The organism is Pseudomonas sp. S2_H10 (assembly GCF_054668285.1).
In genome coordinates, this window is record NZ_CP162754.1 from 4,608,014 (window position 1) to 4,663,969 (window position 55,956).

Annotated in this window: 56 protein-coding genes (2 of these 56 only partly in view); 31 read left to right on the forward strand and 25 right to left on the reverse strand. The window is 60.3% G+C overall.

Going from position 1 to position 55,956, the window contains the following annotated elements; translation table 11 throughout:
* The 6 genes from AB4O16_RS20570 to AB4O16_RS20595 all read right to left on the reverse strand — a co-directional run.
* Positions 1–57, reverse strand: partial view of an ABC transporter permease subunit gene (locus AB4O16_RS20570; RefSeq protein ID WP_253562820.1) — the start only. The gene continues 954 nt to the left of window position 1, outside the view; the window shows 57 of its 1,011 coding nt (coding positions 1–57); the start codon lies at positions 55–57; its stop codon lies beyond the left edge, outside the window.
* A 73-nt stretch (positions 58–130) separates the two neighbouring features.
* Positions 131–1,726, reverse strand: coding sequence for an ABC transporter substrate-binding protein (locus AB4O16_RS20575; RefSeq protein ID WP_160388087.1), 1,596 nt, complete (start codon positions 1,724–1,726; stop codon positions 131–133).
* A gap of 79 nt (positions 1,727–1,805) precedes the next feature.
* The gene (locus AB4O16_RS20580) at positions 1,806–3,239 is read right to left on the reverse strand and encodes an OprD family porin (RefSeq protein WP_160388088.1); all 1,434 of its coding nucleotides are present in this window, start codon (positions 3,237–3,239) and stop codon (positions 1,806–1,808) included.
* A 174-nt stretch (positions 3,240–3,413) separates the two neighbouring features.
* The gene (locus AB4O16_RS20585) at positions 3,414–5,015 is read right to left on the reverse strand and encodes an ABC transporter substrate-binding protein (RefSeq protein WP_460155685.1); all 1,602 of its coding nucleotides are present in this window, start codon (positions 5,013–5,015) and stop codon (positions 3,414–3,416) included.
* Positions 5,016–5,313: 298 nt separating this feature from the next.
* A complete protein-coding gene (locus AB4O16_RS20590) occupies positions 5,314–6,939 on the reverse strand; it encodes an ABC transporter substrate-binding protein (RefSeq protein WP_460155686.1) in 1,626 nt (541 codons plus the stop codon).
* Positions 6,940–7,385: 446 nt separating this feature from the next.
* On the reverse strand, positions 7,386–8,102 hold the full coding sequence (locus AB4O16_RS20595) for an SIMPL domain-containing protein (protein WP_160388091.1): 717 nt from the start codon (positions 8,100–8,102) through the stop codon (positions 7,386–7,388).
* Between the two features lie 273 nt (positions 8,103–8,375).
* Here AB4O16_RS20595 and AB4O16_RS20600 point away from each other — a divergent pair, with 273 nt between their 5' ends.
* The 4 genes from AB4O16_RS20600 (at position 8,376) to AB4O16_RS20615 (ending at position 12,944) form a co-directional block, all read left to right on the forward strand.
* Positions 8,376–9,638: an ATP-binding protein gene (locus tag AB4O16_RS20600; RefSeq protein ID WP_160388092.1), complete on the forward strand. Its 1,263-nt coding sequence runs from the start codon at positions 8,376–8,378 to the stop codon at positions 9,636–9,638.
* Positions 9,631–10,191, forward strand: coding sequence for a response regulator transcription factor (locus tag AB4O16_RS20605; protein WP_007973041.1), 561 nt, complete (start codon positions 9,631–9,633; stop codon positions 10,189–10,191). The genes AB4O16_RS20600 and AB4O16_RS20605 overlap by 8 nt, the downstream gene beginning before the upstream one ends.
* Positions 10,192–10,288: 97 nt before the next feature.
* On the forward strand, positions 10,289–12,016 hold the full coding sequence (locus AB4O16_RS20610) for an ABC transporter ATP-binding protein/permease (protein WP_460155687.1): 1,728 nt from the start codon (positions 10,289–10,291) through the stop codon (positions 12,014–12,016).
* Positions 12,017–12,194: 178 nt separating this feature from the next.
* Positions 12,195–12,944, forward strand: coding sequence for a FadR/GntR family transcriptional regulator (locus AB4O16_RS20615; protein ID WP_178120651.1), 750 nt, complete (start codon positions 12,195–12,197; stop codon positions 12,942–12,944).
* Between the two features lie 64 nt (positions 12,945–13,008).
* Here the strand turns inward: AB4O16_RS20615 and AB4O16_RS20620 are convergent, their stop codons facing one another.
* Complete coding sequence (locus AB4O16_RS20620; RefSeq protein WP_160388095.1) at positions 13,009–13,203, reverse strand: hypothetical protein; 195 nt, start codon at positions 13,201–13,203, stop codon at positions 13,009–13,011.
* Between the two features lie 472 nt (positions 13,204–13,675).
* On the opposite strand from AB4O16_RS20620, the gene kdgD reads away from it, so the two are divergent.
* The 5 genes from kdgD (at position 13,676) to AB4O16_RS20645 (ending at position 20,318) form a co-directional block, all read left to right on the forward strand.
* The gene (gene kdgD / locus AB4O16_RS20625; protein ID WP_338584682.1) at positions 13,676–14,587 is read left to right on the forward strand and encodes a 5-dehydro-4-deoxyglucarate dehydratase; all 912 of its coding nucleotides are present in this window, start codon (positions 13,676–13,678) and stop codon (positions 14,585–14,587) included.
* A gap of 59 nt (positions 14,588–14,646) precedes the next feature.
* Positions 14,647–16,092: an aldehyde dehydrogenase family protein gene (locus AB4O16_RS20630; protein WP_460155688.1), complete on the forward strand. Its 1,446-nt coding sequence runs from the start codon at positions 14,647–14,649 to the stop codon at positions 16,090–16,092.
* A 168-nt stretch (positions 16,093–16,260) separates the two neighbouring features.
* Positions 16,261–17,628 (forward strand): MFS transporter, encoded by a 1,368-nt coding sequence (locus AB4O16_RS20635; RefSeq protein ID WP_160388098.1) that lies wholly within the window; start codon positions 16,261–16,263, stop codon positions 17,626–17,628.
* Positions 17,629–17,639: 11 nt separating this feature from the next.
* Positions 17,640–19,193, forward strand: coding sequence for a galactarate dehydratase (gene garD / locus AB4O16_RS20640; protein WP_160388099.1), 1,554 nt, complete (start codon positions 17,640–17,642; stop codon positions 19,191–19,193).
* A 183-nt stretch (positions 19,194–19,376) separates the two neighbouring features.
* Entirely contained in the window at positions 19,377–20,318 is a 942-nt protein-coding gene (locus tag AB4O16_RS20645; protein WP_160388100.1) for an AEC family transporter, read from the forward strand.
* On the opposite strand, the gene AB4O16_RS20650 is transcribed toward AB4O16_RS20645, so the two are convergent.
* The 6 genes from AB4O16_RS20650 to gatC form a co-directional block, all read right to left on the reverse strand.
* Positions 20,315–20,695 carry a carboxymuconolactone decarboxylase family protein gene (locus tag AB4O16_RS20650; protein ID WP_160388101.1) on the reverse strand — a complete coding sequence of 127 codons (381 nt, stop codon included), beginning with the start codon at positions 20,693–20,695 and terminating at the stop codon, positions 20,315–20,317. The genes AB4O16_RS20645 and AB4O16_RS20650 overlap by 4 nt on opposite strands.
* Positions 20,692–21,753, reverse strand: coding sequence for a calcium/sodium antiporter (locus AB4O16_RS20655; RefSeq protein ID WP_460158082.1), 1,062 nt, complete (start codon positions 21,751–21,753; stop codon positions 20,692–20,694). The genes AB4O16_RS20650 and AB4O16_RS20655 overlap by 4 nt, the downstream gene beginning before the upstream one ends.
* A gap of 50 nt (positions 21,754–21,803) precedes the next feature.
* Positions 21,804–22,178, reverse strand: coding sequence for a septal ring lytic transglycosylase RlpA family protein (locus AB4O16_RS20660; RefSeq protein ID WP_150812815.1), 375 nt, complete (start codon positions 22,176–22,178; stop codon positions 21,804–21,806).
* 148 nt (positions 22,179–22,326) lie between these two features.
* Positions 22,327–23,772, reverse strand: coding sequence for an Asp-tRNA(Asn)/Glu-tRNA(Gln) amidotransferase subunit GatB (gatB, locus tag AB4O16_RS20665; protein WP_160388102.1), 1,446 nt, complete (start codon positions 23,770–23,772; stop codon positions 22,327–22,329).
* Between the two features lie 10 nt (positions 23,773–23,782).
* Positions 23,783–25,234: an Asp-tRNA(Asn)/Glu-tRNA(Gln) amidotransferase subunit GatA gene (gatA, locus tag AB4O16_RS20670; protein ID WP_460155689.1), complete on the reverse strand. Its 1,452-nt coding sequence runs from the start codon at positions 25,232–25,234 to the stop codon at positions 23,783–23,785.
* A gap of 16 nt (positions 25,235–25,250) precedes the next feature.
* Positions 25,251–25,538: an Asp-tRNA(Asn)/Glu-tRNA(Gln) amidotransferase subunit GatC gene (gene gatC / locus AB4O16_RS20675; RefSeq protein WP_007901429.1), complete on the reverse strand. Its 288-nt coding sequence runs from the start codon at positions 25,536–25,538 to the stop codon at positions 25,251–25,253.
* A gap of 211 nt (positions 25,539–25,749) precedes the next feature.
* Between gatC and mreB the strand changes: the two genes are divergently transcribed.
* From mreB to tldD, 8 genes are all read left to right on the forward strand, one after another.
* Positions 25,750–26,787 (forward strand): rod shape-determining protein MreB, encoded by a 1,038-nt coding sequence (mreB, locus tag AB4O16_RS20680; protein ID WP_002555108.1) that lies wholly within the window; start codon positions 25,750–25,752, stop codon positions 26,785–26,787.
* A 143-nt stretch (positions 26,788–26,930) separates the two neighbouring features.
* Positions 26,931–28,067, forward strand: a complete 1,137-nt coding sequence (mreC, locus tag AB4O16_RS20685; RefSeq protein WP_160388111.1) for a rod shape-determining protein MreC — start codon at positions 26,931–26,933, stop codon at positions 28,065–28,067.
* Positions 28,067–28,558 carry a rod shape-determining protein MreD gene (gene mreD / locus AB4O16_RS20690; protein ID WP_160388104.1) on the forward strand — a complete coding sequence of 164 codons (492 nt, stop codon included), beginning with the start codon at positions 28,067–28,069 and terminating at the stop codon, positions 28,556–28,558. The genes mreC and mreD overlap by 1 nt, the downstream gene beginning before the upstream one ends.
* A gap of 32 nt (positions 28,559–28,590) precedes the next feature.
* Positions 28,591–29,199, forward strand: a complete 609-nt coding sequence (locus AB4O16_RS20695) for a Maf family protein (protein ID WP_460155690.1) — start codon at positions 28,591–28,593, stop codon at positions 29,197–29,199.
* A 45-nt stretch (positions 29,200–29,244) separates the two neighbouring features.
* Positions 29,245–30,702, forward strand: coding sequence for a ribonuclease G (gene rng / locus AB4O16_RS20700; RefSeq protein ID WP_160388106.1), 1,458 nt, complete (start codon positions 29,245–29,247; stop codon positions 30,700–30,702).
* A gap of 75 nt (positions 30,703–30,777) precedes the next feature.
* Positions 30,778–34,581: a YhdP family protein gene (locus tag AB4O16_RS20705; protein ID WP_460155691.1), complete on the forward strand. Its 3,804-nt coding sequence runs from the start codon at positions 30,778–30,780 to the stop codon at positions 34,579–34,581.
* A 69-nt stretch (positions 34,582–34,650) separates the two neighbouring features.
* On the forward strand, positions 34,651–35,505 hold the full coding sequence (locus AB4O16_RS20710; RefSeq protein WP_460155692.1) for a carbon-nitrogen hydrolase family protein: 855 nt from the start codon (positions 34,651–34,653) through the stop codon (positions 35,503–35,505).
* A 12-nt stretch (positions 35,506–35,517) separates the two neighbouring features.
* The gene (gene tldD / locus AB4O16_RS20715; protein WP_460155693.1) at positions 35,518–36,960 is read left to right on the forward strand and encodes a metalloprotease TldD; all 1,443 of its coding nucleotides are present in this window, start codon (positions 35,518–35,520) and stop codon (positions 36,958–36,960) included.
* A gap of 60 nt (positions 36,961–37,020) precedes the next feature.
* Here the strand turns inward: tldD and yjgA are convergent, their stop codons facing one another.
* Positions 37,021–37,545: a ribosome biogenesis factor YjgA gene (gene yjgA, locus AB4O16_RS20720; RefSeq protein WP_008046139.1), complete on the reverse strand. Its 525-nt coding sequence runs from the start codon at positions 37,543–37,545 to the stop codon at positions 37,021–37,023.
* Between the two features lie 108 nt (positions 37,546–37,653).
* On the opposite strand from yjgA, the gene pmbA reads away from it, so the two are divergent.
* From pmbA to AB4O16_RS20750, 6 genes are all read left to right on the forward strand, one after another.
* On the forward strand, positions 37,654–39,000 hold the full coding sequence (gene pmbA / locus AB4O16_RS20725) for a metalloprotease PmbA (protein ID WP_460155694.1): 1,347 nt from the start codon (positions 37,654–37,656) through the stop codon (positions 38,998–39,000).
* 140 nt (positions 39,001–39,140) lie between these two features.
* On the forward strand, positions 39,141–39,536 hold the full coding sequence (locus AB4O16_RS20730) for a FagA protein (protein WP_150718651.1): 396 nt from the start codon (positions 39,141–39,143) through the stop codon (positions 39,534–39,536).
* Positions 39,529–40,905: a class II fumarate hydratase gene (locus AB4O16_RS20735; RefSeq protein ID WP_160387037.1), complete on the forward strand. Its 1,377-nt coding sequence runs from the start codon at positions 39,529–39,531 to the stop codon at positions 40,903–40,905. The genes AB4O16_RS20730 and AB4O16_RS20735 overlap by 8 nt, the downstream gene beginning before the upstream one ends.
* Before the next feature lie 27 nt (positions 40,906–40,932).
* Positions 40,933–41,361, forward strand: coding sequence for a hypothetical protein (locus AB4O16_RS20740; RefSeq protein ID WP_460155695.1), 429 nt, complete (start codon positions 40,933–40,935; stop codon positions 41,359–41,361).
* A 2-nt stretch (positions 41,362–41,363) separates the two neighbouring features.
* Positions 41,364–41,975 carry a superoxide dismutase gene (locus tag AB4O16_RS20745; protein ID WP_460155696.1) on the forward strand — a complete coding sequence of 204 codons (612 nt, stop codon included), beginning with the start codon at positions 41,364–41,366 and terminating at the stop codon, positions 41,973–41,975.
* Between the two features lie 31 nt (positions 41,976–42,006).
* Positions 42,007–42,900 carry a ZIP family metal transporter gene (locus tag AB4O16_RS20750; protein WP_460155697.1) on the forward strand — a complete coding sequence of 298 codons (894 nt, stop codon included), beginning with the start codon at positions 42,007–42,009 and terminating at the stop codon, positions 42,898–42,900.
* 44 nt (positions 42,901–42,944) lie between these two features.
* On the opposite strand, the gene AB4O16_RS20755 is transcribed toward AB4O16_RS20750, so the two are convergent.
* From AB4O16_RS20755 to AB4O16_RS20800, 10 genes are all read right to left on the reverse strand, one after another.
* Positions 42,945–43,217, reverse strand: coding sequence for an HPr family phosphocarrier protein (locus tag AB4O16_RS20755; protein ID WP_160387041.1), 273 nt, complete (start codon positions 43,215–43,217; stop codon positions 42,945–42,947).
* A gap of 15 nt (positions 43,218–43,232) precedes the next feature.
* Positions 43,233–44,090 (reverse strand): RNase adapter RapZ, encoded by an 858-nt coding sequence (gene rapZ, locus AB4O16_RS20760; RefSeq protein WP_160387042.1) that lies wholly within the window; start codon positions 44,088–44,090, stop codon positions 43,233–43,235.
* 2 nt (positions 44,091–44,092) lie between these two features.
* Complete coding sequence (ptsN, locus tag AB4O16_RS20765) at positions 44,093–44,557, reverse strand: PTS IIA-like nitrogen regulatory protein PtsN (RefSeq protein ID WP_150718657.1); 465 nt, start codon at positions 44,555–44,557, stop codon at positions 44,093–44,095.
* Positions 44,558–44,569: 12 nt separating this feature from the next.
* Positions 44,570–44,878 carry a ribosome hibernation-promoting factor, HPF/YfiA family gene (hpf, locus tag AB4O16_RS20770; protein ID WP_008018717.1) on the reverse strand — a complete coding sequence of 103 codons (309 nt, stop codon included), beginning with the start codon at positions 44,876–44,878 and terminating at the stop codon, positions 44,570–44,572.
* 74 nt (positions 44,879–44,952) lie between these two features.
* Positions 44,953–46,446: an RNA polymerase factor sigma-54 gene (locus tag AB4O16_RS20775; protein WP_160387043.1), complete on the reverse strand. Its 1,494-nt coding sequence runs from the start codon at positions 46,444–46,446 to the stop codon at positions 44,953–44,955.
* 246 nt (positions 46,447–46,692) lie between these two features.
* Complete coding sequence (lptB, locus tag AB4O16_RS20780; protein WP_008054366.1) at positions 46,693–47,418, reverse strand: LPS export ABC transporter ATP-binding protein; 726 nt, start codon at positions 47,416–47,418, stop codon at positions 46,693–46,695.
* Entirely contained in the window at positions 47,418–47,966 is a 549-nt protein-coding gene (gene lptA / locus AB4O16_RS20785) for a lipopolysaccharide transport periplasmic protein LptA (RefSeq protein WP_460155698.1), read from the reverse strand. The genes lptB and lptA overlap by 1 nt, the downstream gene beginning before the upstream one ends.
* Positions 47,953–48,525, reverse strand: a complete 573-nt coding sequence (gene lptC, locus AB4O16_RS20790) for an LPS export ABC transporter periplasmic protein LptC (protein ID WP_160387045.1) — start codon at positions 48,523–48,525, stop codon at positions 47,953–47,955. Before lptC ends, lptA begins: the two co-directional genes overlap by 14 nt.
* A 7-nt stretch (positions 48,526–48,532) precedes the next feature.
* Positions 48,533–49,057 carry a KdsC family phosphatase gene (locus AB4O16_RS20795; RefSeq protein WP_460155699.1) on the reverse strand — a complete coding sequence of 175 codons (525 nt, stop codon included), beginning with the start codon at positions 49,055–49,057 and terminating at the stop codon, positions 48,533–48,535.
* Positions 49,057–50,031 (reverse strand): KpsF/GutQ family sugar-phosphate isomerase, encoded by a 975-nt coding sequence (locus AB4O16_RS20800; protein ID WP_160387046.1) that lies wholly within the window; start codon positions 50,029–50,031, stop codon positions 49,057–49,059. Before AB4O16_RS20800 ends, AB4O16_RS20795 begins: the two co-directional genes overlap by 1 nt.
* A 276-nt stretch (positions 50,032–50,307) precedes the next feature.
* Between AB4O16_RS20800 and AB4O16_RS20805 the strand changes: the two genes are divergently transcribed.
* From AB4O16_RS20805 to hisG, 8 genes are all read left to right on the forward strand, one after another.
* Positions 50,308–51,117, forward strand: a complete 810-nt coding sequence (locus tag AB4O16_RS20805; protein ID WP_008001295.1) for an ATP-binding cassette domain-containing protein — start codon at positions 50,308–50,310, stop codon at positions 51,115–51,117.
* A complete protein-coding gene (gene mlaE, locus AB4O16_RS20810; RefSeq protein WP_160387047.1) occupies positions 51,117–51,914 on the forward strand; it encodes a lipid asymmetry maintenance ABC transporter permease subunit MlaE in 798 nt (265 codons plus the stop codon). The genes AB4O16_RS20805 and mlaE overlap by 1 nt, the downstream gene beginning before the upstream one ends.
* Positions 51,914–52,381 carry an outer membrane lipid asymmetry maintenance protein MlaD gene (gene mlaD / locus AB4O16_RS20815; protein WP_111280917.1) on the forward strand — a complete coding sequence of 156 codons (468 nt, stop codon included), beginning with the start codon at positions 51,914–51,916 and terminating at the stop codon, positions 52,379–52,381. The genes mlaE and mlaD overlap by 1 nt, the downstream gene beginning before the upstream one ends.
* An 11-nt stretch (positions 52,382–52,392) precedes the next feature.
* Positions 52,393–53,034 (forward strand): MlaC/ttg2D family ABC transporter substrate-binding protein, encoded by a 642-nt coding sequence (locus tag AB4O16_RS20820; RefSeq protein WP_160387048.1) that lies wholly within the window; start codon positions 52,393–52,395, stop codon positions 53,032–53,034.
* Positions 53,031–53,336 (forward strand): STAS domain-containing protein, encoded by a 306-nt coding sequence (locus AB4O16_RS20825; RefSeq protein WP_150718665.1) that lies wholly within the window; start codon positions 53,031–53,033, stop codon positions 53,334–53,336. Before AB4O16_RS20820 ends, AB4O16_RS20825 begins: the two co-directional genes overlap by 4 nt.
* A gap of 114 nt (positions 53,337–53,450) precedes the next feature.
* Positions 53,451–53,690 carry a BolA family protein gene (locus AB4O16_RS20830; protein ID WP_007912386.1) on the forward strand — a complete coding sequence of 80 codons (240 nt, stop codon included), beginning with the start codon at positions 53,451–53,453 and terminating at the stop codon, positions 53,688–53,690.
* 22 nt (positions 53,691–53,712) lie between these two features.
* Entirely contained in the window at positions 53,713–54,978 is a 1,266-nt protein-coding gene (murA, locus tag AB4O16_RS20835; RefSeq protein ID WP_110659054.1) for a UDP-N-acetylglucosamine 1-carboxyvinyltransferase, read from the forward strand.
* Positions 54,979–55,105: 127 nt separating this feature from the next.
* Positions 55,106–55,741 (forward strand): ATP phosphoribosyltransferase, encoded by a 636-nt coding sequence (gene hisG / locus AB4O16_RS20840; RefSeq protein WP_060542991.1) that lies wholly within the window; start codon positions 55,106–55,108, stop codon positions 55,739–55,741.
* Positions 55,742–55,898: 157 nt separating this feature from the next.
* On the opposite strand, the gene AB4O16_RS20845 is transcribed toward hisG, so the two are convergent.
* Positions 55,899–55,956: the 3' portion of a hypothetical protein gene (locus AB4O16_RS20845; protein WP_460155700.1), read on the reverse strand. 143 nt of this gene lie beyond the right edge of the window; only the last 58 of its 201 coding nucleotides appear in the window; its start codon lies off the right edge, out of view; the stop codon is at positions 55,899–55,901.

A 55,956-nucleotide genomic window follows, 5' to 3' on the forward strand; every position in this document is an offset into this window, starting at 1 on the left:
GATGCCGAAAAACGTGGGGATCAACAACCCCAGTCGGCGGGCAATAAAACTAAACATCGTAAGGTGTACCTCATCAGCCGGTTAGGCGTGCCCGGCATTCCTGTGTCAGGAATGCCGGGAGTTTTCTTATCTACTTCACCTGGGTGGTGGCGAAGTTGTTCGTGGTGAGGGGGCTAATGTGATAGCCCTCTACGTTGTTGCGCATTGCGGTAAACATTCTAGTGTGCGCGAGGCTGATCCATGGCTGGTCCTGGTTAAAAATAACCTGGGCCTGCTCGTAGAGCGCTGCACGCTCGGCCGGATCGGTTTTTTCCCGAGCCTGGTCAAGCAGCGCCTGGAACTTGTCATTGCACCAGCGGGCGTAGTTTTCTCCGTTCTTGGCCGCTTCACAACTGAGCATAGGCGTCAGGAAGTTATCCGGATCGCCGTTATCGCCCGCCCATCCGGCGGCCACCATGTCGTGCTCGCCGTTTTTCGCGCGCTTGAGCATTTCGCCCCATTCCATCACGCGGATGTCGAGCTTGATCCCGACCTTGGCCAGATCGGCTTGCATCATCTGTGCGGCGAGCATCGGGTTCGGGTTGGTCGCACCGCCACCGTTGCGGGTGAACAGGGTGAACACGGTACCTTCCGGCACGCCGGCTTCCTTGAGCAGGGCGCGTGCCTTGTCCAGATCGTGGGCCGGGTTCTTCAGGGTGTGGTTGTAACCCAGCAGGGTGTCCGGGTAAGGGTTGACCGCCACGGTGGCGTTGCCCTTGCCAAACAGCGCGTTGACCGCCGCTTCCTTGTCGAAGGCGATATCGATGGCTTTGCGCACCCGCACGTCACTCATGTACTTGTGTGAAGTGTTCATGGCGATGTACGAAACCGTCATCGCATTCATCTCGTCGACCTTCAGGTTCGGGTCTTTCTTGATGGTCGGGATGTCATCCGGCTTCGGATACAGCGCGACCTGGCACTCGTTGGCCTTGAGCTTCTGCAGGCGCACGTTGTTGTCGGTGGCGATGGCCAGGATCAACGCATCGGCCGGTGGCTTGCCGCGGAAGTAGTCCGGGTTGGCCTTGAAGCGAACCTGGGCGTCCTTGTTGTAACGCTGGAAGACGAACGGGCCGGTGCCGATCGGCTTGTTGTTCAGGTCGCCGGTCTTGTTGGCCTTGAGCAACTGGTCGGCGTACTCGGCGGAGTAGATCGAGGAGAACGCCATGGCGATGTCGGCCAGGAACGGCGCCTCACGACGGGTGAGGGTGAACTTGACCGTGTTGTCGTCGACTTTCTCGACGCTTTTCAGCAATTCCTTGAAGCCCATGCTTTCAAAGTACGGGAAGCCGACGCTCGATTGTTTATGCCACGGATGGTTCGGGTCCAGTTGGCGCTGGAAGCTCCAGACCACGTCGTCGGCGTTCATGTCGCGGGTCGGCTTGAAGTATTCGGTGGTGTGGAACTTGACGCCTTTACGCAGATGGAAGGTGTAGCTCAGGCCGTCTTCGCTGATGTCCCAGGAGTCGGCCAGCGCCGGAATCACGTCGGTGGTGCCGGGCTTGAAGTCCGCAAGGCGATTGAAGATGGTTTCAGCCGCGGCGTCGGCGGTGACTGCAGTCGTGTACAGGGCTGTATCGAAGCCTTCCGGACTGTTTTCGGTACAAACCACCAGGGGCTTGGCCGAAACGCCGACAGCGACACTGAGCAAAGCGGCCGCGATGGCCGCACGTAGGGGAAGCATTTTCATCAAGAACCCTCTGCAATCAGTTGAAGGACAAAAAGCCGGACGGCCGATTCATCGCTGAACCCGCCGTCCGGCAGCGGCATTACAGGATGTTGAATGGAACCGTGGTCACGAGACGGAACTCGTTGATGCTGCCGTCAGCCTGGTTTTCGCTGGCACGGTGAGCGGTGTAGGTACCGCGGATCGTGGTGGCCTTGAGCGGGCCGCTCTGCACCGCGTAGGTCGCGCCGATGCCGTATTCATAGTGGTGTTCGCCATCCTGGGACTGGATGCCGTCATAACCCTTGCCAACCACGCCGCCGTTGCCGGTGTAGTGGGTGCCGTCGATACCCCAGCCGCGAGCCTGGTAGATGTTGAACTTCAGGCCTGGCACGCCGTATTCGGCCATGTTCAAACCGTAGGCAACCTGGAACGATTTTTCGTTCGGGCCGTTGAAGTCCGACAGCAGGGAGTTGGCCAGGTAGATGCCGTTGGTTTCGTGCAGGTAGTCGAAGTACTCGTTACCGTTCACTTCCTGGTACGAGAAGGTCAGGGTGTGGGCCTGGTGGGTCAGGCCGAACGACAGGGAGTAGGTGTCGTTGTCGATGTCGCCGATCAGGGCTTTACCGGTTTCCTGGGTTTTGTAGTAGTTCAGGCCGGTGGTCAGGCTCAGCACCTGGCTGTCACCCAGAACGTGGGAAGCGCCGAAGTAGTACTGGTTCCAGATGTCTTCAGCCTGGGTCGCCCAGAGGCTGGTGGTCAGGCTGGCGAATGGGGTGTAGGTCAGGCCGCCGGTGTAGACGTGGTCCGTTTCAACGATGCCGTTGGCGTATTCGGTGCGGAATTTGCGCTGGCTTTCTTCGGTACGCGGTGAGTTGCGGTCGAAGGTGGCAAGGTCGAAGGCCAGGTTGTTCAGCTCTTCGCTGTGGATGGCGACACCTTCGAAGCTCGAAGGCAGTGCACGGTTACCGATCACGTCGACCATCGGGCTGCTGAAGTTCATGCGGCCGGCGGTCAGGGTGGTGTTGGAGACACGGGCCTTGACGTTGGCCAGGCCCAGTTTGCTCCACTGGCCTTGTGCGTCGCCGCCTTCCTTGGTCAGGGTACGGTTGTTGCCTGCGCCTGGACGCGTGCCCGGTGCGCCGCCGTTGTTGGAGGCCAGGTCCTTGCGGTCCTGGTCCAGGGCGATGGCGTTGTAGGCCGCCACTTCAGTGCTGAAACCCACAGTGCCTTCGGTGAAGCCCGAGTTGTACTTGAGGATGGTGCCCTGAACCCAGTTGATCCGGCGATCGGTCGGGGTCGAAACGCCGTCTTTCTTGTAGGCGAACTTGGCGCCGCGTTGCAGTTGTTCGTTGGCGTACCAGTTACGCGTGGTGCCGGTGATCGACTGGCCTTCGACAAAACCGGTGGCTTCGCTTTGGGCGCTTTTCTCGTTCACGGTAACCGGGGTGAAAGCCTGGCTTTGGGTTTCTGCGTAAGCCGTGGCGGTTACGCTGCTGATGGCCAGGGCCAATAACGCGGTGCTGCTCAGTTTCATGGGTAAAGCTCCTTACTTTCTTTTTTTATACCGGTCTTTTTTTTGTGATCCGGCTATTGGTTTAGAACTCATTCATGGCATCGCAAACGTTTGCTGTCGGCCAAATTGGCAAAAGACGGCAAAGCGTCTGCGTGAGGGCGGAAAATCCGCCCCCCGGCATTTCTGGCTAATCGGTTATTTTTCTATGCTGACACCCGAGAACACATTGCGGCCGAAGGGGCTCACTTTGAACCCTTCGATTGTGGCGCTCAGCGGCTGGTTGACCGTTGAGTGGGCGACTGGCGTGATCGGCACTTGCTGCTTGAGCAACTGCTGCGCCTGTTTGTAGAGCAGGGTGCGCTGGTCGCGGTCGGTGACGACCTTGGCTTGCTTGATCAGCTTGTCGTAAGCCGGATCACACCACATCGAGTAGTTGTTGCCGCCAATGGCGTCGCAGCTGTAGAGCGTGCCCAGCCAGTTGTCCGGATCACCGTTGTCACCGGTCCAGCCGATCAGGCTGATGTCGTGCTCGCCATTCTTGGTGCGCTTGATGTACTCGCCCCATTCGTAGCTGACGATCTTGACCTTGAGGCCGATCTTCGCCCAGTCAGCCTGGAGCATTTCGGCCATCAACTTGGCGTTGGGGTTGTACGGACGCTGGACCGGCATGGCCCATAGGGTGATTTCGGTGCCTTCCTTGACGCCGGCAGCCTTGAGCAATTCCCTGGCTTTTTCCGGGTTGTAGGCGGCGTCCTTGATCGTGTCGTCGTAGGACCATTGGGTCGGCGGCATGGCGTTGACCGCCAGTTGCCCCGCGCCCTGGTAAACGGCATTGAGAATGCCCTGCTTGTTCACCGCCATGTCCAGCGCCTGGCGTACTTCAAGCTGGTCGAACGGTTTGTGGCGCACGTTGTAGGCGATGTAGCCGAGGTTGAAGCCAGGCTTCTCGATCAGTTGCAGGGCCGGATCGTTCTTCAGCGCGGGCACATCGGCAGGGCGCGGGTGCAGGGTGATCTGGCACTCGCCGGCCTTGAGTTTCTGCACGCGCACCGAGGCGTCGGTGTTGATGGCGAAAATCAGGTTGTCGAGCTTGACCCGACTCGGGTCCCAGTAATGCTTGTTACCGGTGTAACGGATGTTCGAGTCTTTCTGGTAGCTCTTGAACACGAACGGCCCGGTGCCGATCGGCTTCTGGTTGATGTCGCTCGGCTTGCCTTCGGCCAGCAGCTTGTCGGCGTATTCGGCCGAAAGGATGGCGGCGAAGCTCATGGCGATGTTCTGGATGAACGCGGCGTCCACGCTGTTGAGCGTAAAGACCACGGTCAGCGGCCCGGTCTTTTCGACCTTGGCGATGTTCTTGTTCAGGCTCATGCCGTTGAAGTACGGAAACTCGGTCGGATAAGCCTTGCGGAAGGGTTGTTGCGGATCGAGCATGCGATTGAACGTGAACAGCACGTCATCGGCGTTGAAATCGCGGGTCGGCGTGAAGTATTTGGTGGTGTGGAACTTCACCCCTTCGCGTAGGTGAAAGGTGTATTTGAGGCCGTCCTCGGAAATATCCCAGCTTGTGGCCAGGCCCGGTACGACGTTGGTCGCGCCTTTCTCGAACTCTGCCAAGCGGTTGTAAAGCGGCTCGGCGGCGTCGTTGTCGGTCGCAGTAGTGTACTGCGCCGTGTCGAAACCGGCGGGGCTGCCTTCGGAGCAGAACACCAGGCTATTGTTGGCGGCCTGGCTGATGGAAGTGGCGGCCAGCAGGCCGGTGCCCAGCAATGCGGATAAAACCAAGGTATGGCGCATAACGCTCCCTTTTCTCTCAAAGTGTTGTCAATGAGCCGCCGTTCCGTCGTTGAGGCATCATTGATTTTCAAGCCATGCACACAGCAGTAACCGATGACCCACGCATGCACTGGTCGAATCCCGACGGTATGAGCCACGGGTCCGGCAGTAAATACGTAGAGTCCTAAAGACTCGTAGGAAATGGCAACGCGTCCTCGCCCGATGCTGTAGTCAGCTGCGGATTTGGATGTAGGCAAATTCCTGCTTTGCTCGGTAGATAAAGCAACGGCGACGTCAGGAACGCCGCCGTTGCAAAACCTTATTTGCTGACGCTGACGCCGTAGAAGGAGTTCAAGCCAAATGGGCTGATCTTGAAGTCCTGCACGTTGGCGCGCATGGGTTGGAACACCGTCGAGTGAGCGATAGGTGTCATAGGCACAGCATCCTTGAGGACGTGTTGCGCTTGTTTGTAGAGCTCGGTGCGCTTGCCTTGGTCTGAAGTGCGCTTGGCCTGCTTGACGATGTCGTCAAACTTCTTGTCGCACCATTTGGAGAAGTTGTTGCCTTCCAGCGAGTCGCAGCCGAACAGCACGTTCAGCCAGTTGTCGGGATCACCATTGTCACCGCTCCAGCCAATCAGCATCGCCTGGTTCTCGCCACCTTTGGAGCGCTTGATGTACTCGCCCCACTCGTAGCTCTGGATCTTGACCTTGAGGCCGATCTTGGACCAGTCGGACTGCAGCATTTCTGCCATCAGCTTGGCGTTCGGGTTGTATGGACGCTGTACCGGCATCGCCCACAGAACGATTTCGGTGCCATCTTTCACGCCGGCTTCCTTGAGCAGCTCCTTGGCTTTCTCAGGGTTGTACGGCGCATCCTTGATGGTGGTGTCGTAGGACCACTGGGTCGGTGGCATGGCGTTGACAGCCAGTTGGCCGGCACCCTGGTACACCGAGTCGATGATCTGTTGCTTGTTGACGGCCATGTCCATTGCCTGGCGCACTTTCAGTTGCGCCAGCGGGTTTGGCTCGTTGCTACCCTTGACCTTGTCCATCACGTTGTAGGCGATGTAACCGAGGTTGAAACCGGCCTGGTCAGGCAGCTTCAGGGTCTTGTCTTCACGCAGCGCCTTCAGGTCGGCCGGACGAGGGAACAGGGTGACCTGGCACTCGTTCTTCTTCAGCTTCTGGATACGTACCGACGGGTCGGTGGTGATGGCGAAGATCAGGTTGTCGATCTTGACGTCGTCAGGCTTCCAGTAGTCCTTGTTCCCGGTGTAGCGGATGTTGGAGTCTTTCTGGTAGCTCTTGAACACGAACGGACCAGTGCCGACCGGCTTCTGGTTGATGTCGGCGGCCTTGCCTTCCTTGAGCAACTGGGCAGCGTACTCGGCGGACTGGACCGAGGCGAAGCTCATGGCCATGTTCTGGATGAACGCGGCGTCAACGTCCTTGAGGGTGAACTTGACGGTCTTGTCGTCGACTTTATCGATCTTGGTGATGTTGGTGTCCATCCCCATGTCGGTGAAGTACGGGAATTCGGTCGGGTACGCTTTGCGGAACGGGTCATCCTTGTTAATCATGCGATTGAAGGTGAACAGCACGTCGTCGGCGTTGAACTCACGAGTCGGCTTGAAATACGGGGTGGTGTGGAACTTGACGCCTTCACGCAGGTGGAAGGTGTAGGTCAGGCCGTCATCGGAGACGTCCCAACTGGTCGCCAGACCAGGAATCACGGCGGTACCGCCGCGCTCGAACTGGGTCAGGCGGTTGAACATGGTTTCTGCAGAGGCGTCGAAGTCGGTTCCGGTGGTGTATTGACCTGGATCGAAACCGGCCGGGCTCCCTTCGGAGCAGAACACCAGGTTAGTCGCTGCTTGGGCGAACGGTGCGCTGGCTAACAAGCTTGCGCCAACTAAGAACGGAATGACCGCGTTTTTAAGCATGGTGGCCTCATGATTTGTTGTCATTTTTGGAATTAGAGGACGACCTCGTGAGTCGTGCCTGCGGATACTTATGCAGGGGCCATACCCAATGCAAGATCCAGAGTGACTACAAGCCTTAAACGGTGGCACGAACGTACCTTAATGTCGCATTTGTGTAATTGCTGACGCATTTGACCGTTTGCGCGGCATTTTTACGGTGCAAATGACGCACTTTTACGGTGCGCGCCTGTTGCGGGTTGCTCCCGCGTGGGGCGTGGGTGTTACTTATTCATACCCCGGATTGTGGGGTGGGCATGGCGTGAATAAGAGTGGTTATTGTTGCACCGATAATGGCCAATCGACGGCTATTCTCGGGTCGACCTATCCAGTTATAGCTCATGCCGGAAAACTGCAAAAAAAACGGCGATCATTTTAATGATCGCCGTTGTTGTCTGCGGGCTATCGATTCAAGGCATCAGCACTTCAATCGAACCGTCGGCGGTCATGCTGACCTGACTGGTGCCGGCTTCGACATCCGGTGTTACCGGTGCGGCGTCCATGGCGGCGGCTTTCATCATCATCGGCGCGCGCATGTAAGGCTGTGGATAACCATTGCTATTGAGGTTCAGGTTGACGATTTTGTAGCTCTTGCCGCCCAGGGCATCAGTCGCAATTTGGGCACGGGCCTTGAAGGCGCTCACGGCGTCCTTGAGCAGGGCGTCTTCGCTGGCTTTGCGGGTCGGGGTGGCGATGGCGAAGTCCATGCCGCCCATTTTCAGGTCGGTAAGCAGTTCGCCGGTCAGTTTCGACAGGGCGGCGAAGTCCGAGCTCTCCAGGCGCAATTCGGCGCGCTCGCGCCAGCCGGTGATTTTCTGGCCCTTGGTGTCGTAGATCGGGTAGCTGTTGCGGCTGCCCTGGCGCAGGGTGATGTCCTTGACCTGCTTGGCCTGGGCCAGCGCCTTGTTCATGGTGGTGCTGACGTCGGCGGCGAGTTTGGCCGGGTCGCTGTTCTGTTCTTCGGTGTACAGCGTCACGATCATCAGGTCGCGGGCCACTTCCTGACTGACTTCGGCACGCAGGGAAATCTGGTTGTAATGAAGCTCGTCGGCGGCCAGGGTCGGCAGGCTGGCGACGGTGCCGACACTCAGGGCGAGGAGGGCGGCGCTGCGGCGGAATGTGTGCATGAAGGCTCCTTGAAAGGTGCGCAGGGGTTTGATCCGGGCCTGCGTGAAACCATCAGACTCTAGCTTTCATGTTCCGGTTCGCACAGTTACAACTTCTATACAGATGGATTGCAGATGACCGCTGTGGCGAGGGGGCAAGCCCCCTCGCCACAGAGCCCATCACACACAAATCCGTGTGGGTGGCATGTGGCCGTTTGCCGCACTTTTGCCTGTCAGCCCCCGGCCTTGGTTATACTCCCTGCGATCCGCCTGGAGCGCTCATCAGGAGAGCTCATGCTCGCCCCCGTACAAATCACTTCCGCCACTCGCCAGAACCTCTGGCGCCTGACGTTCATCCGCACGTTGGTGCTGGCCGCCCAGGCCGGTTCCGTGGGCCTGGCCTACTGGCTCGAATTGCTGCCATTGCCCTGGTTTCAACTGGCCGCGACCCTCGGTTGCTCGATGCTGTTGTGCCTGTTCACGGCCATTCGCCTGCGTACCTCGTGGCCGGTGACCGAGCTCGAATACGCCGTGCAACTGGCCTGCGACCTGTTTATCCACAGCGCATTGCTGTATTTCTCCGGTGGTTCGACCAACCCCTTCGTCTCTTATTACCTGGTGCCGCTGACCATTGCTGCGGTGACGTTGCCATGGCGTTATTCGGTGATCCTGTCGGGTATCGCGCTGACGATGTACACGCTGTTGCTGGCGCAGTTCTACCCGCTGCAAACCTTCCCCATCGCTCGGGAAAACCTGCAGGTCTACGGGATGTGGCTGAGCTTTGCTCTCGCCGCCGCAGTGATCACCTTCTTCGCCGCGCGCATGGCCGAAGAGCTGCGTCGTCAGGAAGAACTGCGTGCCATTCGCCGCGAAGAGGGCCTGCGTGATCAGCAATTGCTGGCCGTCGCCACCCAGGCTGCCGGTGCGGCCCATGAGCTGGGCACGCCGCTGGCAACCATGAGTGTGTTGCTCAAGGAGATGCGTCAGGATCACCATGACCCGATGTTGCAGGATGACCTGAGCGTCCTGCAGGATCAGGTCAAGCTGTGCAAGGAAACCTTGCAGCAGCTTGTTCGGGCGGCGGAGGCCAATCGCCGGCTGGCGGTGGAGATGCAGGACGTCACCGATTGGCTGGATGAAGCGCTCAATCGCTGGCACCTGATGCGCCCGGAAGCCAGTTATCGCTTCCAGCGCCTCGGTCAGGGCCCGGTGCCGCGCATGGCGCCGCCGCCGGACCTGACCCAGGCGTTGCTGAATCTGCTGAACAACGCCGCCGATGCCTGCCCCGAAGGGCTGCAAGTGACGCTGGATTGGGATTGGGAAAACCTCACCATCAGCATTCGTGACCATGGCGCCGGTGTGCCGCTGGCCATCGCCGAGCAAATCGGCAAACCGTTTTTTACCACCAAGGGCAAAGGCTTCGGCCTGGGCCTGTTTTTGAGCAAGGCCAGCGTGACACGCGCCGGCGGCTCAGTGAAACTCTACAGTCATGAGGAAGGCGGCACGCTCACCGAGCTGCGCCTGCCCCGTGTCGCCCGAGGAGACGAACATGAGTGAAGAGATCCAAGTCGAAGGCGAAGAACTGCCGCATTTGCTGCTGGTCGATGACGACGCCACATTCACCCGCGTCATGGCCCGCGCCATGGCCCGCCGCGGTTTTCGCGTCAGCACTGCCGGTTCCGCCGAGGAAGGCCTGGAGCTGGCCAAGGCCGATCTGCCGGATTACGCCGCCCTGGACCTGAAGATGGACGGCGATTCGGGCCTGGTGCTGCTGCCCAAGTTGCTGGAAATGGACCCGGAAATGCGCGTGGTGATCCTCACCGGTTATTCGAGCATTGCCACCGCTGTCGAGGCGATCAAGCGTGGCGCCTGCAACTACCTGTGCAAACCCGCGGATGCGGACGACGTGCTGGCGGCCCTGCTGTCCGAACATGCTGATCTCGACAGCCTGGTGCCGGAAAACCCGATGTCCGTGGATCGCCTGCAGTGGGAGCACATCCAGCGCGTGCTGACCGAGCACGAAGGCAACATCTCCGCCACTGCCCGCGCCCTGGGCATGCACCGCCGCACCCTGCAGCGCAAACTGCAGAAGCGCCCCGTTCGCCGCTGAACCTGCGCTGAACGAATGCGGGCCGTATCTCGCGACAAACCGGACCGATCATCTATGATCGGTTCGTGTGTGTTCCTTTCTTTATCGAGCCTTATCCATGAATCAGAACGCTGAGTATTCCGCGGTCAACGACGCCGTGCGCGGGCAGTTTTTTCGCAAAGTGTGGGCGATGATCACGCCTTACTGGCGCAGTGAAGAGAAGGCCAAGGCCTGGACACTGCTGATCGCAGTGATTGCACTGTCGCTGATCAGCGTGGGGATCTCGGTGTGGTTCAACACCTGGTACAAGGACTTCTACAACGCCCTGCAAAAGAAAGACGAGGCGGCGTTCTGGCAACTGATCCTGTACTTCTGCGCCATTGCGGCGGTGGCGATCGTCGGTGCGGTGTATCGGCTTTACCTGACGCAGATGCTGACGATCCGCTGGCGGGCATGGCTTACCGAAAAACACTTTGCACGCTGGCTCGCCGACAAGAATTACTACCAGCTGGAGCAGGGCGGTTACACCGATAACCCGGACCAGCGGATTTCCGAAGACCTCAACAACTTCACCTCCAATACCCTTGAGCTGGGTATCGGGCTGCTGCGCAATATCGTCAGCCTGGTGTCGTTCTCGATCATTCTGTGGGGCGTGTCGGGCAGTATTGAAGTGTTCGGCATCACCATTCCCGGCTACATGTTCTGGTGCGTATTGGTTTATGCGGTGGTGGGCAGCTGGCTGACGCATTTGATCGGTCGTCGTTTGATCGGCCTGAACAACCAGCAACAACGCTTCGAAGCCGACCTGCGTTTCTCCATGGTGCGGATTCGCGAGAATGCCGAAAGCATCGCGTTGTACAACGGCGAGCCGAACGAAAATCGCCGGTTGAGCAATCGCTTCGGCATGGTCTGGCATAACTTCTGGGACATCATGAAGGTGTCCAAGCGCCTGACGTTCTTCACCGCCGGTTACAGCCAGGCCGCCATCATTTTCCCGTTCATCGTTGCCTCTCCCCGTTACCTCGCCGGCAAGATCGAGCTCGGCGAACTGATGCAGATCAGCTCGGCGTTCGGCAACGTGCAGGAAAGCTTCAGCTGGTTTATCAGTGCGTACCAGAGCCTCGCCTCCTGGCGCGCCACCTGCGATCGTCTGTTGAGCTTCCATCAGGCCATGACCGACAACGAAGAACGTGTGCCGGCCATCGACGTACAGAATTCGGGTTCCGTTCTGAAGGTGCACAACCTCGGCCTCGACCTGGCTGACGGTCGTCATCTGCTGACCAACGCCGACATGACCGTGGAGGAGGGCGACCGTGTGATGCTCAGCGGTCGATCCGGCAGCGGCAAGTCGACCCTGCTGCGGGCGATGGGACATCTGTGGCCGGCCGGCCACGGCAGTATTCGCCTGCCGTCGGCACGCTACCTGTTCCTGCCGCAAAAACCCTATTTGCCGATCGGCACCCTGCGTGACGTGCTCAGTTATCCACAGCCCGGCGATACCTATCCGCAGGAACGCTACGTGCAGGTGCTGGAAACCTGCCGCTTGCCGCACCTGATTGCCCGTCTCGACGAAGCCAACCACTGGCAGCGCATGTTGTCGCCGGGAGAGCAGCAGCGCCTGGCGTTTGCCCGTGCGCTGCTTTATGCACCGCAATGGCTGTACATGGACGAAGCGACTTCGGCGATGGACGAAGAGGATGAGGCCACGCTGTATCAGGCGCTGATCGATCAGTTGCCGGGGCTGAGCATTGTCAGCGTCGGCCATCGCAGCAGTCTGAAGCGTTTCCATCCGCGGCACATTCGTATCGAGAATGGCCACCTGGTGGATCAGACCGTGACTGCATAAACGTCACACCCCCTGTAGGAGCTGGCTTGCCAGCGATGAACGATAACGCGGTTCCACAGATAGACCGCGTTACGGCCATCGCTGGCAAGCCAGCTCCTACAGAGGCGAGGTGATCGTACAACCGCGTTGCGCTATGATGCGCTTTCAGCCGCCGAACTTTTCGAGACAGATGTTCACCATGGAAATCCTCAACGACACACCACGCCTCCCTCGCAAGCGCCGCAGCCTCGCTCAGGAACTGGTGACGGTGCTGTCCGAGCAGATCCGCGACGGTCATCTGAAACGTGGCGACAAGCTGCCCACAGAGTCGGCGATCATGGATGCCCATGGTGTCAGCCGCACGGTGGTGCGCGAAGCCATATCCCGGTTGCAGGCGGCCGGCCAGGTGGAAACCCGCCACGGCATCGGTACCTTCGTGCTCGACACGCCGAGCCCGAGCGGTTTTCGTATCGACCCGGCGACCGTGGTGACCTTGCGTGACGTACTGGCGATCCTGGAACTGCGCATCAGTCTGGAAGTGGAGTCTGCCGGGCTGGCAGCGCAACGCCGCAGCCCGGAGCAACTGGCCAACATGCGCGCCGCCCTGGATGCGTTGAATGAAAGCGCCGCTCATGCCAGTGACGCCGTGGCTTCGGACTTCGCCTTCCACCTCGAAATCGCGCTGTCCACCGGCAACCGCTACTTCACCGACATCATGACCCACCTGGGTACCAGCATCATTCCGCGCACACGGCTGAACTCGGCGCGCCTGGCCCATGACGACCAGCAGCACTACATGGGTCGCCTGAGCCGTGAGCACGAAGAAATCTACGACGCCATTGCCCGCCAGGATTCCGATGCGGCCCGTGCGGCGATGCGCCTGCACCTGACCAACAGCCGCGAGCGGTTGCGTCATGCCCATGAAGAGGCTGAGATGCAGCGGGGATAACAAAAAGACCACTGCCAAGGGTTACCGAGGCAGTGGTTTTTCAGGGCAGGGTTCAGTCCCTAGTTCATTCCACTACAACCTCAATATCCACCTCACCGTTTGTATGCAGTTTGTAAATTTTCTTGGTGACGATGCCCGACGCACCGCTATCCATTACCAATGTGTTGCCTACGTTGATAGTGTCTAAGCGATTGGTTTCCGTTGAGAGAACTCGGGGTTGGTTTTCCCCTTTCAAGTTGAAAGTGACATTGCTTGGCATGTTGTACCCCTTGGAATGTGCGTAACAGTTAGTGTTTTTCCACCCTGAAGTCTCAAGCAGCCCTCTTGCCTGCTAATCCAAAACCTCCTGGCTTGCGCTGACTCTAAGTGCCTCATTGAGGTGGCGATACTGTCAGAAATTACAGTTTCGATGAGCGGTAGCTTTTTGCGGTGTCGACTGACATACCGCTTTCGTCACCAAACTCGCTTCACATTTGATCTCGCCACCGCCGGTGATCCCGTTTCTCTCATCTGATAACGTATCACTTTCATAAGTCTCAAGCCGCGCGTGTATTCAGTTATTCCGATCATCGATCAGATATCTAGGCAAGAAAACCCCGTTCTGACACAAAATTCGCGGATGGCGATGAAATGCAGTTGACGGTTGTATTTTAAGTTGTACGATGACCTACAACTTCAGCGCAGGCTGAACCGTTTACTCACACAACGTCGTTATCCAGGGTGTTCGAATAATGAATCCACAAGAACTGAAGTCCATCCTCTCTTCCGGTCTGCTGTCTTTCCCGGTCACCGATTTCAATGCCCAGGGCGATTTCAACCGCGCTGGCTACATCAAGCGTCTCGAATGGCTGGCCCCATACGGCGCCTCGGCGCTGTTCGCCGCAGGCGGCACCGGTGAGTTCTTCTCCCTGGCGGCCAGCGAATATTCGGAAATCATCAAGACTGCCGTCGACACCTGCGCGACCAGCGTGCCGATTCTGGCCGGCGTGGGCGGTTCGACCCGTCAGGCCATCGAGTACGCTCAGGAAGCCGAGCGTCTGGGCGCCAAAGGCCTGTTGCTGCTGCCACACTACCTGACCGAAGCCAGCCAGGACGGCGTTGCCGCCCACGTTGAAGCCGTGTGCAAATCGGTCAACATCGGCGTGGTGGTCTACAACCGTAACGTCTGCCGCCTGACCGCCCCTCTGCTGGAGCGTCTGGCCGAGCGCTGCCCGAACCTGATCGGTTACAAGGACGGTCTGGGTGATATCGAGTTGATGGTGTCGATCCGTCGCCGCCTCGGTGATCGCTTCAGCTACCTGGGCGGCTTGCCGACCGCCGAAGTCTACGCCGCGGCCTACAAGGCACTGGGCGTGCCGGTCTACTCCTCGGCGGTGTTCAACTTCATCCCGAAAACCGCGATGGACTTCTACCACGCCATTGCCCGCGAAGATCACGCCACCGTCGGCAAGATCATCGACGACTTCTTCCTGCCGTACCTGGACATCCGTAACCGCAAGTCCGGTTATGCCGTGAGCATCGTCAAGGCCGGGGCAAAAATTGCCGGTTACGACGCAGGTCCGGTGCGTGCACCGCTGACCGACCTGACCGGCGAAGAGTACGAAATGCTCGCCGCGCTGATCGACAAGCAGGGCGCGCAGTAACACCCGATAAACCAGGGCCGCCGGGCGATCGGCGGCTTTTTGCGTGAGGAGATCTCAAAGTGGCAGATGCAAAGCGTTTCGATAACTACATCAATGGCGAATGGGTTGCCGGTGGCGATTACTCGGCCAACATCAACCCGTCCGAGCTGAGCGACACCATCGGCGACTACGCCAAGGCTGATCTGGCTCAGGTCAACGCCGCCATCGACGCCGCCCGCGCCGCGTTCCCGGCCTGGTCCACTTCCGGCATTCAGGCTCGTCACGATTCCCTGGACAAAGTCGGCACTGAAATCCTCGCCCGTCGCGAAGAGCTCGGCACCCTGTTGGCCCGGGAAGAGGGCAAGACCCTGCCTGAAGCCATCGGCGAAGTGACCCGCGCCGGTAACATCTTCAAGTTTTTCGCCGGTGAATGCCTGCGCCTGTCCGGCGATTACCTGCCGTCGGTACGTCCTGGCGTCAACGTTGAAGTCACTCGCGAAGCCCTGGGCGTGGTCGGTCTGATCACCCCGTGGAACTTCCCGATTGCCATCCCTGCCTGGAAAGTCGCTCCGGCCCTGGCCTACGGCAACTGCGTCGTGCTCAAGCCTGCGGACCTGGTACCGGGTTGCGCCTGGGCCCTGGCCGAAATCATCTCCCGCGCAGGCTTCCCGGCCGGTGTGTTCAACCTGGTGATGGGCAGCGGTCGTGTGGTTGGCGATGCGCTGGTCCATAGCCCGAAAGTCGACGGCATCAGCTTCACCGGTTCCGTGGGTGTCGGTCGTCAGATCGCCGTGAGCTGCGTGTCGCGCCAGGCCAAGGTGCAGCTGGAAATGGGCGGCAAGAACCCGCAGATCATTCTCGACGACGCGGACCTCAAGCAAGCGGTCGAGCTGTCGGTGCAGAGCGCGTTCTACTCCACCGGCCAGCGTTGCACCGCGTCGAGCCGCTTCATCGTCACTGCCGGCATCCACGACAAGTTCGTCGAAGCCATGGCCGAGCGCATGAAGTCGATCAAGGTCGGCCACGCGCTGAAGGCCGGCACCGACATCGGTCCGGTGGTCTCGCAAGCGCAGCTTGAGCAGGACATGAAGTACATCGACATCGGCCAGTCCGAAGGTGCACGCCTGGTCAGCGGCGGTGGTCTGGTGACCTGCGACACCGAGGGTTACTTCCTCGCGCCAACCCTGTTTGCCGACAGCCAGGCGTCGATGCGTATCAGCCAGGAAGAGATCTTCGGCCCCGTGGCCAACATCGTCCGGGTTGCCGATTACGAAGCTGCGCTGGCCATGGCCAACGACACCGAGTTCGGGCTGTCGGCGGGCATTGCCACCACCTCGCTGAAGTACGCCAACCACTTCAAGCGCCACTCCCAGGCCGGGATGGTGATGGTCAACCTGCCGACCGCCGGTGTGGATTACCACGTTCCGTTCGGTGGGCGTAAAGGTTCATCCTATGGATCACGTGAGCAAGGTCGCTATGCGCAAGAGTTCTACACCGTGGTGAAGACCTCTTATATCGGTTTGTAAAACGCAACATCCCTGTAGGAGCGAGCCCTGCTCGCGATGGTCCAGAGGTCGCGGCGGTAAACCTGATGCCCCGCGTCATCGTTAACCTCCATCGCGAGCAGGCTCGCTCCTACAAGGAAACACCAAAGATTCACCCCGCATAAAAATAATCAGTGGGAGTACATCTACATGCAATCGACCAAGCCGACTCACGTCCGCTATTTGATCCTGCTCATGCTTTTCCTCGTGACCACGATCAACTACGCCGACCGGGCTACCATCGCAATCGCCGGCTCCAGCCTGCAGAAAGACCTCGGCATTGACGCCGTTACCCTCGGCTACATCTTCTCCGCATTCGGTTGGGCCTACGTGGCCGGGCAAATCCCTGGCGGCTGGCTGCTGGACCGTTTCGGTTCGAAAAAAATCTACGCGTTGAGCATCTTCACCTGGTCGCTGTTCACCGTCCTGCAGGGTTATGTCGGCGAGTTCGGCATGTCCACGGCAGTGGTTGCGCTGTTCATGCTGCGCTTTTTGGTGGGCCTGGCCGAAGCGCCATCCTTCCCCGGCAACGCGCGCATCGTCGCGGCCTGGTTCCCGACCGCTGAACGCGGTACGGCCTCGGCGATCTTCAACTCGGCGCAGTACTTCGCCACCGTGCTGTTCGCACCGCTGATGGGCTGGATCGTCTACAGCTTCGGCTGGCAGCACGTGTTCATCGTCATGGGCGTGATCGGCATCATCTTCTCGGGCATCTGGCTGAAAGTGATCTACAGCCCGCGCCAGCACCCGATGATCAACGACGCCGAGTTCAAGCACATCGCCGACAACGGCGGCATGGTCGACATGGACCAGGACAAGGGCAAAGGCAAGAAGGCCGACGGTCCGAAGTGGGACTACATCCGTCAGTTGCTGACTAATCGCATGATGCTTGGCGTATACCTGGGCCAATACTGCATCAACGGCATCACTTACTTCTTCCTGACCTGGTTCCCGGTGTACCTGGTGCAGGAACGCGGCATGACCATCCTCAAGGCCGGTTTCATTGCCTCGTTGCCGGCGATCTGCGGCTTCATCGGTGGAGTGCTCGGCGGGGTGATTTCCGATTACCTGCTGCGCAAAGGCCATTCCCTGACCTTCGCCCGCAAGGCGCCGATCATTGCCGGCCTGCTGGTTTCCAGCAGCATCGTGGCCTGTAACTACGTCGACGTTGAGTGGATGGTGGTCGGCTTCATGGCCCTGGCCTTCTTCGGCAAAGGCGTGGGCGCACTGGGCTGGGCCGTGGTGTCGGATACTTCGCCGAAGCAGATCGCCGGTCTGAGCGGCGGCTTGTTCAATACCTTCGGTAACATTGCATCCATCACCACCCCGATCGTGATCGGCTACATCATCAGCTCCACCGGTTCGTTCAAGTGGGCACTGGTGTTTGTCGGTTGCAACGCTTTGGTCGCGGTGTTCAGCTATCTGGTCATCGTCGGCCCGATCAAGCGTGTGGTGCTCAAGGAGCCGCCAGCGAACGGTTCTGAAGCCCCTGGCAAATTGTCTCAAGCGCATTCCTGAGGAGCGGCGTCATGCAGTTGATTGAACATTCAGACTCGCCGCGCTACATCCGCCTGCACGAGCGGGATAACGTAGTGATCGTGGTCAACGATCAGGGCGTACCGGCCGGTACCGAATTTTCGGACGGCCTGGTCACCGTGGACTTCGTGCCACAGAGCCACAAGGTCACCCTGGAAGACATTCCCGAGGGTGGCCAGGTGATTCGTTACGGGCAGGTCATTGGTTATGCCCTGCAGCCGATTCCCCGCGGCAGCTGGGTCAAGGAAGATCAACTGCGCATGCCTACCGCACCGCCGCTGGACAGCCTGCCGCTGTCCACCGATGTGCCAGCCGCGCAGGCACCGCTGGAAGGCTTCACCTTCGAGGGTTATCGCAATGCCGACGGCACCGTCGGTACGCGCAACATTCTCGGCATCACCACTACTGTGCAATGCGTGACCGGGGTGCTGGATCATGCGGTCAAGCGCATCAAGGACGAATTGCTGCCCAAGTACCCGCACGTCGATGACGTGGTGGCGCTGACCCACAGCTACGGCTGCGGTGTGGCCATCACCGCCACCGATGCGTATATCCCGATCCGCACCGTGCGCAATCTGGCGCGCAACCCGAACCTGGGCGGCGAAGCGCTGGTGATCAGCTTGGGCTGCGAGAAATTGCAGGCCGGGCAGGTGATGCATGAGAACGACAGCTCGGTGGATCTCAGCGAGCCATGGCTGTACCGCTTGCAGGACTCCAGCCACGGCTTCACCGAGATGATCGAGCAGATCATGGCGCTGGCCGAAACCCGTTTGAAGAAGCTCGATCAACGCCGTCGGGAAACCGTGCCGGCGTCCGAGCTGATCCTCGGCATGCAGTGCGGCGGTAGTGATGCGTTTTCCGGCATCACCGCCAACCCGGCACTCGGATATGCCTCGGACCTGCTGTTGCGGGCCGGTGCGACGGTGATGTTCTCCGAAGTCACCGAAGTGCGCGATGCCATTTATCTGCTGACCTCCCGCGCGGAAAACCAGGACGTCGCCCAGGAACTGGTGCGGGAAATGGACTGGTACGATCGCTATCTGGCCAAAGGTGAAGCGGATCGCAGTGCCAACACCACGCCTGGCAACAAGAAGGGCGGGTTGTCGAACATTGTCGAGAAGTCCCTGGGCTCGATCGTCAAGTCCGGCAGCAGCGCGATCAATGGCGTGCTTGGCCCTGGCGAGCGTTTCAAGCGTAAAGGCCTGATCTTCTGCGCGACCCCGGCCAGCGACTTTGTCTGCGGAACGCTGCAATTGGCGGCGGGGATGAACCTGCACGTGTTCACCACCGGTCGCGGTACGCCTTACGGGCTGGCCATGGCACCGGTGGTGAAGGTTTCGACCCGGACCGAACTGGCGCAGCGCTGGCCGGACTTGATCGACATCGATGCCGGGCGCATTGCCACCGGGCGCGCATCGATCGAGGAGCTGGGTTGGGAGCTGTTCCACTTCTATCTGGATGTGGCCAGCGGCAAGAAACAGACGTGGGCCGAGCAGCACAAGCTGCATAACGACATCACCCTGTTCAACCCGGCGCCGATCACGTAAGACCGCGTCGTCTGCATCGCTGGCAAGCCAGCTCCCACAGGGATCTTCTGCGTTGCATGAAACGCAATGACACCGAGGATCCTGTGGGAGCGGGCTTGCCCGCGATAGCGGTATACCAGACGGCGATGTCCTCAGTGGCTTATCATTAGGCACCTAACGACGCCCACCAAGGTTACCCCCGGCATGCTGGCAATTTTCCTCGAAACCCTGAACATCACCGCACCGGTGTTCGCCATGCTGTTTCTCGGGGTGTTGCTCAAACGCATCGACTGGATCAACGACAACTTCATCCACACCGCGTCGGCACTGGTGTTCAACGTCACCATGCCGGCGTTGCTGTTTCTGGGCATCCTGCACGCCGACCTGCACGCGGCGTTGCAGCCGGCGCTGCTGATTTATTTCTCTCTCGCGACCCTGGTGTGCTTTGCCATTGCCTGGGGCTGGGCAATCTGGAAGTGCCCGCGCGAAGATCGCGGAATCTACACCCAGGGCGCCTTTCGCGGTAACAACGGGGTCATCGGCCTGGCGCTGGCGGCAAGCATGTACGGCGACTACGGGATTTCCCTCGGGGCGATCCTGGCCGCGCTGGTGATCCTGTTCTACAACACCCTCTCGACCATCGTGCTGGCGGTGTACAGCCCGGTGATCAAGTCCGATCCGTGGAGCATCTGCAAAAGCGTGTTCAGCAACCCGCTGATCATCAGCGTGATTGCGGCCGCACCGTTCGCCTTATTCAAGATCGGCCTGCCGGGATGGCTGGAGACGTCCGGCCAGTATCTGGCGCAAACCACTTTGCCGCTGGCGTTGATCTGCATTGGCGGCACGCTGTCGCTGGCGGCGATGCGTAAAAGCGGTTCGATGGCGCTTAGTTCGAGCCTGGTGAAAATGCTCGGCCTGCCGATTCTGGCGACGCTCGGTGCGTGGCTGTGGGGTTTTCGTGGGGCGGAGCTGGGGATTCTGTTTCTGTACTTTGGCAGCCCGACCGCCGCGGCCAGTTTTGTCATGGCCCGGGCGGCCGATGGCAATCATGAACTGGCGGCGGCGATCATCGTGATCACCACGCTGATGGCGGCGGTCACCACCAACATCGGGATCTTCCTGTTGCAGTGGGGTGGGTGGATCTAGTCGGCTTTCTGATAGCTGTCGATCACTTCCTGCGCCGCCCGAAACGCATCGATCGCCGCCGGCACACCGGCATACACCGCACAATGCAGCAGCGCCTCGCGAATCTCATCCACAGTGCAGCCGTTGTTCAGCGCGCCGCGCACATGGCCTTTCAGTTCCTGCGGGCACTTGAGTGCAGTCAGGGCGGCGAGGGTGATCAGGCTGCGGGTTTTCAATGGCAGGCCTTCGCGATTCCACACGCCGCCCCAGGCGTGCTCGTTGACGAAATCCTGCAGCGGCTGGGTGAACTCGGTGGCATTGCCCAGTGCGCGGTCGACGAAGGCGTCGCCCATCACTTGGCGACGGACTTCAACGCCGGATTTTTTATTCTCGGTCATGGGACTTCCTTTTTATGGTGTTGGCGACGCCAGGCGCGTAGCGACGTGAACAGCAAAAATGCCACCAGCGCCGGCAGGACGAAAAACAGCATCAAGTGTTCGAGCTTGCCGGCCAGTGGCATGCCGGTGGTGAACGACACCACGTGCAGCCCATACGCCAGGTACAAACCCAGGAACAGCAGGCCTTCGGCGCGGGTCACCCGGTAGCCGGTGTAGAACAGCGGCAGGCACAGTATCGCGACGCCGAGCATCACCGGCAGGTCGAAATCCAGGGCGTTGGGCGACACCGACAGCGGCGACGGCGCCACCAGCGCAGTAAAGCCGAGCACGCCCAGGAGGTTGAACAGGTTGCTGCCAATCACGTTGCCCACGGCGATATCACGCTCGCCGCGTATTGCCGCGATCAACGAAGTGGCGAGTTCGGGCAGTGAGGTGCTGACGGCGACGATGGTCAGGCCGATGATCCGTTCCGACAGCCCAAGGTCGGTGGCAACCGCAACGGCGGCACCCAGCAACAAGTGCCCGGCGTACACCAGCATCGCCAACCCGGCGACGATCATCAGCAGGCTGCTCAGCCATGGCGCCTCGCCGTGGTGGTCGTGGCTCGAAACCGGCCGTCCCGAATGCCGTGACTGACGCAGCAGCAAGCCCAGGTAAACGGCCAGTGCGGTCAGCAGCATCACACCGTCGGCGCGGGTCAGCTCTTCATTCCAGGCGAGTACGAACACCAGCAGGCTGGCGCCGATCATCAACGGAATATCCAGGCGCACCAGTTGCCGGGAAACCCGCAAAGGAATGATCAGCGCCGACAACCCGAGCGTGACGAGAATGTTGAAAATGCTGCTGCCGATCACGCTGCCGACGGCGATGTCGGCGTTGTGCGCCAGGGTCGCTTGCAGGCTGACCGCCATCTGCGGTGCACTGCTGCCGAGGGCGACGATGGTCAGACCGATGATCAGGGGCCGTATGTGCAGTCGCGCGGCAATGCGTACGGCGGCGCGCACCATCAATTCGGCGCCGACAATCAGCAGGAGCAATCCGCTGAGCAATTCGATCAGGTTGATCAGGGGTAAATCGGCTAATCCGAAAATGGTCGGGGCTCCATCGGTCAGTCGTCGAGGGCTTGTACGCGAACCCGCGCGGTGCCGCTGCGCAGCATGCCCAGGCGCTCGGCGGCTTCTTTGGACAGGTCGATCAGGCGGCCACGGGTGTGTGGCCCGCGATCATTGATGCGTACCACGCAGGATTTGTCGTTGTTCAGATTGGTGACCTTCACCCGTGTACCAAAGGGTAGCTGGCGATGGGCGGCGGTCATGGAATTCATGTTGAAACGCTCGCCGTTGGCGGTGCGTTTGCCTTGGTGTTTGGCGCCGTAGTACGAAGCTACGCCGGTTTTGTCGTAGCCGTGCGGATCGACGGTGTCGGTGCTGGCGCAACCGGCCAGGAGCGAGAGAAGGGCGCAGGCGCCGAGTAGACGTTTCATTCGAAGGTTTCCCGAAACAATTGTGGGAGCGAGCCTGCTCGCGATAGCGTTCTGACAGTCAACTCATCGTTGAGTGCCGGACCGCCATCGCGAGCAAGCTCGCTCCCACAGGGGGTAGAGCCAGACTTCAAAACTGGCTCCATCCTCATCAGCCTTCGAGCTTGCTTTTGAGCAGTTCGTTGACCTGTTGCGGGTTGGCCTTGCCTTTGGAGGCTTTCATGGCCTGGCCGACGAAGAAGCCGAACATCTTGCCGCGCTTGGCTTCGTCTGCCGCGCGGTATTGCTCGACCTGCTCGGCGTTGGCCGCGAGCATTTCGTCCAGCACCGCCGAGATGGCGCCGGTGTCGGTCACTTGCTTGAGGCCGCGCTTGTCGATGATCTCGTCCGCGCTGCCTTCACCGTTGGCCATCGCTTCAAACACCACCTTGGCGATCTTGCCGGAGATGGTGTTGTCCTTGATGCGCAGCAGCATGCCGCCCAGAAGTTCGGCGGAAACCGGCGACTCTTCGATATCCAGGCCTTGTTTGTTGAGCAGGCTGCCCAACTCGACCATCACCCAGTTCGCCGCCAGTTTGGCGTCGCCGCCGATGCTCGCGACTTTCTCGAAGTAATCCGCTTGCTCGCGGCTGGTGGCCAGGACGCTGGCGTCGTAGACCGACAGGCCGAACTGCTCCTGGAAACGCTCGCGTTTCTGCGGTGGCAATTCCGGCAGGGTGGCGCGCACGTCGTCGAGGAACGAGTTCTCGATGACGACAGGCAGCAGGTCCGGATCGGGGAAGTAACGGTAGTCGTTGGCTTCCTCTTTGCTGCGCATCGGACGGGTTTCGTCCTTGTTCGGATCGTACAGGCGGGTCTGCTGGATCACCTTGCCGCCGTCTTCGATCAATTCGATCTGACGCTGGATTTCGCTGTTGATCGCCTTCTCGATGAAGCGGAACGAGTTGACGTTCTTGATCTCGCAGCGGGTGCCGAATTCGACCTGGCCTTTCGGACGGATCGACACGTTGCAGTCGCAACGCAGCGAGCCTTCGGCCATGTTGCCGTCGCAGATACCCAGGTAGCGCACCAGTGCGTGGATGGTCTTGACGTAGGCCACGGCTTCCTTGGCGCTGCGCATGTCCGGCTCGGAAACGATTTCCAGCAGCGGCGTGCCGGCACGGTTCAGGTCGATGCCGGTGGCACCGTTGAACTCTTCGTGCAGGCTTTTACCGGCGTCTTCTTCCAGGTGCGCACGGGTCACGCCGACACGTTTGATCGTGCCGTCTTCCATGGCGATGTCCAGGTGGCCCTTGCCGACGATCGGCAATTCCATCTGGCTGATCTGGTAGCCCTTGGGCAGGTCCGGGTAGAAATAGTTTTTACGGGCGAACACGTTGTGCTGGCCGATCTCGGCGTCAATCGCCAGGCCGAACATCACCGCCATGCGCACCGCTTCCTGGTTCAGCACCGGCAGCACGCCGGGCATGCCCAGGTCTACCAGGCTGGCCTGGGTGTTCGGCTCGGAACCGAAGGTGGTGGAACTACCGGAAAAGATTTTCGACCGGGTGGTGAGCTGGGTGTGAATCTCCAGCCCGATCACGACTTCCCATTGCATGTGTGTCTCCTCAGAAGCCGGTTGGGGTGCGGGTGTGCCAGTCAGTGTTCAACTGATACTGGTGGGCAACGTTCAACAGGCGACCTTCCTGGAAATACGGCGCGAGCAGTTGTACGCCGACCGGCAGGCCGTCGACAAAACCGGCCGGCATCGACAGGCCCGGCAGGCCGGCGAGGTTGGCGGTGATGGTGTAGACGTCTTCCAGGTACGCGGCAACCGGGTCGCTGTTCTTGGCGCCGAGCTTCCAGGCCGGGTTCGGCGTGGTTGGGCCGAGGATGATGTCGACCTCATTGAAGGCCGCCATGAAGTCGTTCTTGATCAAGCGACGAATCTTCTGCGCCTTCAGGTAGTAGGCGTCGTAGTAACCGGCGGACAGCGCATAGGCGCCGACCATGATCCGGCGTTGTACTTCCGGGCCGAAACCTTCGCCGCGGGAGCGTTTGTACAGGTCTTCGAGGTTTTTCGGATCTTCGCAGCGATAGCCGAAGCGCACGCCGTCGAAACGCGACAGGTTGGACGAAGCTTCTGCCGGGGCGATCACGTAGTACGCAGGAATCGCGTGCTGCATGTTCGGCAGGCTGATTTCCTTGATCACGGCGCCGAGCTTTTCCAGCGCCTTGACGCTGTTGTGGATCAACTCGGCGATGCGCGGGTCGAGGCCGGCGCTGAAGTACTCCTTCGGCACGCCGATGCGCAGGCCTTGCAGCGAGCCGTTGAGGCTGGCGCTGTAGTCCGGCACGGGTTCATCGATGCTGGTGGAGTCGTTCGGATCGAAGCCGGCCATACCTTGCAACAATATTGCGCAGTCTTCGGCCGTGCGTGCCATCGGGCCGCCCTGATCGAGGCTGGAGGCGTAAGCGATCATGCCCCAGCGCGAAACGCGACCGTACGTCGGTTTCAGGCCGGTCAGGTTGGTCAACGCAGCGGGCTGACGAATGGAGCCGCCCGTGTCGGTGCCGGTGGCCGCAGGCAACAGACGAGCGGCAACTGCCGCCGCCGAACCGCCGGACGAACCGCCCGGTACGTGTTCCAGGTTCCACGGGTTTTTGACCGCGCCGTAGTAGCTCGACTCGTTGGCCGAACCCATGGCGAATTCGTCCATGTTGGTCTTGCCCAGGGTCACGGCGCCGGCAGCGGTCAGCTTGGCGACCACGGTGGCGTCGTACGGCGCCTTGAAGTTGTCGAGCATCTTCGAGCCGCAGCTGGTGCGAATGCCCTGGGTGCAGAACAGGTCCTTGTGGGCGATCGGCGCGCCGAGCAGGGCACCGCTCTCACCATTGGCACGGCGGGCGTCAGCGGCTTTCGCCTGCGTCAGGGCCAGGTCTTCGGTGAGGCTGATGAAGCTGTTGAGCTGTGGATCGAGCTGGGCGATGCGCGCCAGCAGGACTTTGGTCAGCTCTTCGGAGGAAAACTTTTTATCGGCGAGTCCGCGGGCGATCTCGGCCAGAGTCAATTGATGCATTGCAGGCTCTTTCCCTTTAGTCGATGACTTTCGGAACCAGGTACAGGCCGTTTTCGACCGCTGGTGCGATGGACTGGTAGGCCTCGCGGTGATTGGTCTCGGTCACGACGTCTGCGCGCAGGCGCTGGCTGGCTTCCAGTGGGTGGGCCAGCGGTTCGATACCGTCGGTATTGACCGCCTGCATTTCGTCGACCAGCCCGAGAATGCTGTTGAGGGCCGAAGTGATGTGTGGAAGATCGGCATCATTGAGGCCAAGGCAGGCCAGATGAGCGATTTTTTCCACGTCGGAGCGTTCAAGCGCCATTGGGATTCTCCAGTGGAAAACAAAACGGACGGCGTCCGTGTGTTAGATTGTCGGAACACTACCGCACTTCTACGGTCATAAGGCCGCGATTGTGGGGCTTGGTGCACAGAAAAGCGGCCAATTTAACATATTGGCGCCTTGCCCAAAATCCCTGTCGTTGTTAGAGTTTGCCGCACTTTTTTACCCACGCGTTGCCTAGGGTCCCTTTCCCATGTTCAAGAAACTGCGTGGCATGTTTTCCAGCGATCTTTCCATTGACCTGGGCACTGCCAACACCCTTATTTACGTGCGCGAGCGCGGTATCGTCCTGAATGAGCCCTCCGTTGTGGCCATTCGGACACACGGTAACCAGAAAAGTGTCGTTGCTGTCGGCACCGAAGCCAAGCGCATGCTCGGCCGGACCCCGGGCAACATTGCTGCCATTCGTCCGATGAAGGACGGCGTGATCGCCGACTTCAGCGTCTGCGAAAAGATGCTGCAGTACTTCATCAACAAGGTTCACGAAAACAGCTTCCTGCAGCCTAGCCCTCGCGTGTTGATCTGCGTTCCATGCAAATCCACCCAGGTCGAGCGTCGTGCCATCCGTGAATCGGCCCTCGGTGCCGGTGCCCGTGAAGTGTTCCTGATCGAAGAGCCGATGGCCGCTGCGATCGGTGCCGGCCTGCCGGTTGAAGAAGCCCGCGGTTCGATGGTCGTGGATATCGGTGGTGGTACCACCGAAATCGCGCTGATCTCCCTGAACGGTGTGGTCTACGCCGAATCCGTGCGCGTTGGCGGCGACCGCTTCGACGAAGCGATCATCACCTATGTGCGTCGCAACTACGGCAGCCTGATCGGCGAATCCACCGCCGAGCGCATCAAGCAGGAAATCGGTACTGCCTACCCGGGCGGCGAAGTCCGCGAAGTCGACGTTCGTGGCCGTAACCTGGCTGAAGGCGTTCCACGCGCATTCACCCTGAACTCCAACGAAGTGCTGGAGGCTCTGCAAGAGTCCCTGGCGACCATCGTTCAGGCCGTGAAAAGCGCCCTGGAGCAATCGCCGCCGGAACTGGCATCCGACATCGCCGAGCGTGGCCTGGTGCTGACCGGTGGTGGCGCCCTGCTGCGTGACCTGGACAAATTGCTGGCCCAGGAAACCGGTCTGCCGGTGATCGTTGCCGAAGACCCGCTGACCTGCGTTGCTCGCGGCGGTGGCCGTGCATTGGAAATGATGGATAAACACACCATGGACCTGCTTTCCAGCGAATAAGTCGCCGGATTGCCTCTATGCTGTTGAGCGCGCAGGCGGCACTTTGCAGTGCTGCCTGTTCGCGTTTATCTTCTGTCAGTCTGCATCCAGGCCGGATTGCTGCCGTATGAAAAAACAGAACATTTGCCTGGGAGGAGCGGCTTATTAAACCGCTTTTCACCAAGGGCCCTTCACTGGGCGTGCGCCTGTTGGTGCTGGTCGTGCTATCGGTCGCGCTGATGGTGGTCGATGCCCGTTTCAGTCTGCTCAAGCCCGCACGCAGCCAGATGTCGCTGGTGCTGATGGACGCCTACTGGATCACCGACCTGCCCGGACGACTGTGGGAAGGCGTTGCCAGTCAGTTTGGCAGCCGGACCGAGCTCGTCGCCGAAAACGAAAAACTCAAAAGCGAAAACCTGCTGTTGCAGGGGCGCATGCAGAAGCTTGCCTCCCTGACCGAGCAGAACGTTCGGCTGCGCGAGTTGCTCAACTCTTCGGCCCTGGTCAATGAAAAGGTCGAAGTGGCCGAGTTGATCGGCATGGACCCCAACCCCTTCACCCATCGCATCATCATCAATAAAGGTGAGCGCGACGGCGTGGTCCTCGGCCAGCCGGTGCTCGATGCCCGTGGCCTGATGGGGCAGGTGGTGGAGCTGATGCCTTATACCTCCCGCGTTCTGCTGCTGACCGATTCCACGCACAGTATTCCCGTACAGGTAAACCGTAACGGTCTGCGGGCGATTGCCAGCGGTACCGGCAACCCGGAGCGCCTGGAGTTGCGTCACGTGGCTGACACCGCCGACATCAAGGAAGGCGACTTGCTCGTCAGCTCCGGTCTCGGTCAGCGTTTTCCGGCAGGCTACCCGGTAGCGACGGTCAAGGAAGTGATCCACGATTCCGGCCAGCCGTTCGCCATCGTCCGCGCGGTACCGACCGCTGCATTGAACCGCAGTCGCTACCTGTTGCTGGTGTTCAGCGACACCCGTACTCCGGAAGAGCGCGCCAACGACGCAGCCCAGGCTCAGGAAAGCCTGGACGCGCAGGGCGGTGGGCCGATCATTCCGGCGACTGTTCCGAAACTGGTCACCCCGGTAGTTCCCGCTGCATCGGCCGCCGTACCGGCGACGCCTGCCACGGCGGCGCCTGCGACCACTGCGCCAGCCAAGCCAGCCACCACGCCAGCCAAGCCTGCGGCCACGCATCCTGCGGCGGCTAAACCGCCGGCGGCGCAACCCGCTGCCGTGAAGCCTGCCGCCAAGCCGCCGGCCTCCGCGCCGGCCACTCCAGTGGGAAGAGAATAATGGGCGGTGTAAAAGCATCCCGAAACGGTTGGATGGTCTGGCTGACGTTTGCCGTCGGCCTGCTGCTCAGTGTTTCACCCTTGCCGCAATTCATGGAAATCCTGCGCCCGCTGTGGCTCGGCCTGCTGTTGGCATTCTGGGCGTTGAACCTGCCGCAGACCGTCGGGATGGTGACGGCGTTTTGCCTGGGGCTGGCTGAAGACGTGCTCTACGGTACCTTGCTGGGTCAGAACGCCTTGATCCTGACCCTCATCACCTATCTGGTCCTGGCGCTGCAGCAACGTCTGCGGATGTTCCCGATGTGGCAGCAGAGCCTGGTGATCCTGGTGATCTTCGGCCTCGCCCAGCTTGTGCAGCTCTGGCTCAGTGCCCTGACCGGCAATCGTCAGCCAACGCTGGCGCTGGTGTTGCCGGCACTGGTCAGCGCATTGCTCTGGCCCTGGATCAGTTTCGGTTTGCGCGGACTGCGTCGACGCTACAAAATCAATTGATTCGATAACGCATTAGACAGGGAGAGGTCTTGATGAAACGGTTGTACCTCGCCTCTGGCTCGCCGCGTCGGCGTGAACTGCTTACGCAGATCGGTGTTCCGTTCTCCGCCGTCAGTGCGGATATCGATGAAACTCCTTTGAACCTGGAATCCCCATCGGCGTATGTCGAGCGTCTGGCGCGCGGCAAGGCCGAGGCCGGGCGCCGCGTTGTCGTGTCTGCACAAGCGTACTGTGTGCTCGGCGCCGATACCGCCGTGGTGCTCGATGGAAAAATTCTCGGCAAACCGGTTGATCAAGCGGATGCCTGCGCCATGCTGATGATGTTGTCAGGGTGTGAGCATGAAGTCCTGACCGCGATTGCCGTGCTCGATGGCGAACATTGCGAGTCCCGGGTTGTCACCAGTCGCGTGCGTTTTCGTGATATCAGTCGTGATGAGGCCGCAGCCTACTGGGCCAGCGGCGAACCAAGGGACAAGGCGGGCGGTTATGGCATTCAGGGACTGGGTGCGGTGTTTGTCGCCGGGCTCGATGGAAGTTATTCAGCGGTGGTCGGACTGCCGCTTTGCGAAACCGCGGAACTGCTCGGCCATTTCGGCATACCCTGTTGGCAAACCCGGAACGCACACCAAGCAACGTTCTGAACAGATGCGGCCATTATCGTGAACATGCCTGAACGAGACCCTGCCATGAGTGAAGAGATCCTGATCAACATCACGCCGATGGAATCGCGCGTGGCGGTGGTTGAAAACGGTGTGCTGCAAGAGGTCCACGTCGAACGTACGCAAAAGCGCGGGATCGTCGGCAACATCTATAAAGGTAAGGTCGTGCGGGTATTGCCGGGGATGCAGGCGGCATTTGTCGATATCGGCCTGGATCGTGCTGCGTTCATTCATGCATCGGAAATTTCCCTGCGTGAAGGCCCGACGGTCGAGAGCATCAGTGCACTGGTGCACGAAGGCCAGAGCCTGGTGGTGCAAGTGACCAAGGACCCGATCGGTTCCAAGGGCGCACGGCTGACCACCCAGCTGTCGATTCCTTCGCGTTACCTGGTGTACATGCCACGCACCGCCCATGTCGGGATTTCCCTGAAGATCGAAGACGAAGCCGAGCGCGAACGACTCAAGCAAGTGGTCACCGATTGCGTGGCCAAGGAAGGGATCAAGGAAGCCGGCGGTTTCATCCTGCGCACCGCAGCCGAAGGCGCCGGTGCCGATGAAATCCTCATGGACATCCGCTATCTGCGCAGGCTCTGGGACCAGATCAACGCCCAGATCAAGACCATCAGCGCGCCCAGCGTGATCTACGAAGACCTCGGCCTGGCGCTGCGCACCCTGCGAGATCTGGTGAGCCCGAAGATCGAGAAGATCCGCATCGACTCCCGGGAAACCTTCCAGAAAACCACGCAATTCGTCGCCGAACTGATGCCCGAGATTGCCGACCGTCTGGAGCATTACCCGGGCGAGCGGCCGATTTTCGACCTGTATGGCGTCGAGGACGAAATCCAGAAGGCCCTCGAACGCAAGGTGCCGCTCAAGTCCGGCGGTTACCTGGTGGTCGATCCGGCGGAAGCCATGAGCACCATCGACGTCAACACCGGGGCGTTCGTCGGCCATCGCAACCTCGAAGAAACCATCTTCAAGACCAACCTCGAAGCCGCGACGGCCATCGCCCGCCAATTGCGCCTGCGCAACCTCGGGGGGATCATCATCATCGACTTCATCGACATGGAAGATGAAGAGCACCAGCGCCAGGTGCTGCGCACGCTCGAGAAGCAACTGGAGCGCGATCACGCCAAGACCAACATCATCGGTATCACCGAGCTGGGCCTGGTGCAGATGACCCGCAAGCGCACCCGCGAAAGCCTTGAACAAGTGTTGTGCGAGCCGTGCAACGCCTGTCAGGGACGCGGCAAGCTCAAGACACCGGAAACCGTTTGCTACGAAATCTTCCGCGAAATCCTCCGTGAGGCTCGCGCCTATCAGGCGGAAGGCTATCGTGTATTGGCAAACCAGAAAGTGGTGGACCGCTTGCTCGACGAAGAGTCGGGTAACGTCGCCGAGCTGGAAGGGTTTATCGGGCGCACCATCCGGTTCCAGGTGGAAACCATGTATTCCCAGGAACAATACGACGTGGTGCTGCTCTGAAGCGTTTGGTTTTGATTGTTCGAGAATGGCTGGCCTCAGCTTTTTGCAAAACTTTTGCCATGGGAGCCACCTGACATGGACCGTCTGACACGCATTTTGGCCGCACTGACCCGCTGGGGTCTGGGCCTGTGCGCGTTGGTTTTGGTCTTGATGGCGCTCTACGTCAGCCTTGGCCGGGAGCTGACGCCGCTGATCGCCGAGTACCGTACCGACATCGAAAACAAAGCCAGCGATGCCTTGGGCATGCCGCTGCAGATCGGCGAGCTCGAAGGCAACTGGAGTGGTTTTGCCCCCATATTGATGGCCCGCGACGTGACGGTCGGCGAGGGCGCCAATGCCTTGCACCTGGATCAGGTGCGTGCGGTGCCGGATCTTTGGGCCAGTCTGCTGGCACGCCAGGTACGTATCGCGCATCTGCAATTCAGCGGCCTGCGCATCAGCGTCAAGGAAGGCGACGACGGTCAATGGGTTCTGGAGGGTTTGCCGGGGCAGCAGGGCCAACCTGCCGATCCGGAACAGTTGCTCAATCGTATGCAGATGATCCAGCAACTGTCGGTGCTCGACAGTCAGGTGACCTTGCAGCCGTTTGCCCGGTCGCCGCTGACCCTGACCTATGTCGGCCTGAATCTGAAAGTCGGGGCGTCACGGCAGCGACTCGACGCCCGTCTGACTCTGCCCGACGGCCAGCCAGTGGCCATGAGCCTGCGTACCCGCATCCGCGCCAGTCAATGGAAGGACGGTGAAGCCGAGATCTACCTGAGCCTGCCGCAAAGCGACTGGTCGAAGTGGCTGCCCGAGCGCGTGAGCCAGCAGTGGAATTTCTCCGAGATCAAGGCCGGTGGCGAGCTGTGGGCGACCTGGGGCAAAGGCACGCTGCAAAACGCGGCCGTGCGCTTGAATGCGCCACAACTCAAAGGTGCCTACGCCGATCGCAAGCCGATCCAGATCAACAACCTGGCGCTGAACGGTTACTTCCAGCGTAGTGCCGAAGGCGCCTCGGTGACGCTGGACTCCCTGGCGATGAATCTCGCAGAGACCCGCTGGGAAACGCATTTGCAGCTCAAGCAAAGCGTGGCCACTGACAAGGCCCAAGAGCTCTGGCACCTGCAAGCCGACCGGATTGATCTCACTCCGCTGACCCCGCTGCTCAACGCCCTGGCACCGTTGCCGGAGGGTTTTGCCAAGGCTGTCGAGCGGCTCAAGGTCACGGGTGGCCTGCGTAACGTGCTGGTCGACTTCCGCCCCGATGCCACCGACGACAGCAAGTTCGGTTTTGCCGCCAACCTCGACCAGGTAGGCTTCGATGCCTATCACGGTGCGCCGGCTGCGCGAAATGTCAGCGGCAGCATCAGCGGTGACCTGGGGCAAGGCGAGCTGCGCATGGACAGCAAGGATTTCATGCTGCACCTGGACCCGATTTTCGCCAAGCCATGGCAGTACATTCAGGCCAATGCGCGGCTGACGTGGAAACTCGACAAAGAAAGTTTCACTCTGATTGCGCCGTATCTGAAAGTGCTGGGCGAGGAGGGCAAGATCGCCGGCGACTTCCTGATTCGCCTACATTTCGATCACACCCAGGAAGACTACATGGACCTGCGGGTCGGCCTGGTGGACGGTGACGGTCGCTACACCGCCAAGTACTTGCCGGCGGTCCTCAGCCCGGGGCTGGACGAGTGGCTGCGCACGGCGATTCTCAAGGGCGCGGTGGACCAGGGCTTCTTCCAGTATCAGGGGTCGCTCAACCACGGCGCCGCGGACGTGGATCGCAGCATCAGCCTGTATTTCAAGGTTCACGATGCCGAACTGGCCTTCCAGCCGGGCTGGCCCCATGTCAGCAAGGTCAGCGGCGATGTGTTCGTCGAAGACAGCGGCGTGCGGATTGTGGCCAGCAAGGGCCAGTTGCTCGACACTCAGGTCAGCGATGTCTACGTCAATATTCCCCATGTGCCTGCTGGGCAGAACGTTCATTTGTTCCTCGATGGCGGATTTGCCGGCGGTTTGGGCGATGGCCTGAAAATCCTCCAGGAAGCGCCGATCGGCACCGGCGCAACCTTTGCCAACTGGGAAGGCGAGGGAAGCCTGCAAGGCAAGTTGAAGCTGGATATCCCGCTGGCCAAGGGCGAGGAACCGAAGATCCTCGTCGATTTCAAGACGGCCAAGGCACGCTTGAAACTGGCCGAACCGGCGCTGGAGCTGACCCAGCTCAAAGGTGACTTCCGCTTCGACAATGCCAAAGGCCTGAGCGGGCAGAACATCAGTGCGCGGGCATTCGACAAACCGGTCACCGCACAGATTTTTGCCGATGGCAGCCCGGGCAAGCTCAACACTCGCGTGACCGCGTCGGGACATGTCGAGGTGAAGAAACTGACCGAGTGGCTGAAGGTGACCCAGCCTCTGCCGGTGAGTGGCGTGATCCCTTATCAACTGCAATTGACCCTCAATGGCGCCGACAGCCAGTTGCTGGTCAATTCCAACCTCAATGGCGTGGCCGTCGATTTGCCGGCACCGTTCGGCATGACCGCCGATGCCGCGCGCGACACGACGTTCCGCATGACTTTGCAGGGCGACGAGCGGCGCTATTGGGTCAGCTACGGCGATCTGGCGAGTTTCACGTTCGCGGCCCCGCCCAGCAATTTCGCCGACGGTCGCGGGGAACTGTTCCTCGGTGGCGGCGAGGCCGTGTTGCCCGGCGGCAAAGGCTTGCGGATTCGCGGCGTGCTGTCGGAGCTGGACGTTGGCCCGTGGAAGGACCTGGTGGATAAATACGCCGGGCAGGACCCCGGCGGCAGCGCCAAGCAATTGCTCAGCGGCGCGGATATCAAAGTAGGCAAGCTCAGCGGTGTCGGTACCACGCTCGATCAGGCCTCGATCCAGGTGACACGCAAACCTTCCGCCTGGGCGCTGCAACTCGACAGCCAGCAGATCAAGGGCGGCGCAAACCTTCCCGATTCGAAGGCCACGCCAATCACAATCAATCTGCAAACCGTGCGCCTGCCGGCACCGGACCCGACCGTGCTGGCCGATGAAAACTCGCCGGATCCGCTGGCGTCGGTGGACCCGACGAAGATTCCCGCGATGGATATCACCATCAATCAGTTATTCCAGGGCCAGGATCTGGTCGGCGCCTGGTCGCTGAAGATTCGGCCGACGGCCAAGGGCATTGTGTTCAACTCGCTGGACCTGGGCCTCAAGGGCATTCTGCTGGTGGGCAGTGGTGGCTGGGAAGGCGTGCCCGGTGCCAGTAATAGCTGGTACAAGGGACGCATCAGCGGCAAGAACCTGGCCGACGTACTCAAGGGCTGGGGGTTTGCACCGAGCGTCACCAGCCAGGACTTTTACATGGATGTCGATGGCCGCTGGCCCGGCTCACCGGCCTGGGTGGCGACCAAACGTTTCTCCGGCTCGCTGGATGCGACGCTGAATCAGGGCCAGTTCGTCGAAGTCGAAGGCAGTGCCCAGGCGCTGCGGGTATTTGGTTTGCTCAATTTCAACTCCATCGGCCGGCGCCTGCGCCTGGACTTCTCCGACCTGTTCGGCAAAGGCCTGAGTTATGACAAGGTCAAGGGGCTGCTGGTCGCGACCAATGGGGTGTATGTCACCCGTCAGCCAATCCAGCTGACGGGCCCGTCGAGCACCATCGAGCTCGACGGTACCCTGAACATGGTGGCCGATCAGATCGATGCGAAACTGATGGTGACCTTGCCGGTGACCAATAACCTGCCGATTGCCGCACTGCTCGTCGGTGCACCGGCGGTCGGCGGGGCGCTGTTCCTGATCGACAAGCTGATCGGTGACCGGGTCTCCCGCTTCGCCAGTGTGAAATACACCGTCAAAGGACCGTGGAAAGAACCGAAAATCACCTTCGACAAGGCTTTTTGAGGTCCTTTTGAAAAGGCACTCGGCAAGCCTATGGAGTAGCATGGCCGCATACGATTGCAGGAGTGCGCCATGTCTGTCGCGGTGATTCAAATGGTCAGCCAGAGCGATGTGCTGGCCAATCTGGCCCAGGCCCGTCGGCTGCTCGAACAAGCGGCCGCAGGCGGCGCGAAACTCGCGGTATTGCCGGAAAACTTCGCGGCCATGGGCCGGCGCGACATTGCCGACATCGGCCGCGCTGAAGCTCTGGGCGAAGGCCCGATCCTGCCCTGGTTGAAACAGACCGCACGCGACCTCAGGTTATGGATTGTGGCCGGCACATTGCCGTTGCCGCCGGCGGATCAACCGACGGCGAAAGTGCATGCCTGTTCGTTGCTGGTCGATGACCAGGGCGAAACGGTAGCGCGCTACGACAAGCTGCACCTGTTCGATGTCGACGTGGCGGACAATCGTGGCCGTTATCGTGAATCCGATGACTATGCTTATGGCAGTGGGGTGGTGGTGGCGGACACGCCCGTCGGCCGGGTCGGCCTGACGGTCTGCTATGACCTGCGCTTTCCCGAGTTGTACAGCGAACTGCGCGCGGCCGGCGCGGAACTGATTACCGCTCCTTCGGCCTTTACGGCGGTGACCGGCGCGGCGCATTGGGATGTGCTGATTCGTGCGCGGGCCATCGAGACCCAGTGTTATGTGCTCGCGGCTGCCCAGGGCGGGACGCATCCGGGGCCGCGGGAAACCTTTGGCCATGCCGCCATCGTCGATCCATGGGGGCGCGTGCTGGCGCAAAAGGATCAAGGCGAGGCCGTGCTGCTGGCCGAACGCGACAGCAGCGAACAGGCGTCCATCCGGGCGCGGATGCCGGTGTCCAGTCACCGGCGCTTTTTCTCGCAGGGCGCCCGGCGACCTGCATCAGAACGACGAATTTAAGGCGTAAAGCATATGAGCGAGTTGTTGTCCTCAGTCAGTGAACACCTGCTGGCGCCCGGTGGCGTCACGATCGAGAGCCTGCAAGGCGTGCTCGGCGATCTGGCCGGGCCGGGCATCGATGCGGCCGACCTGTATTTCCAGGGGCAGATCTCCGAGTCCTGGGCGCTGGAAGACGGCATCGTCAAGGAAGGCAGCTTCAACCTTGACCAGGGTGTGGGCGTACGCGCGCAATCGGGTGAAAAAACCGGTTTTGCCTACAGCAATGCCATCACCCTGGAAGCCTTGGGCGCGGCGGCGCGTGCCGCCCGTTCGATTTCCCGGGCCGGGCAACACGGCACGGTACAAGCCTTTACCAGCCAGGATGTCGCGCAGTTGTATGCGCCGGACAACCCGCTGGAGGTACTGACCCGTGCCGAGAAAGTCGACTTGCTCAAGCGCGTCGACGCCGCGACCCGCGCCCTCGACCCGCGCATCCAGCAAGTGACCGTGAGCATGGCCGGTGTCTGGGAGCGGATTCTGGTGGCTTCCACCGACGGCGGCCTGGCGGCGGATGTGCGGCCGTTGGTGCGTTTCAACGTCAGTGTGATCGTCGAGCAGAACGGTCGTCGCGAGCGCGGCGGTCATGGCGGTGGCGGGCGGACCGATTACCGCTATTTCCTCTGCGAAGACCGCGCCATGGGCTATGCCCGTGAAGCGTTGCGCCAGGCGCTGGTCAACCTTGAAGCCATTCCGGCTCCGGCCGGTACGCTGCCGGTGGTGCTCGGTTCCGGCTGGTCGGGCGTGCTGCTGCACGAAGCCGTCGGTCATGGTCTGGAAGGCGATTTCAACCGCAAGGGCAGTTCGGCCTACAGCGGGCGCATGGGCGAGATGGTTGCGTCGAAGCTGTGCACCATTGTCGATGACGGCACCCTGGCCGGTCGTCGCGGCTCGTTGAGCGTCGATGACGAAGGCACGCCGACCGAGTGCACCACGCTGATCGAAAACGGCGTACTCAAGGGCTACATGCAGGACAAGCTCAACGCCCGCCTGATGGGCGTGGCGCGCACGGGTAACGGCCGTCGTGAATCCTACGCGCACCTGCCGATGCCGCGCATGACCAACACCTACATGCTCGCCGGCGAAAGCGACCCGGCGGAAATCATCGCCTCGGTGAAACGCGGCATCTACTGCGCCAACCTCGGTGGCGGTCAGGTGGACATCACCAGCGGCAAGTTCGTGTTCTCCACCAGCGAAGCGTACCTGATCGAGGACGGCAAGATCACCGCGCCGGTCAAAGGCGCAACGTTGATCGGTAACGGGCCGGAAGCCATGAGCAAGGTGTCGATGGTCGGTAACGACCTGTCGCTGGACAGCGGCGTGGGCACGTGCGGCAAGGATGGGCAGTCGGTGCCGGTGGGTGTCGGCCAGCCAACGCTGAAGATTGATGCGATCACCGTGGGTGGCACGGGGTCGTAAGCGGCTTTTGAAACAGTGAAGCTGCGGGTGAGTTGCATGGCAACTCACCCGATTCGAGAATTAACGCAGACCGCGTTGAGTCTCGTCCAGCTCACGGATGTACTTGAAGATTTTACGGCTGGAAGCAGGAGGCTTGTTTTGCGCAAGCTCATGCTGGGCCTGACGGATCAGGGAACGCAATTGCTGGCGGTCCGCGTCCGGGTAGTCGACGACGAATTTTTCCAGAACGGCATCGTCGCCGGCGATCAGACGATCGCGCCAGCGCTCCAGGTTATGGAAGCGTTCGTTGTATTGACGGGTGGAGGCATCGAGTTGATCGAGCAGAACCAGAATGGCGGCAGTGTCCTGATCGCGCATCAGCTTGCCGATGAACTGAAGATGCCGTTTACGCGCGATGTTCGCGGTGTGCTTGGGCGCATCGGCCAGAGCCCGACGCATTCCGTCGGTCAAGGGCAGTTTTGCCAGCAAGTCAGGCTTGAGTGTTGTAAGGCGCTCGCCAAGGTCAACCAGAGCATGCAGCTCGCGTTTGACCTGGGATTTGCTTTTTTCTCCCGTATCGAGGGAGTCGTCGTAAGAATCAACCATGGTGGCAGTCCGCTAAGAAACGCCGCCATGATAACCAGTCGGGGGCCGCTTGTCCGGCCCGGTCGCTCGATGACCGTTACCGAAAGCAGAATTTGAGTGGAGAACAGCATGAGTGCAGTTGAAAGCGTCGGCCCACAAGCATTGCCGGCACTGCAGGAACAAGTCGAGCAGATCATCGCTGAAGCCAAGCGCCAAGGGGCCAGCGCCTGTGAAGTGGCGGTGTCACTGGAGCAGGGCTTGTCGACTTCGGTGCGTCAGCGTGAGGTCGAAACCGTTGAGTTCAACCGCGATCAGGGTTTTGGCATCACGCTGTACGTTGGCCAGCGCAAAGGCTCGGCCAGCACTTCTGCCAGCGGTCCGGAAGCGATTCGCGAGACGGTTGCCGCTGCACTGGCCATCGCCAAGCACACTTCCGAAGACGAAGCCTCGGGCCTGGCGGATGCCGCGCTGATGGCCAGGGACCTGCAGGATTTTGATCTTTTCCACGAATGGGACATCACCCCGGAGCAGGCCATCGAAAAAGCCTTGATCTGTGAAGCGGCGGCCTTCGATGCCGACGCGCGGATCAAGAACGCCGACGGCACGACCCTCAGCACCCACCAGGGCTGCCGCGTCTATGGCAACAGCCACGGGTTCATCGGCGGTTACGCATCGACTCGTCACAGCTTGAGCTGCGTGATGATCGCTGAAGCGGACGGCCAGATGCAGCGCGATTACTGGTACGACGTGAACCGCCAGGGCAATCTGCTGGCCGATCCGGTCAGCATCGGCCAGCGCGCCGCGCAACGGGCGGCGAGCCGTCTGGGCGCGCGCCCGGTGCCGACCTGTGAGGTGCCGGTGCTGTTTTCCGCGGAGTTGGCCGGGGGGCTGTTCGGCAGTTTCCTGTCGGCGATTTCCGGCGGCAGCCTGTATCGCAAGTCGTCGTTCCTTGAAGGCACTCTCGGTCAGAAGCTGTTTCCAGAGTGGCTGACCATCGACGAGCGCCCGCACTTGATGCGTGCCATGGGCAGCGCAGCGTTCGATGGCGATGGTTTGGCAACCTATGCCAAACCGTTCGTCGAAAAAGGCGAGTTGGTGTCGTACATCCTCGGCACCTACTCCGGCCGCAAGCTGGGCATGCCAAGCACCGCCAACGCCGGCGGCGTGCACAACCTGTTCGTCACCCGTGGCGATGAAGACCAGGCGGCCTTGCTGCGGCGCATGGGACGCGGGCTGTTGGTGACCGAGCTGATGGGCCAGGGCCTGAACATGGTGACCGGTGACTATTCCCGCGGCGCGGCGGGTTACTGGGTCGAGAACGGCGAAATCCAGTTCGCGGTCCAGGAAGTGACCATCGCCGGCAACATGCGCGACATGTTCAAGCAGATCGTCGCGGTGGGTAATGACCTGGAGCTGCGCAGCAACATTCGCACCGGTTCGGTGTTGATCGACCGGATGACGGTAGCGGGTAGCTAAACCTCGGCCGCTTCACCAAAAGGCGCGCCACCCATTGGGTGGCGCGCCTTTTTTTATTGGGTCTACGCGATCCTACAAAACTTGTTTTGTTTCTCATTATCATTTAATAATAAATCTCATTACCGAGCGAGCCCCGGATCATGAGTTCTGTCTTGCACGAGCTGCCTTACCTCGAAAGCTGGCGCTGGATGAGTCGCCAGATCCGCTGTGCGATGAATCCCGACGAGCCTCGCCTGATCGACCATTACCTGGCCGAAGGCCGGTATCTGGCAGCTTGCACGGCAACCTCGCCCTGGACCGTCGCCGAAACCTCCTTCCGTTTGCTGCTCGACACCGCCGCCGATGTCGCGCTGCCGTGGCACTGGCGCACGTACTGCCTGGACCAGGCCTGGCGCCCGCTACGCGAACTCGAACGCCTGTCGTTGTGCAAATGCCGCCTCAAACGCTGGCAGAGCTACACCTGGCAACTCGCGACTTGTGAGTTACAGCCCTCGATTCCTCTCATAGAACTGATGCAAGGGTCTCCCGATGAGTAATACCCGTATCGAACGCGACAGCATGGGCGAATTGAACGTCCCGGAAGACGCCCTGTACGGCGCACAGACGCAACGTGCGGTGGATAATTTCCCGATCAGCGGCAAGCCGATGCCGGTGCAGTTCATTCGCGCGCTGATCCTGGCCAAGGCGGCAGCGGCACGCGCCAACGTCGAGCTCAAGCAGATCAGTGAAGCCCAGGGCAAAGCCATTGTCGATGCGGCCCAGGGCCTGCTCGAAGGCGATTTCATGCAGCACTTTCCGGTGGATGTGTTCCAGACCGGCTCGGGCACCAGCTCCAACATGAACGCCAACGAAGTGATCGCCACGCTCGCCAGCCGCTTGCTCGGCGAGACGGTGAACCCCAATGACCACGTCAACTGTGGCCAAAGCAGCAACGACATCATTCCGACCACCATTCATGTCAGTGCGGCGTTGGCCTTGCACGAGCAACTGCTGCCGGCGTTGACGCACCTGGTCCAGGTCATCGAGCGCAAGGCCGGGCAAGTTCATCACCACGTCAAGACCGGGCGTACGCACCTGATGGATGCGATGCCGGTGCGTATGAGCCAGGTGCTCAACGGCTGGGCGCAGCAGCTCAAGGCCAACATCGGCCATCTGCAAGACTTGCAGCCAAGCCTGCAATCACTGGCCCAGGGCGGTACGGCGGTCGGGACGGGCGTCAACGCCCACCCCGAATTTGCAGCGCGCTTCAGCCAGCAACTCAGCAAATTGACCCAGGTCGAGTTCAAGCCAGGTCAGGACTTGTTCGCGCTGATTGGTTCCCAGGACACCGCCGTCGCAGTCTCCGGGCAACTGAAAACCACCGCCGTATCGCTGATGAAAATCGCCAACGACCTGCGCTGGATGAACTCCGGCCCGTTGGCCGGCCTTGGCGAGATCGAACTGGAAGCGTTGCAGCCGGGTTCTTCGATCATGCCAGGCAAGGTCAACCCAGTCATTCCCGAGGCTACCGCGATGGTCGCGGCTCAGGTCATCGGCAACGACAGCGTCATCACTATCGCCGGCCAGTCGGGCAACTTCGAACTGAACGTGATGCTGCCGATCATTGCCCAGAACCTGCTGAGCAGCATCGAGTTGCTGGCCAACTCCAGCCGTCTGCTGGCGGACAAGGCGATCGCCAGCTTCAAGGTCAACGAGAGCCGGATCAAGGAAGCGTTGTCACGCAACCCGATTCTGGTCACGGCGCTCAACCCGATCATCGGTTACCAGAAGGCCGCCGAGATTGCCAAGAAGGCTTATCAGCAAGGCCGCCCGGTGATTGACGTCGCCTTGGAGCACACTGATCTGTCGCGCGGCCAGCTGGAAGAATTGCTCAACCCGGAAAAACTCACCGCAGGCGGCGTGTAAGCCCCGCTACCGCTTTGGAGGCGCACCATGGAGCACTGGAAACGCACGATCGAAAGAGCCAACCGCTTTTTCATGCAGGGTGAACTGGTCGATGCCCGCGAGGCGTATCTGCAGGCATTGGCTCTGGCCCAGGTGCTGTTTGAACGCTGGGCGGATGCCGACGAAGCGGTGGCAGCTTGCGTGATTTCCCATCACAACCTGGCGGACCTGCACTTGCGCCTGAACCAGCCGGAGGAGAGCGCCGAATACCTGTGCGCCATCCATCAACGGTTGTTGCAGACCATGCAGGACTCGAGGCTCCCACAAACATTGCGTGAAGCCGCGTTGCGCCAGAGCAGCAAGACCTACGTCGAACTGCTGAATTTCATCAGCGAGCACGGCGAATATCCGCGCACCCATCGACTGCTGCACATCAATGTCGCTTCGCCTGCGCCTCATCATCATGGAGTCCATTGAACATGGCTTTTACCTTGCCTGCCTTGCCCTACGCCTACGACGCCCTGGAACCGCACATCGATGCGCAGACCATGGAGATCCACTACACCAAGCATCACCAGACTTACATCAACAACCTCAACGCGGCAGTCGAAGGCACCGAGTATGCCGAGTGGCCGGTGGAGAAGCTGGTGTCCGCCGTTCAGCAACTGCCGGAAAAACTGCGCGTGGCGGTGATCAATCAGGGCGGCGGCCACGCCAACCATTCGTTGTTCTGGGAAGTCATGGCGCCCGGCGGCGGAGGTAAACCCGAAGGCGCGCTGGCCAAGGCTATCGACGAGCAATTGGGCGGGCTCGACAGTTTCAGGGATGCCTTCACCAAAGCTGCGTTGACCCGCTTCGGCAGTGGCTGGGCCTGGCTGAGCGTGACCCCGCAAAAAAAACTGGTGGTGGAAAGCAGCGGTAACCAGGACAGCCCGCTAATGAACGGCAATAGGCCGATCCTGGGCCTCGACGTCTGGGAGCATGCCTATTACCTGCGCTATCAGAACCGCCGTCCTGAGTACATCGGCGCGTTCTACAACGTGATCAATTGGCCGCAAGTCGCTGCGCGCTATCAAGCCGCACTGGCTTAGGTCTTCTACAAAAACAATCCAAGGCTGGACTATGGGCACTGAAACACTGGCGATCGGAAGTGGACGGATGTTTCGTTACGCGTTCGGATCGTTGTTACTGCTGGCGGGTATGAGCCTTTTGGTTGCCCATGGATTGGCCTGGCTCGACCTTGAACCGAAGTTGCTGCGTGCATTGCAGGGCGGTGCGATCTGCGCCCTGGGCACCGCGCTGGGTGCCGTGCCTGTGTTGGTGATTCGGCGGATGCCGCAGATGCTCAGCGACACTTTGCTTGGTTTTGGCGCTGGCGTGATGCTCGCGGCAACGGCATTTTCGTTGATCGTTCCGGGCATCGCTGCCGCCGAAGGGCTTGGCTTGTCACCCTGGGCGTCCAGTGGGCTGATCAGCTTCGGCATCATGCTCGGCGCGTTCGGGCTGTTCCTCGTGGACCGGAAAGTCTCCGGTGCCAGCCCGCAAATGCTGGTCGGCACCCTGGAGCGACCGGTCATTCCTCCGCGCATCTGGCTGTTTGTGTTTGCGATCATTGCCCACAACATTCCCGAAGGCATGGCGGTTGGTGTTTCTGCCGGCGGCGGCATGCCGGATGCCGACAGCCTGGCGATGGGCATTGCCTTGCAGGATGTGCCGGAAGGGTTGGTCATCGCGTTGGTTTTGGCCGGGGCGGGGATGTCTCGGGTCAAGGCGTTCCTGATAGGTGCCGCCTCAGGCTTGGTCGAACCGGTGTTCGCGCTGTTGTGCGCCTGGCTGGTGAGCCTGGCCGAGCTGTTGTTGCCTTTGGGGTTGGCGTTGGCGGCGGGGGCCATGTTGCTGGTGGTGACCCACGAAGTCATTCCCGAGTCGCGCCGCAATGGTCATGACAAGCTTGCCAGCCTTGGACTGCTGATGGGATTTTGCCTGATGATGGTGATGGATACGGCTTTGGCCTGATTTGTGGAGAGGGGGCTTGCCCCCTTACTACCAAGCCCTGGCCTTTACTCGCCTTCGTCGAAGAAGTTGTTGATCAACGCCACCAGCGCAGCCAGCGCTTCCTGTTCCTGCTCGCCTTCCGTGCTCAAGTGGATCGTGGTGCCTTTGCCGGCGGCCAGCATCATCATCGCCATGATGCTTTTGCCATCGACCATTGATTCTGGTGTGCGACCGGCCCGGATCTGGCACGGGAACTGACCTGCCACCCCAACGAATTTTGCAGAAGCGCGGGCGTGCAGGCCCAGTTTATTGATGATTTCGATTTCCAGAGCAGGCATCGCGATGTGAATCCTTTAGCTGAGGTCGCGGTGGCGAACCTGGACGTTCTTCAGGGTTTTTTGCAGCGCCTGCCCCAGACGCTCAGTCAGGTAGACGGAGCGGTGATGTCCGCCCGTGCAGCCAATGGCAATGGTGACGTAGGCGCGGTTGCTGGCGGCAAAACGAGGCAGCCACTTTAGCAGGTATGTGGAAATGTCCTGGAACATCTCTTCGACATCCGGCTGTGCCGCCAGGTAATCGGCAACCGGCTGATCGAGCCCGGACTGCTCGCGCAATTCCGGCTTCCAGTAAGGGTTGGGCAGGCAGCGCACATCGAACACCAGGTCGGCGTCCACCGGCATGCCACGCTTGAATCCGAACGACTCCACCAGGAAGGCAGTGCCGGGTTCCGGTTGATTCAGCAGGCGCAGCTTGATGGTGTCGCGCAGTTGGTACAGGTTCAGGCTGGTGGTGTTGATCTTGAGGTCGGCGAGGTCGGCAATCGGCCCGAGCAGCACGCTCTCGACATTGATGGCTTCGGCCAGCGAGCGGTTGGCGTTGCTCAGGGGATGGCGCCGGCGGGTTTCCGAGAAGCGCTTGAGCAGGGTTTCTTCGTCGGCGTCCAGATACAGGACATCGCACTGGATGTGGCGGCTGCGGACTTCTTCGAGCAGGTCGGGGAAGCGTGACAGATGGCTGGGCAGGTTGCGGGCGTCAATGGAGACGGCGACCAGCGGCTGCATCAGCTCGGTGTGAATCAACGCTCGTTCGGCCAGTTCCGGCAGCAGGCCGGCAGGCAGATTGTCGATGCAGTAGTAGCCGTTGTCCTCAAGTACGTTGAGGGCGGTACTTTTACCTGAGCCGGAACGGCCACTGACGATGATCAAGCGCATGATTACTGACCGTTTTGCTCGTCCAGGACAACCTGATACAGGGCTTCATTGCTTGCGGCATTACGCAGTTTTTCGCGAACTTCCTTGCGGTCGAGCATGCTGGCGATCTGTCGCAGCAGCTCCAGGTGCGCATCGGTGGCGGCTTCCGGGACCAGCAGTACGAACAGCAGGTCAACCGGCGCGCCGTCGATGGCGTCAAAATCTATTGGGGCGTCCAGGTGCATCAATGCACTGATGGGCGACACACAGCCCTTGAGACGGCAATGTGGAATCGCAATGCCGTTGCCAAAACCGGTGGAACCGAGTTTTTCACGGGCGATCAGCGCCTCGAAGACATCTTGCATCTCCAGGGCCGGCACTTCGCGGGCGATCAGATTGGCAATTTGTTCGAGGGCTTTCTTTTTACTGCCGCCCGGCACGTTCACCAGGGAACGGCCGGGGGTCAGGATACTTTCAAGTCGGATCATGGGTAGGGAGTGTTAACGACCGGTTGCGCCCTGGAGGAGGCTCTGGGTCTTTTCCTTATGCTTTTTGAGTTGTTTATCCAGCTTGTCGGTGAGTGCGTCGATCGCCGCATACATATCAGTATGCTCCGCGTTGGCGACCACTTCATTCCCGGGAATATGCAGCGTGGCTTCGATTTTCTGCTTCAACTTTTCGACGGTCATCGTGACCTGCACATTAGTGATCTTGTCGAAATGTCGCTCCAATCGTTCGAGTTTTTCGCCGATGTAGGAGCGAAGAGGTTCGGTCACTTCCAGTTGGTGTCCACTGATGTTGACTTGCATACAGCTTCTCCTTCGTTGCCAGTGCATAAAGCGGCAGATCAGATGATCTACCACTGGAACGCTGTGGCGTGGCCCTACATCAACCGCTTGCGTTCGCTCGAAGGCGCGATCCCGAGGGATTCGCGGTACTTGGCGACGGTGCGGCGAGCCACCTGAATGCCTTGTGCCTCCAGTAAACCAGCGATCTTGCTGTCACTCAACGGCTTTTTCTGATTTTCCGCGGCAACCAGTTTTTTGATGATCGCCCGGATGGCCGTGGACGAGCATTCGCCGCCCTCTGAGGTGCTTACATGACTTGAAAAAAAGTATTTCAGTTCATAAATGCCCCGGGGGGTGTGCATGAACTTCTGGGTGGTCACCCGTGAAATCGTCGACTCATGCATGCCGACCGCTTCGGCGATGTCATGCAGGACCAGCGGCTTCATGGCTTCGTCGCCATATTCGAGGAAACCGCGCTGATGCTCGACGATCTGGGTGGCAACCTTCATCAGGGTTTCATTGCGGCTTTGCAGGCTCTTGATGAACCAGCGAGCCTCCTGCAGCTGATTGCGCATGAAAGTGTTGTCGGCGCTGGTGTCGGCGCGGCGCACGAAACCGGCGTACTGGGCATTGACCCGCAGCCGTGGCACCGACTCCTGATTGAGCTCCACCAGCCAGCGTTCGTTGTCCTTGCGCACGATCACGTCGGGAACGACGTACTCGGCTTCGGTCGACTCGATCTGCGAGCCCGGGCGCGGATTGAGGCTCTGGACCAGTTCGATGATTTGGCGCAGCTCGTCTTCCTTGAGCTTCATGCGGCGCATCAACTGGCTGTAGTCGCGGCTGCCCAGCAAGTCGATGTAGTCGCTGACCAGGCGCTTGGCCTCGGCCAGCCAAGGGGTCTTGGCGGGTAGCTGGCGCAATTGCAGCAGCAGGCATTCGCCCAGGTTGCGGGCGCCGATGCCGGCGGGCTCGAATTGCTGGATGCGGTGCAGGACGGCTTCGATTTCGTCCAGCTCGATGTCCAGTTCCGGGTCGAAGGCTTCGAGGATTTCCTCGAGGGTTTCGTCCAGGTAGCCCTGATTGTTGATGCAGTCGATCAGGGTCACGGCGATCAGCCGATCGGTATCGGACATCGGCGCCAGGTTCAGTTGCCACAGCAAGTGGCTTTGCAGGCTTTCACCGGCCGAGGTGCGGGTGGTGAAGTCCCACTCGTCATCGTCGTTGCTGGGCAGGCTGCTGGCGCTGGTCTGGTAAACGTCTTCCCATGCGGTGTCGACAGGGAGTTCGTTGGGGATGCGCTCGTTCCAGTCACCCTCTTCAAGGTTGTCAACCGTCGGTGCGCTTTCCTGGTAGGAAGGTTCCTGGATATCGGTGTTGGGTTTTTGTTCGGCGTTGTCGGCCAAGGGGTCGGAATTGTCGAAGTCGTCGCCTTCTTCCTGGCGTTCGAGCATCGGATTGGACTCCAGGGCCTCCTGGATTTCCTGTTGCAGGTCCAGGGTCGACAATTGGAGCAGGCGGATGGCCTGTTGCAGCTGCGGTGTCATCGTCAGCTGCTGGCCCATTCTCAAGACTAGCGATGGTTTCATGGCAGGGGCTTAACACCTTATTCGCCGGCGCACATGCGCCATCCACTACAGGGCGCCGGGGCGCCAAACATAAGCAAATTATATGCCTGAAACTGAAGGTTTTGCCTAGAGCGCAGTAACAATAAAAAACGATAAAAATATGTTGCTGAATTGCCCTTGTCGGGGGCTGTTCACGCCGGGTTGCATGAAGCACTGGTGAATCCGCAGGTCATGTGCCCGGGCGGCTGCCAGGGCACGGCTCGGCGCTTACAGGCGGAACTCGTGACCCAGGTACACTTCCTTCACCAGATCGTTGGCCAGGATGGTCTCTGCGTCGCCTTCGGCGATCAGTTGACCGTCATTGACGATGTAGGCGGTTTCACAGATATCCAGGGTTTCACGAACGTTGTGGTCCGTGATCAGCACGCCAATGCCTTTGGCCTTGAGGTGGTGAATGATCTGCTTGATGTCGCCGACCGAAATCGGGTCCACGCCGGCGAAGGGTTCGTCGAGGAGGATGAATTTCGGATTGGTGGCCAGGGCACGGGCGATTTCCACGCGGCGGCGCTCGCCGCCGGACAGGCTCATGCCGAGGTTGTCGCGGATGTGGCTGATGTGGAATTCCTGCAGCAGGCTTTCCAGTTCCTTGCGCCGACCGGCCTTGTCGAGTTCCTTGCGGGTCTCGAGGATGGCCATGATGTTGTCGGCCACCGACAGTTTGCGAAAGATCGATGCTTCTTGCGGCAGGTAGCCGATACCGGCCTTTGCGCGGCCGTGCATCGGCTGGTGGCTGACGTCCAGGTCATCGATCAGGACGCGGCCCTGGTCGGCCTGCACCAGGCCTACGATCATGTAGAAGCAGGTGGTCTTGCCGGCGCCGTTCGGGCCAAGCAGGCCGACGATCTGACCGCTGTCGATGGACAGGCTGACATCACGCACGACCTGGCGGCTCTTGTAGCTCTTGGCCAGATGCTGAGCTTTCAGAGTTGCCATTACTGGGCCTTTTTCTCGTCGGTTTTCTTCTTCGGCTGGATCACCATGTCGATTCGCGGACGCGACTCGGTCACCTTGCTACCGGTGGCGCGACCGGCGCTGGCCAGCTTCTTCTCGGTGTCGTAGACGATTTTCTCGCCCTGGGTGGTGTTGTTGTCCTTGTCGATGACCTTGGCCTTGTCGATCAGCACGACGCGATTCTGCGTTGCGTGGTACTGGATGGTCACGCCCCAGCCCTGGACGGGTTTGGTGTCGCCCGCCGTTTGCAACTGCTCGAAGTAGGCCAGGTTGCCCACCGAGGTCACCACGTCGATGTCGCCATTCGGGGCACGGGTCATGGTCACCTTGTTGCCGGTAACCTTCATCGAACCTTGGGTGATGATCACGTCACCGGTATAGGTGGCAATACCTTGCTTGTCGTCCAGTTGGGCATCGTCGGCCTGAATGCGGATTGGCTGCTGTTGGTCTTCCGGCAGAGCCCAGGCGCTCACGCTTCCCAGTGCTGCGCCCAGACTGAGCAAAATCGGGAGGGTTTTAACGAGCCTCATACTGTCCTCTTACGTTCGATAGCAGGTGTATCCTGCTTTCTTTCAAATACGCTTTCATTCCCTTGCCAGTCGATACACCGCCAGCGCCGTCGATTCTAACGTCTTGCTCGGTCTGCGCATATTGCTGCTGCGGGAACACCGTCATGCGGGTGCTGGTGATCAGGGTCTTGCGGTTTTTCTCGTCGAAGCGCGTGATGCGCACGTCGTCGATCAACTCGACCTGCGTGCCATCGGGGTTGACCTCGCCGCGCAGGCTCTGGACGTGCCACGGGAATTCAGTGCCGCGGAATACGTTCAGGTCGGGGTTGGTCAGCAATGTCACTTCGGTCGCTTTCAGGTGCTCGACCTTGTCGGACACCAGATCATATTGCAGCTTGCCGTCCGGCAGGTACTGCACGCTGTGGGCGTTGATGGCGTAATAGTCGACCATGTTTTCATCGACCGGCGTTACCGGCTTGTCGAGGAAGCGTTCCGGGCTGATGTTCCAGTAGCCAACCGCGGCGAATATCGCCGCGATGCAACTGTAGATCAGGGTGTTGCGAAATTTTTTGCTCAGCATATCGGGCTCACAGGTACGCCGCATTGGCCGCATCGAGGCGATCCTGGGCGCGCAGGATCAATTCGCAGAATTCGCGCGCGGCACCTTCGCCGCCACGGGCAAGGGTGATGCCGTGAGCGTGTTCGCGCACGAAGCCGGCGGCATTGGCCACCGCCATGCCCAGGCCGACGCGGCGAATCACCGGCAGGTCCGGCAGGTCGTCGCCCAGGTAGGCCACCTGTTCATAGCTCAGGTTCAACTGGGCCAACAGTTCGTCGAGCACCACCAGTTTGTCTTCGCGGCCCTGATACAGGTGCGGGATGCCGAGGTTCCTGGCTCGCCGCTCGACCACCGGGGTCTTGCGACCGCTGATGATGGCGGTCTGCACGCCGGCGGCCATCAACATCTTGATGCCCTGGCCGTCGAGGGTGTTGAACGTCTTGAACTCGCTGCCGTCTTCGAGGAAATACAGGCGGCCATCGGTCAGCACGCCATCGACATCGAACACCGCCAGTTTGATCAGTTTGCCGCGTTGCAGCAGGTCTGCACTCATTACATTACTCCTGCACGCAGCAAGTCGTGCATGTTCAGGGCGCCGACCGGGCGGTCTTCGCTGTCGACCACGACCAATGCGTTGATTTTATGGTCTTCCATGATTTTCAGCGCTTCGGCGGCGAGCATCTCGGCGCGGGCGGTCTTGCCATGGGCCGTCATGACCTGGTCGATTGTAGCGCTATGGATGTCGATGCTACGGTCCAGCGTTCGACGCAAGTCACCGTCGGTAAAGATCCCGGCCAGCTTTCCATCGGCTTCCAGGATCACGGTCATGCCCAGGCCCTTGCGGGTCATTTCCATCAGCGCGTCCTTCAGCAGGGTGCCGCGCTGTACTTGCGGCAACTCTTGCCCGGCGTGCATGACATTTTCCACTTTCAGCAGCAGGCGTCGGCCCAGGGCACCGCCGGGATGGGAAAAGGCGAAGTCTTCGGCGGTAAAACCACGGGCTTCCAGCAGCGCGACCGCCAGGGCGTCGCCCATGACCAGGGCGGCGGTGGTCGACGAGGTCGGTGCCAGGTTCAACGGGCAGGCTTCGTGCTCGACGTGAACATTCAGGTTGACCTCGGCGGCCTTGGCCAGCGGCGACTCAGGGTTGCCGGTCATGCTGATCAACTGAATGCCCAGGCGCTTGATCAACGGCAGCAGGGTCACGATTTCATTGGTGGAGCCGGAATTCGAGAGCGCCAGAATGATGTCGTCGCGGGTGATCATGCCCATGTCGCCGTGGCTGGCTTCTGCCGGGTGCACAAAAAATGCCGTGGTGCCGGTGCTGGCCAGGGTCGCGGCGATCTTGTTGCCGACGTGCCCCGACTTGCCCATGCCGACCACGACCACGCGGCCTTTGCTGGCCAGAATCATCTCGCAAGCGCGTACGAAATCCGCGTCGATATGGGGCAGCAGGCCTTGTACGGCTTCTACCTCGAGGCGGATGGTGCGTTGTGCTGATTGAATCAGGTCGCTGGATTGGCTCATGTCAGAAATCGTATAGCCTGATGAAAAGGCGGCGATTATAGCGGTTATGATCGAATCCCTCACGCAAGTTCGTCGCGCATTGTCATTCCTTGTTACCCGAAACCCTCTAAATGGGCCTTTCAACCGCTCATGCAGTCGAATATGGCTCGGCTTTGGCCTTGGGCGCACAGCCTTTGCAGTGATATAGTTCGCCGCCAGTTCGGCCTGCCCGGGAGGTATGTGCTTTCGTCAGAAAGCCAGGCGTCCGAGTGAGAGGCTGCATCGCAAGGAGTTTAGATGAGTGCCGATAACGCCTACGCGGTCGAGCTGAAGGGACTGTCCTTCAAGCGCGGTGCGCGCAGCATTTTCAATAATGTCGATATCCGTATCCCGCGCGGCAAGGTCACCGGCATCATGGGGCCTTCCGGGTGCGGCAAGACTACGCTTCTGCGTCTGATGGGCGCCCAGCTGCGCCCCACCAAGGGCGAAGTCTGGGTCAACGGTCAGAATCTGCCGAAACTGTCACGCAGCGACCTGTTCGATGCGCGCAAGCATATGGGCGTGCTTTTTCAGAGCGGTGCACTGTTTACCGACCTTGATGTCTTCGAGAACGTCGCTTTCCCGTTGCGCGTTCATACGCAACTGCCGGAAGAAATGATCCGCGACATCGTCCTGCTCAAGCTGCAGGCCGTGGGTTTGCGGGGCGCCATCGAGCTGATGCCCGACGAGCTTTCCGGCGGCATGAAGCGCCGTGTTGCGCTGGCCCGGGCGATTGCGCTCGATCCACAGATCCTCATGTACGACGAGCCCTTTGTCGGCCAGGACCCCATCGCCATGGGCGTTCTGGTGCGCCTGATTCGTTTGCTCAACGATGCGCTGGGCATCACCAGCATCGTGGTGTCCCACGATCTGGCCGAGACCGCGAGCATTGCCGATTACATTTATGTGGTGGGCGATGGTCAGGTGTTGGGGCAGGGGACCCCGGACGAGCTGATGAACTCGGATGAACCGCGCATTCGTCAGTTCATGACCGGCGAACCCGACGGCCCGGTTCCGTACCACTTTCCAGCGACGGATTACCGCGCAGATCTTCTGGGGAAGCGCTGATGCGCAGAATTTCATTGATGGAGCGCATTCGCCGCTTCGGCCAGGCAGGCATCGACGTAATGGCGGTGTTCGGGCGCTCGGCACTGTTCCTGTTTCATGCCCTGCTCGGGCGCGGCGGTATCGGTGGCGGTTTCGGGCTGCTGGTCAAACAACTGCATTCGGTGGGCGTGATGTCCCTGGTGATCATCGTGGTCTCCGGGGTGTTCATCGGCATGGTGCTGGCGCTGCAGGGCTTCAACATCCTTTCCAGCTATGGTTCGGAGCAGGCTGTCGGGCAGATGGTTGCGCTGACGCTGCTGCGTGAACTGGGGCCGGTGGTGACCGCTTTGCTCTTCGCCGGGCGCGCTGGTTCGGCGCTGACTGCCGAAATCGGCAACATGAAGTCCACCGAGCAGCTGTCCAGCCTGGAGATGATCGGGGTTGACCCGCTCAAGTACATTATTGCGCCACGCTTGTGGGCCGGTTTCATTTCCCTGCCGGTGCTGGCGATGATTTTCAGCGTGGTGGGCATCTGGGGCGGCTCGTGGGTGGCTGTCGACTGGCTGGGGGTCTATGAAGGTTCCTACTGGTCGAACATGCAGAACAGCGTGACGTTCTCCGACGATGTGCTCAACGGGATCATAAAAAGCATCGTCTTTGCCTTTGTCGTGACCTGGATCGCCGTATTCCAAGGCTATGACTGCGAACCCACTTCCGAGGGGATCAGTCGTGCCACTACCAAGACCGTTGTCTATGCCTCGTTGGCAGTGCTCGGCCTGGACTTTATTCTGACCGCCTTGATGTTTGGAGATTTCTGATGCAAAACCGCACCCTGGAAATCGGTGTCGGCCTTTTCTTGCTGGCCGGCATCCTGGCTTTGCTCTTGTTGGCGTTGCGTGTCAGCGGCCTGTCCCCGACTCCGAGCACCGACACCTATAAACTTTATGCCTACTTCGACAATATCGCCGGTTTGACTGTCAGAGCAAAGGTGACCATGGCCGGTGTGACCATCGGCAAGGTCACGGCCATCGATCTGGATCGCGACAGCTTTACCGGTCGGGTGACCATGCAGCTGGAAAAACGCATCGATAATCTGCCGGCGGACTCCACTGCATCTATCCTGACCGCTGGCCTGTTGGGCGAGAAGTACATCGGTATCAGCGTTGGCGGGGAAGACGCCCTGCTCAAGGATGGTGGAACCATCCATGACACGCAGTCATCGCTGGTGCTCGAGGACCTGATCGGTAAATTCCTGCTCAATACCGTTAGCAAAGAAGCTAAATGAGGAACTGCTAAATGATCTCTATCTTGCGACGTGGCCTGTTGGTACTGCTCGCGGCACTGCCGCTGGTGGCCAACGCTGTGGCGGCGCCTTCGGCGCATGAACTGGTACAGGACACTACCAACCGGTTGCTCGCCGACCTGGCGGCCAACAAGGAAAAGTACAAGCAGGATCCGCAGGATTTCTATACGGCGCTGGACACCATCGTCGGGCCGGTCGTGGATGCCGAGGGTATTTCCAAGAGCATCATGACGGTCAAGTACTCGAAGAAAGCATCTCCTGCGCAGATGAAGACCTTCGAAGAGAACTTCAAGAAGGGCCTGTTCCAGTTCTATGGCAATGCCTTGCTGGAGTACAACAACCAGGGCATCACCGTTGATCCGGCCAAGGACGAGTCGGGCGACCGCACCAGCGTCGGCATGACGGTCAAGGGCAGCAGCGGTGCGATCTATCCGGTGTCCTACACCATGGAAAAGATCAACGGCGAGTGGAAACTGCGTAACGTCATCATTAACGGCATCAACATCGGCAAGCTGTTCCGCGATCAGTTCGCCGATGCGATGCAGCGCAATGGCAACGACCTGGACAAGACCATCAACGGTTGGGCCGGGGAAGTCGCCAAGGCCAAGGAATCCACCGAGAACAAAACCCAATGAGTGAGTCGGCAGTCCGGATGGACGAAGCGGGCGAGCTGCGACTCAGTGGCGTGCTGGATTACCGTACCGGCCCTGGCCTGCGTGAGCAGGGCAAGGCGCTGATCAAGGCCAGCAAGGCCGCGGCGCTGGTGGTCGATTGTTCGGCGGTGACCAAGTCCAGCAGTGTCGGCTTGTCGCTGCTGCTGTGCTTTATCCGCGATGCGCAGGCTGCCGGCAAGGCCCTGAGCATCCGTGGAATGCCGGAAGACATGCGTGAAATCGCTCAGGTCAGCGAGCTGACCGAGCTGTTGGCGCATCCCTAACCCGCATCTATAAAGAAGCCCCCCGTCAGAGTCCTGCTCCGCGGGGTTCGCAGGCGCGGGGCTTTTTTGTATGATGTCCGACCCGCGCGCACAGGGCGCCGATTGAGGTTGAGCATGCAGGCCGTAGAAGTGAAGAGCTTCCTAGAAGGAAAGCTGCCCGGAACGTTGGTAGAAGTCGAGGGCGAAGGCTGCAATTTCCAGCTGAACGTGATTAGCGATGAACTGGCGGCGTTGAGCCCGGTGAAGCGTCAGCAGCAGATCTATGCCCATTTGAACCCATGGATCACCGATGGCAGCATCCATGCGGTCACTATGAAATTTTTCAGCAGCGCGGCCTGGGCCGAGCGCACCTGAGCCCAAGGGCGTCGAGATTCTTATGGATAAATTGATTATTACTGGCGGTGCTCGTCTTGACGGCGAAATCCGCATCTCCGGGGCAAAGAACTCTGCCCTGCCGATCCTGGCTGCCACCTTGCTGTGCGATGGCCCGGTGACCGTGGCCAACCTGCCGCACCTGCACGACATCACCACCATGATCGAGCTGTTCGGTCGCATGGGCATCGAGCCGGTGATCGACGAGAAACTCGCCGTCGAAATCGACCCGCGCACCATCAAGACCCTGATCGCTCCGTACGAACTGGTTAAAACCATGCGTGCGTCGATCCTGGTGCTGGGCCCGATGGTTGCCCGTTTCGGCGAAGCCGAAGTCGCACTGCCTGGCGGTTGCGCCATCGGCTCGCGTCCGGTTGACCTGCACATCCGCGGCCTGGAAGCCATGGGCGCGGTCATCGACGTCGAGGGCGGCTACATCAAGGCCAAGGCGCCTGAAGGCGGCCTGCGCGGTGCGCATTTCTTCTTTGATACCGTCAGTGTGACCGGTACCGAGAACATCATGATGGCTGCTGCCCTGGCCAAGGGTCGCAGCGTCCTGGCCAACGCCGCGCGCGAGCCTGAAGTGGTCGACCTGGCGAACTTCCTGAACGCCATGGGTGCCAAGGTTTCCGGCGCTGGCACCGACACCATCACCATCGATGGCGTCGAGCGTCTGCACACCACCACTTACAAGGTGATGCCGGACCGTATCGAGACCGGCACCTATCTGGTAGCCGCTGCCGTGACCGGCGGTCGTGTGAAGGTCAAGGACACCGATCCGACCATCCTCGAAGCCGTTCTGGAAAAACTCCGTGAGTCCGGTGCCGAAATCACCACCGGCGAAGACTGGATCGAGCTCAACATGCATGGCAAGCGGCCTAAAGCCGTTAACGTGCGGACCGCTCCGTACCCGGCGTTCCCGACCGACATGCAAGCGCAGTTCATCTCCCTCAACGCCATTGCCGAAGGCACGGGCGCTGTGATCGAGACGATCTTCGAAAACCGTTTCATGCACGTCTACGAGCTGCACCGCATGGGCGCCAAGATCCAGGTCGAAGGCAACACCGCGATCGTCACCGGTACCGAAAAGCTCAAGGGCGCGCCAGTGATGGCAACTGACCTGCGTGCTTCGGCCAGCCTGGTGATCTCGGCGCTGATCGCCGAAGGCGACACGCTGATCGATCGCATCTACCACATAGATCGCGGCTACGAGTGCATCGAAGAAAAACTGCAGATGCTGGGCGCCAAGATCCGTCGCGTTCCGGGCTAGTTCCTGCTGCATGGGCACAGGGAGGTGCCTGCTGAATGTTGTATGTCGAGCCGGTTTCCGGCTCGATGCGTGTCCGGCGCCGATTGCGACCGGGCATAAGATTCCTGATTAAGGGCTGACGTTTCCCATGCTGACTATCGCACTGTCCAAGGGCCGCATCCTTGACGACACTTTGCCGCTTCTGGCTGAAGCAGGCATCGTGCCGACCGAGAATCCGGACAAGAGCCGCAAGCTGATCATCCCCACGACCCAGGACGATGTTCGTCTGCTGATCGTGCGTGCCACCGATGTGCCGACCTATGTCGAGCACGGTGCCGCCGACCTCGGTGTCGCCGGTAAAGATGTGCTGATGGAGTACGGCGGCCAGGGCCTGTACGAGCCGCTGGACTTGCAGATTGCCCAGTGCAAGCTGATGACCGCCGGTAAAGTCGGCGCAATCGAGCCCAAGGGCCGTCTGCGCATCGCCACCAAGTTCGTCAACGTAGCCAAGCGCTATTACGCCGAACAGGGCCGTCAGGTCGACATCATCAAGCTCTATGGTTCGATGGAACTGGCGCCGCTGATCGGTCTGGCAGACAAGATCATCGACGTGGTCGACACCGGTAACACGCTGCGGGCCAACGGCCTGGAGCCACAGGATTTCATCGCGGCCATCAGCTCCCGGTTGATCGTCAACAAGGCTTCGATGAAGATGCAGCACGCCCGTATCCAGGCGTTGATCGACACCCTGCGCAAGGCAGTGGAGTCTCGACACCGCGGCTGATTCACCTGCGCGACGTTAAGTCGCGCCCGTCTATCCGCCTCATAGCCAGAATTCTCAGGTGCCCAAGCGGAAACGACTGACAGGGGAAGGTGCGCTGACGTTTAATAACGACCGCGCCTTACTCCAAAAGGCAATTTTCAGTAGTAGAAAAAATTACTCAGAAATAAAGATCGCGCAGTGTCCTGCCTTTTGGAGCAAGGCCCTGCGGGTTGGCA

Excerpts from the sequence above, each read along its gene's own strand:
- AB4O16_RS20745 (WP_460155696.1), top strand. The coding sequence starts at position 41,364 with ATGGCTTTTACCTTGCCTGCCTTGCCCTACGCCTACGACGCCCTGGAA.
- AB4O16_RS20820 (WP_160387048.1), top strand. The coding sequence starts at position 52,393 with ATGATCTCTATCTTGCGACGTGGCCTGTTGGTACTGCTCGCGGCACTG.
- AB4O16_RS20635 (WP_160388098.1), top strand. The coding sequence starts at position 16,261 with ATGCAATCGACCAAGCCGACTCACGTCCGCTATTTGATCCTGCTCATG.
- rng (WP_160388106.1), top strand. The coding sequence starts at position 29,245 with ATGAGTGAAGAGATCCTGATCAACATCACGCCGATGGAATCGCGCGTG.
- AB4O16_RS20645 (WP_160388100.1), top strand. The coding sequence starts at position 19,377 with ATGCTGGCAATTTTCCTCGAAACCCTGAACATCACCGCACCGGTGTTC.
- AB4O16_RS20605 (WP_007973041.1), top strand. The coding sequence starts at position 9,631 with ATGAGTGAAGAGATCCAAGTCGAAGGCGAAGAACTGCCGCATTTGCTG.
- AB4O16_RS20805 (WP_008001295.1), top strand. The coding sequence starts at position 50,308 with ATGAGTGCCGATAACGCCTACGCGGTCGAGCTGAAGGGACTGTCCTTC.
- AB4O16_RS20620 (WP_160388095.1), bottom strand. The coding sequence starts at position 13,203 with ATGCCAAGCAATGTCACTTTCAACTTGAAAGGGGAAAACCAACCCCGA.
- mlaD (WP_111280917.1), top strand. The coding sequence starts at position 51,914 with ATGCAAAACCGCACCCTGGAAATCGGTGTCGGCCTTTTCTTGCTGGCC.
- AB4O16_RS20615 (WP_178120651.1), top strand. The coding sequence starts at position 12,195 with ATGGAAATCCTCAACGACACACCACGCCTCCCTCGCAAGCGCCGCAGC.
- AB4O16_RS20585 (WP_460155685.1), bottom strand. The coding sequence starts at position 5,015 with ATGCGCCATACCTTGGTTTTATCCGCATTGCTGGGCACCGGCCTGCTG.
- gatC (WP_007901429.1), bottom strand. The coding sequence starts at position 25,538 with ATGGCGCTTGAACGCTCCGACGTGGAAAAAATCGCTCATCTGGCCTGC.
- AB4O16_RS20710 (WP_460155692.1), top strand. The coding sequence starts at position 34,651 with ATGTCTGTCGCGGTGATTCAAATGGTCAGCCAGAGCGATGTGCTGGCC.
- AB4O16_RS20830 (WP_007912386.1), top strand. The coding sequence starts at position 53,451 with ATGCAGGCCGTAGAAGTGAAGAGCTTCCTAGAAGGAAAGCTGCCCGGA.
- AB4O16_RS20590 (WP_460155686.1), bottom strand. The coding sequence starts at position 6,939 with ATGCTTAAAAACGCGGTCATTCCGTTCTTAGTTGGCGCAAGCTTGTTA.
- murA (WP_110659054.1), top strand. The coding sequence starts at position 53,713 with ATGGATAAATTGATTATTACTGGCGGTGCTCGTCTTGACGGCGAAATC.
- mreD (WP_160388104.1), top strand. The coding sequence starts at position 28,067 with ATGGGCGGTGTAAAAGCATCCCGAAACGGTTGGATGGTCTGGCTGACG.
- AB4O16_RS20795 (WP_460155699.1), bottom strand. The coding sequence starts at position 49,057 with ATGAGTGCAGACCTGCTGCAACGCGGCAAACTGATCAAACTGGCGGTG.
- AB4O16_RS20595 (WP_160388091.1), bottom strand. The coding sequence starts at position 8,102 with ATGCACACATTCCGCCGCAGCGCCGCCCTCCTCGCCCTGAGTGTCGGC.
- mreB (WP_002555108.1), top strand. The coding sequence starts at position 25,750 with ATGTTCAAGAAACTGCGTGGCATGTTTTCCAGCGATCTTTCCATTGAC.
- AB4O16_RS20825 (WP_150718665.1), top strand. The coding sequence starts at position 53,031 with ATGAGTGAGTCGGCAGTCCGGATGGACGAAGCGGGCGAGCTGCGACTC.
- AB4O16_RS20580 (WP_160388088.1), bottom strand. The coding sequence starts at position 3,239 with ATGAAACTGAGCAGCACCGCGTTATTGGCCCTGGCCATCAGCAGCGTA.
- AB4O16_RS20755 (WP_160387041.1), bottom strand. The coding sequence starts at position 43,217 with ATGCCTGCTCTGGAAATCGAAATCATCAATAAACTGGGCCTGCACGCC.
- tldD (WP_460155693.1), top strand. The coding sequence starts at position 35,518 with ATGAGCGAGTTGTTGTCCTCAGTCAGTGAACACCTGCTGGCGCCCGGT.
- rapZ (WP_160387042.1), bottom strand. The coding sequence starts at position 44,090 with ATGCGCTTGATCATCGTCAGTGGCCGTTCCGGCTCAGGTAAAAGTACC.
- AB4O16_RS20650 (WP_160388101.1), bottom strand. The coding sequence starts at position 20,695 with ATGACCGAGAATAAAAAATCCGGCGTTGAAGTCCGTCGCCAAGTGATG.
- yjgA (WP_008046139.1), bottom strand. The coding sequence starts at position 37,545 with ATGGTTGATTCTTACGACGACTCCCTCGATACGGGAGAAAAAAGCAAA.
- lptB (WP_008054366.1), bottom strand. The coding sequence starts at position 47,418 with ATGGCAACTCTGAAAGCTCAGCATCTGGCCAAGAGCTACAAGAGCCGC.
- kdgD (WP_338584682.1), top strand. The coding sequence starts at position 13,676 with ATGAATCCACAAGAACTGAAGTCCATCCTCTCTTCCGGTCTGCTGTCT.
- lptA (WP_460155698.1), bottom strand. The coding sequence starts at position 47,966 with ATGAGGCTCGTTAAAACCCTCCCGATTTTGCTCAGTCTGGGCGCAGCA.
- lptC (WP_160387045.1), bottom strand. The coding sequence starts at position 48,525 with ATGCTGAGCAAAAAATTTCGCAACACCCTGATCTACAGTTGCATCGCG.
- AB4O16_RS20705 (WP_460155691.1), top strand. The coding sequence starts at position 30,778 with ATGGACCGTCTGACACGCATTTTGGCCGCACTGACCCGCTGGGGTCTG.
- gatB (WP_160388102.1), bottom strand. The coding sequence starts at position 23,772 with ATGCAATGGGAAGTCGTGATCGGGCTGGAGATTCACACCCAGCTCACC.
- gatA (WP_460155689.1), bottom strand. The coding sequence starts at position 25,234 with ATGCATCAATTGACTCTGGCCGAGATCGCCCGCGGACTCGCCGATAAA.
- AB4O16_RS20775 (WP_160387043.1), bottom strand. The coding sequence starts at position 46,446 with ATGAAACCATCGCTAGTCTTGAGAATGGGCCAGCAGCTGACGATGACA.
- ptsN (WP_150718657.1), bottom strand. The coding sequence starts at position 44,557 with ATGATCCGACTTGAAAGTATCCTGACCCCCGGCCGTTCCCTGGTGAAC.
- AB4O16_RS20740 (WP_460155695.1), top strand. The coding sequence starts at position 40,933 with ATGGAGCACTGGAAACGCACGATCGAAAGAGCCAACCGCTTTTTCATG.
- AB4O16_RS20575 (WP_160388087.1), bottom strand. The coding sequence starts at position 1,726 with ATGAAAATGCTTCCCCTACGTGCGGCCATCGCGGCCGCTTTGCTCAGT.
- AB4O16_RS20800 (WP_160387046.1), bottom strand. The coding sequence starts at position 50,031 with ATGAGCCAATCCAGCGACCTGATTCAATCAGCACAACGCACCATCCGC.
- AB4O16_RS20750 (WP_460155697.1), top strand. The coding sequence starts at position 42,007 with ATGGGCACTGAAACACTGGCGATCGGAAGTGGACGGATGTTTCGTTAC.
- AB4O16_RS20735 (WP_160387037.1), top strand. The coding sequence starts at position 39,529 with ATGAGTAATACCCGTATCGAACGCGACAGCATGGGCGAATTGAACGTC.
- hisG (WP_060542991.1), top strand. The coding sequence starts at position 55,106 with ATGCTGACTATCGCACTGTCCAAGGGCCGCATCCTTGACGACACTTTG.
- mlaE (WP_160387047.1), top strand. The coding sequence starts at position 51,117 with ATGCGCAGAATTTCATTGATGGAGCGCATTCGCCGCTTCGGCCAGGCA.
- AB4O16_RS20730 (WP_150718651.1), top strand. The coding sequence starts at position 39,141 with ATGAGTTCTGTCTTGCACGAGCTGCCTTACCTCGAAAGCTGGCGCTGG.
- AB4O16_RS20610 (WP_460155687.1), top strand. The coding sequence starts at position 10,289 with ATGAATCAGAACGCTGAGTATTCCGCGGTCAACGACGCCGTGCGCGGG.
- AB4O16_RS20695 (WP_460155690.1), top strand. The coding sequence starts at position 28,591 with ATGAAACGGTTGTACCTCGCCTCTGGCTCGCCGCGTCGGCGTGAACTG.
- garD (WP_160388099.1), top strand. The coding sequence starts at position 17,640 with ATGCAGTTGATTGAACATTCAGACTCGCCGCGCTACATCCGCCTGCAC.
- hpf (WP_008018717.1), bottom strand. The coding sequence starts at position 44,878 with ATGCAAGTCAACATCAGTGGACACCAACTGGAAGTGACCGAACCTCTT.
- pmbA (WP_460155694.1), top strand. The coding sequence starts at position 37,654 with ATGAGTGCAGTTGAAAGCGTCGGCCCACAAGCATTGCCGGCACTGCAG.
- AB4O16_RS20660 (WP_150812815.1), bottom strand. The coding sequence starts at position 22,178 with ATGAAACGTCTACTCGGCGCCTGCGCCCTTCTCTCGCTCCTGGCCGGT.
- AB4O16_RS20600 (WP_160388092.1), top strand. The coding sequence starts at position 8,376 with ATGCTCGCCCCCGTACAAATCACTTCCGCCACTCGCCAGAACCTCTGG.